The sequence below is a fragment of the Ancylomarina salipaludis genome (genome assembly GCF_004122035.1).
Taxonomy (GTDB): domain Bacteria; phylum Bacteroidota; class Bacteroidia; order Bacteroidales; family Marinifilaceae; genus Ancylomarina; species Ancylomarina salipaludis.
The window spans coordinates 115,344-158,920 of sequence record NZ_SAXA01000011.1 but is presented as its reverse complement, the minus strand read 5'-3'; the positions used below and the strand labels follow the sequence as shown (position 1 = coordinate 158,920).

The window sequence follows — 43,577 nt, the reverse complement described above, 5'->3', positions numbered from 1 at the left end:
GGTACAATACATGTAGAAGACATTCTTCTTTAAATTATTTATCTCCTTTAGAATATGGAAGGCTATTAAATAATGACAAGAGAGCGGCATGACTTAACTTATTGTCCACATTTTTGTTGCAAGTCCATTAAGATTTGAATAAGACATTCCCCTAGTCCCCCTTCCAAGGGGGATACAAAGGGATGTTCAAAATAGATAAAAAAACACGTTCTTTATTCCCTCTCAAGAGTGATAATAAAAAACACAAGACACAATATGACACATAAAAACATCACCTTACTTCTCTTTGTCCTTCTTGCCTGGACTGGATGCCAGCCAAAAGTTGATAAAGCAACAGACCTGCAGGAGGAAATGGCAAACACTCTGAACATACAGGGCATTCCACAAACACAATACGAACTTGCCCCCTTCGGCTTTTCCGATTTAGGCGCCTGGCACGGTTATGCACTGCCCCATATTGATAGCACCTCGTATTACGGCGGATTCTCAGGCCCGCTAACCATGAAAATGTGGGGGCAATGGTTAAGTAAAAACCTATCTCAACTGGAGCTAACTGATGCCACTAGCATGGCGGCTATTGATCTGAGAAAAGCTAAGGCCACACTAAACTACAAACCCGGAAAACTGGAACAAATTCTGGATCTGGGGAACTTGAATTTACAACTCAATCTGATTTTTGTGAGCGAGAGAACAGCGCTTATTCAAACCCTTATCACAAACAAAAGCGACAAAACCCAAAGCCTGTTTATCGGCTGGAAAGGTGAACTGTTTCCCAAAGAGATGACACTTGGCGAAACTGAAAATGGTTTGAAAATCAATTTTGAAAAAGGAGATGAATTTTTCCTGATGCATAACGACTCCAACAAGTCGATTCAGATTTCACCAGATAAGCATTCTTACCAAATGTTTATGAAAGATAAGCAAGAGATTGACTCAGGAGAAACGCTTAAGGTCAACCTACTTCACTCCTACTATTTTAATCAGGACGAAGCAGCCAAGGAAACAAATCTGTATACCAATTGGCTAAATGACACCGATAAATTGTTTGCCGACAATAAAAACAGATGGAATGGCTATTTGAACAAAGCTCTAAATAGTGAAAATCCGTTACTAGGAAAAGATGAAAATCGTAAACTGGCAGTTAAATGTGTGCAAACCCTGCTGACCAACTGGCGATCGGCTGCTGGTGACCTGCAGCATGCAGGCGTTTTTCCATCTGCGGCTTACCAGGGATTCTATGGCTTTTGGTCATGGGACTCGTGGAAACAGGCTGTTGGCCTGGTTCGTTTCAACCCTGAATTGGCAAAGAGTAACCTACACTCCATGTTCCAGTATCAGGACGAGATGGGCATGGTTGCCGACTGCGTGTATTTCGATCCAAAGGAAAACAACTGGCGCGACACCAAGGCTCCACTGGCTAGCTGGGCAGTTTTGGAAATCTACAAGGCAACATCCGATCTTGAATTTGTAAAGGAAATGTACCCTAAACTGGTGAAATATCACCAATGGTGGTACCAGTATCGCGACAACGACAAAAACGGCTTGTGCGAATACGGCTCAACCGATGGCTCACTCATCGCTGCCAAATGGGAATCGGGCATGGACAATGCCGTACGCTTTGATGATTCGAAAATGCTAAAGAATAATGAAAATGGCTGGTCGATGAATCAGGAATCCGTAGACCTGAATGCCTACCTACAAGCTGAAAAAGAAGATTTGGCTGAATTGGCTAAAATTCTAAACCATACAGACGAAGCAAAAACTTACCAACAAGAAGCAAATGCACTTAAACAACGTATTGCAACTGATTTTTGGGACGAAGCAACAGGCTTTTTCTATGATAGAGAAATTGTATCAGGCAAACTTTTGACGGTACAACAAGGACCTGAAGGCTGGATTCCACTTTATACAGGTATTGCAAGTAAAAAACAAGCTAAAAAAGTCGTTTCTATCCTAATGGATTCGACCAAGTTTGCCACCAAGCTTCCCTTTCCTACACTAGTTGCCGATCATAAAAAATTCAATCCCCTAAAGGGTTATTGGAGAGGACCGGTTTGGTTGGATCAAGCCTATTTTGGTATTAAGGGACTTGAGCGATACGGCTATCAAAAAGAAGCTGATCTTTTAAGCCAAAAACTCTTGCAAAATGCCGAAGGTTTGCTTCAGGATGCCCCCATTAGGGAAAACTACCATCCCATTACTGGAAAAGGACTGAATGCCAATCATTTCTCGTGGTCAGCCGCACATTACCTTATGCTGCTAAGCGACGAGAACAACTAAGAATTTTAAGAGAATGAGAAAAGGGGATTTCAAAATATGAAATCCCCTTTTTATATACCATGAAATGATTTCTTAAAATCAACTTACACATCTTCCTCAACAATCAAACCTATCTGTTTACAGGCATCAATATAATGCAAATCCTCTGCAGCATTATAAAAAACGGCAAAAGCCGTATTAATCCAAACAAGAGCAACTAGAATTCCAACTCCCAAAAACACCAATCCCAAAATAATAAAAATAAAAGAAAGTATTCCCATACCAAAGATAGTCCAAAAATACCCCCTGGTCATGTAATAGCTCAACTTAAGAGATTCTACAACTCCATGTTTTTTATCCATAATCAGGTAAGGAACAAAAATCAAACGACAAGCCAGGAATACACCAGGCACAATTAAAAGGATAATTCCAAGACCAACAATCAGCACAACCAATATTCGGCTTAAAATTGCTCTGGTGTAATTTTTAAAACCTAATAATGTCTCCTCAAATACAAAATCTTGTTTCCGGACAACTTTTATAAAAACATAAACCACACCGTAAGAATATATCGATGCAATAGCTAAATAATAAACCGTTTGTATTAATTCATAAAAATGAAACGTAATTTGAATCCCTCCTGAATTCATTTTCCCCTGTTGAACAAACCACATTGGGCTTTCTATAGCTGCTCCTACAAAAATGATTAAAATCAACATCCAAAAATGCTTTTTCATCAGAAAAAAAGCCGTTTCAAAGCAAGCACTTGCAGTTGGATACACCTTTAAGATCATGTCATCTTTGCAATAATCATATTTCATGGGGGTGTCGAATTAAAATTTGAAAAGTAAAGATAAGGAAATCTCAGTAAAACTTAATCTGATAATTTATGAGAAACAGAATAAGAACAAACAATATTCAGTCCTCATCATAAAATTTTCAACTTAAAGCTAATTTACATCAATCGTTTTTCGCCTTTTAGTTGCCGGATATCAGTTAAATCCTGACTCACCTCAATACAGCCCTTATAAGTCCCGTCCTCATCACGTAAGGCAAAATACTGAATCAAAATAAAACGGCCTTTCATTTCAATCCAGAAAGGTTCACTGTCCTTGCTCCCATTCCTGAAAGCTTCGACCAATTCATTCACCACATGCACACTCTCTGGTGGGTGGCAATTCTGAACGGTACGCCCGATAATGGCTTTTGATCGAGGGAAAAAACGTTCTTTAGGATTTGAGAAAAAGCAAACCTTATCGTTTTCATCAATCATTGTAATATCAACGGGGAGATTATTTAAAAGTAGAATCGCCTGCTTTAAAGTCATCAAACCCGTATCAAAATTAAGCAAGGTACTTTCAAGTTTATTGTCACTCAAAAAATCCGATTCGTACAATTCCTCCTTTTTAACTTTATGTATTTTTTTGATTTCAGGCGCTTGAATATAGGCGTAGCCCACTTCCTCACTTTGTTGTAACATATCTTCCCAAGCATCCTGATTCACAGCATTAAAAACGATTGGAAACAACAAATACTCCTCTCTAAATATAATGCTATACATATCGAAAAACAGATCTCCCAACAATTTATTAATCTGTTTTTTATCCAAGTTAACTTCGAGCAAAGCCAGTAATAATGCCTTCTGATTTCTTCGAATATCATCATGTATTGACCACATCACACTCAAACATTTGTATTGAGGGTACTCTTTTTCGAAATAAGGAAATAGAATATTCTCTTTACGAATGTAGTGTTTTTCCATTTGCATCAAATCTTCAATCCCAATTCTCAGATAATCGGCTATTTTTTGAATATCAGCACCCGCTTTATTAAAATCCTTAACTAAAACTTTCAGTGCTTGCAATCGTCTTTCCAGTTCTCTGTTCTCTTTCTGTAAATAACTCAAAAAATGATTCTCGGAAAGGGATAATTTGGGTTGAGCCATGATGGATCTGTAAAAAACATTCAAAGCCTTGGTGATTCCTTTTTTTAGAATATCCATCGGTAAATCGGACTCAACAAGTCGGTGAACGACAACAAGCACATCGTTTACTTTCAGATCATCAATCGCAGCCTGATGTTTTTTTATCAGATCGACACCATTCTCCCCCACAATTAAACGATAACAAAAATCGTAAAGGGAATCTATTCGGGCTTGGTTGTTATTTATAAATTCAGACATTTTTCAACTTTATTGGTTTAAGCTCTAAAATAAGCTATTTTGATGGAGCCAACACACTTAATCCATAAAAAAAAGGGAATGCCCAATGGCATTCCCTTCAAAAAAAATATGATCGAATTGGAATTAGTCCAATTTGTGAATCAATAATCCTGAACGTAGTTTAGGCTCAAACCATGTTGTTTTAGGAGGCATGATATTACCTGTATCAGCAATATCAATTAATTGTTGCATAGAAACTGCGTATAAAGCAAAAGCAACTTTCATATCGCCGCTGTCAACACGTCTCTTCAATTCACCTAATCCACGGATACCCCCTACGAACTCAACACGAGTTGTTGTACGAAGATCTTCAACACCCAATAGGTTATCCAACACGTGATTTGAAAGGATAGTCACATCCAATACACCAATAGGATCCTTATCATCGTAAGTACCTTCTTTAGCGTTTAACTTGTACCATTTGTTATCAAGGTACATAGAGAATTCGTGAAGTTTAGCTGGTTTGTAAATCTCCTCGCCCATACACTCAACTTCGAAAGTCTCTTCCAACTTAGCTAAGAATTCAGCTTCAGTCATTCCGTTAAGATCTTTAGCTACACGATTGTAATCGATAATTGCCAATTGATTATCTGGGAAATGCACTGCCATGAAATAGTTGTACTCCTCGTCACCTGTATGATTAGGGTTCTTAGCAGCAAACTCATCACCAATACGAGCAGCAGCAGCTGTTCTGTGGTGACCATCAGCAACGTAAGTAGCAGGCACTTTAGTTGCAAACAATTCTTCCAACTCTTTGTTAGTAGCAGGATCGTTTACAGGCCAGAAGTGGTGACCGAATCCGTCTTCAGCAACAAAATCATACTCAGCTTCTTCGTTCTTTACGATATTAGCTACGATAGCGTCAATCTCTGGAACTGCTTTGTACGAAAAGAATACTGGTTCAAGGTTAGCTTCAGTGTAACGAGTTAAAATCATACGATCTTCCTCTTTGTCCGGACGAGTTAACTCATGCTTTTTGATCACACCAGTTCTGTAGTCTTCACAAGCAGCATTAGCAACGATACCATACTGAGTACGACCGTCCATTGTTTGAGCATAGATATAGAATTTAGCTTCAGTATCTTGCTTCAACCAACCTTTTTCTTGCCATAGTTTGAAATTAGAAACCGATTTTTCATAAACTTCTTCAGAGTGAACATCTGTTCCGGCAGGACAGTCAATCTCTGCACGAGTGATGTGAAGCAAAGAACATTCTTTACCTTCTGCCATCTGAGCAGCCTCTTCCGAGTTCATTACGTCATATGGTAAACATGCTAAATCCTTAGCGATATCTTTTGTTGGGCGTAGGCCTCTAAATGGTTTTACAATAGCCATGATTTGGTATTTTGTATGTTTGTTATTCTGTTATCAGTACTCAAAAAACGAAAAATAGACATCTAGTCTTATTTATTCACTCTAAATGTTTCATCTCCTTTTTCAATATAATTCACAATCTGATTGGCACCGGCAATACCAGCGTTAATATTAGCTTCAGCAGTTTGTGCTCCCATTTTCTTAGGAGTAAAGAAAAAGCGACCTTCGTATTTAGCAGCAAATTCGTCTTTACAGTCAGGTGCGATGTCAGAGATGTAAGCAAAATCCTTACGATCTTCCATAAGTTTCAACATTCCTTCTTCATCAATTACTTCTTTACGAGCTGTGTTAACAAGAATACCACCCTCAGGCATCAAGTTCAACAAATCGTAATTAATTGATTTCTTAGTCTTGTCGTTGGCAGGAATATGCAATGATACATAGTGACAAGTGCTGTATAGCTCTTCCACTGTATCTACTGCCTTAACTCCATCAGCTTCGATAGCTTCTTTGGCAACAAAAGGATCGAATGCATAAACAGTCATTCCGAAACCTTTAGCAATATTGGCAACATGTTTACCCACGTTACCATAAGCATGAATACCGATATTTTTACCTCTTAATTCAACACCAGCTTGTCCGTTGTAACCTTTACGAGCAAGGAAAACCATCATTCCTAATGCTAACTCAGCTACAGCATTTGAGTTCTGACCAGGTGTATTCATGGCCACAATACCTTTTTCAGTACAAGCTTCAAGATCGATATTATCGTATCCTGCACCTGCACGAACAATTACTTTTAGGTTTTTTGCTGCTTCAATCACCTCGCGGGTGGCTTTATCAGAACGAATAATCATTCCATCAACATCAGCAACAGCTGCTATTAACTCAGCCTTATCTGTGTATGACTCTAGCAAAACTAGTTCATATCCTGCACCTTCAACTACTTCGCGGATTGCGTTTACAGCAGCAGGAGCAAAAGGTTTATCGGTTGCAATTAAAACTTTAGTCATTTTATTATTTTAAAACGTTCAAAAATAAAATGTCATTGCCAGCCAAATCGAAGTTATCCTTATCGGATCCCTTTAGTCGTTCCTCATGCTTTAATGACTCAAAATAAAGATTTGAGTATGTTGCCATACTCAAATCCATATAATCAGGGAATTACTTTACATGCATTGTTTCGAATTCTTTCATGCAATCAACCAAGGCTTGTACACTTGATTTAGGCAAGGCATTATATGTCGACGCACGGAAACCTCCAACTGAACGGTGTCCTTTAATACCAGACATTCCTTTAGCAGTTGCGAATTCGTAAAATTCTTTTTCTAATTCTTTGTACTCATCAGTCATTACGAAACAAATGTTCATCAATGAACGATCTTCTTCGTTGATAACTGTACCCTTGAACATTGGGTTGCGATCAATCTCGTTGTAAAGAACAGCAGCTTTTTCTTCATTCATTTTCTGCATTGCAGCAACACCACCTTGTTCTTTAATCCATCTTAAAGTCTCAAGAGCTGCAAATACAGGAACTACTGGAGGTGTATTAAACATTGACTCCCCATCGATATGAGTTTGGTAGTTCAACATTGTAGGAATAGCACGATCCACTTTTCCTAGTAATTCGTCTTTAACGATTACAAAAGTCACACCAGCTGGTGCTAAATTCTTTTGAGCTCCACCATAAATTAATGCATACTTCGATACATCAACAGGACGAGAGAAGATATCAGAAGACATATCAGCAACTAGAGGCACATTCACGTCCATGTCGTGCTTGATCTCAGTACCATAAATGGTGTTATTCGTTGTGATATGGAAATAATCTGCATCAGCAGGAATTTCATATCCTTTAGGAATGTAATTGTAAAGAGTGTCTTTAGAAGACGCAACTTCAACAACTTCACCAAACAACTTAGCTTCTTTCATTGCTTTGTTAGCCCATGTACCTGTATTTAGGTAAGCTGATTTTTTTGCCATCAAGTTGTATGGCACCATGCAGAACTGAGTAGAAGCTCCACCACCAACAAATATTACTGAATAACCTGCTGGGATATCCAACAATTCTTTGAATAAAGCGATTGCTTCGTCCATTACGGCAACAAATTCTTTGCTACGGTGAGATACTTCCATTAAAGAAAGACTAGTTCCGGCAAAATTCTTAATAGCTGCAGCAGTATTTTCTACTGTTGAGTCTGGAAGGATTGAGGGTCCTGCAGAAAAATTATGTACTTTCATTTTCAATATTTTTTTAAAAGTGAACTTTTGCATATTCATGGGCAAATTTGCAAATAAAAATGAAGAATTGAACGGTTATAATTCATTTTTTATATGTTTTTAAACAAAAAATAACAAAGCTCTCTGACTTGACATATACATTTGACTATCTATTAGTTAAAGCAATTAAAACAGTTCTCCCGAAATCGTTTTCAGATAGAAGCCCCAAGTCAACAAAAAAAAAGCAGGTTTGCGATACTTCACAAGCCTGCTTTTAGAATATGATTGCAGATTAAAATTGCTCAAGTCGAGCTCAATCTGTAATTTAAATTTGCTTAGTTTTTGTAAAAAGGAATTTTTACAATTTTCGCCTTAAGTGCTTTATTTCTGACACGGATATAAATCTCTGTATCTAATTTCTGAAATCCGGATTTCACATAGCCCATACCTATAGACTTACCTAAAGCAGGAGCACTGGTACCTGAAGTTACTTCTCCAATTTCGTTACCATCGGCATCTTCTATTATATAACCATGACGAGGAATACCACGATCAATCATTTCGAACCCTTTTAGGTAACGTGAAGGTTTATCAGCCTTTTGTTTTTCAAAAAGTTCTCTGTCGATAAAATCATTACCATCAACAAACTTGGTAATCCATCCTAAACCTGCTTCAATTGGAGAATGCTCATCATCAATATCATTACCGTATAAACAGAATCCAACTTCAAGACGAAGCGTATCACGAGCCGCCAAACCAATTGGCTGAAGACCAAATTCTTTACCAGCTTCAAGTACGGCATTCCATAATTTCTCGCCATCTTCGTTAGCCACATAAATCTCGCATCCGCCAGAACCAGTATAACCTGTTGTTGAGAAAATTACATTCTCAATACCAGCCATATTCACTTTCTTAAAAGTATAGTATTCCATATCTTCAACAGGAACATCAACAAGTTTTTGCATCGCTTTAAGAGCTAAAGGACCTTGAACTGCCAATTGACAAATTTCATCAGAAGCGTTATAAAGATCTTTTCCAACTTCCAAGCCCATCTCTTCAGCATTTTGGCAACACCATGCCCAATCTTTCTCAATATTAGCTGCATTTACAACCAATAAATAAGTTTCAGAATCGATACGATAAACCAACAAATCATCAACAATACCACCTTTTCCGTTAGGGAAACATGAGTACTGAATCTTTCCGTCTGTTAAAGCAGCCACATCATTAGTGGTCAATCTCTGAACAAAGCTAAAAGCCTTAGGTCCTTTTACCCAAAACTCACCCATGTGAGACACATCAAATACACCTAATTTCTCACGAACACACATGTGCTCATCCTTAATACCAGTGTATTCAATAGGCATGTTATAACCAGCAAATTCAGCCATCTTAGCGCCTAATTCTTCATGAAAACTAGTGAATGCAGTTCTTTTCATCTGTTTGTTGTTTGAATTTTAAGATTGTCATGATTTTCTCAAAGATCAAGAAAACACAACAATTCCTATTTAAGTATTGTTATTTAACTCTCTCAAATACAAAGAATACAACTCATCGTTTAACCCTTGTAAATGCACTTATCGAATTTTCATTCTATTTTGTTTTGCAAATGTAAAAGAATACAAATTCTAGGCAAAAAAATACCGATTAAACTTCAAAATATCCTTTGTATTATAAAGCATATTTTTTTATTAATCGGTTGTATTCAACACAAGCAGATTACGACCTCTTGTATAAACTGTAATTGCTTATTATCTTTCTTCTTATATCATTCTCAAAACTCACAATAAAAGCCTTATCAACTCTTGATCTGTCTTTTAAATAAATAGCATCCTCTATACGTTCAAAATTACCGATTGTATAACGATACCACTCGCCATCATAAGACGATTCGATAGTCTCTTTTCCTTGATACAATTTTCTCAATTCAGCATCTTTCATTGCTATTTTCGAAGCTGCAATCTGTATCTTATACGAAATCAAAATCGGCGTAACTTTCTCAATAATGGGAATTGGTACAGGAATTACTTCAGGCAGAATTTCAACACGATCTACAGGTAGAATAGCACCAATCGGTTCAATGGAATCAATTGGTTCTGCAACTTCTTCTTCAATCACCTTGTCTACAACCAACTTTTTTGAATAAATATCAAATTTACCATTCTCTCCCCTATTGGAATCAAATAAAAATGAGCCCCCATCGTATGGAAAAAAATGGCGATCGTCATAAGGTGAATTTATTGGCATTCCCATATTCTTAGCCTCCATCCAATTTCCATTTTCATCTTTTTCCGATCTAAAAATATCGTAACCACCTATCGTGTTTCGCCCCTTTGAGCTAAAGTAAATCACAGAGCCGTTCTCCGATAAAAAAACATCACTTTCATCAAATTCAGAATTGATCTGCTCGCCTAATTTTACAGGCTTACTCCATTTTCCGTCATCATCCTTTCTACAATAAAATATATCATTCTGGCCCCCATCTCTATCACTCACAAACACAAGCTCATTGCCATCTGCTGTCATAGATGCCGAAGACTCATTTGATTTTTTCTCGTTTACAAAAAATGCATCCATTTCCTTGGTCCAGAACTTTTCATCTTTTTGCATGAAAATCAAATCACCAAAGCCCTTATCCTTATCGTAAAACAAATATTGATTGTCGTCAATTTTTGCAACCAACAGTGGTAAATCATTCGATTTTTTCTCATCATTCAACACACTAAAATTCGACCATTCTCCATTGATTAAAGCAACACTAAATCCTCTTAAAAATGAACTTTTCACATCTTTTTTCTTATCACCAACAATGGTTCTGTCTGAATTGAAAAAAAGTTTCACACCATCCTTAATTGCAAGAATATCATTGGCATCGGAATTGATGGGTGAAGGCATTTCTTCAACATTAAAACTCAAAGGCTGTTGAGCAAGAACTTGTCCATTTTTACACTCGTCAATATATCTGGAGACTGTTTTTAGTTTTACTCTATTCCGTTTGACACCTTCGTGCTGAAGAATCTCAACATAAACTTTATAATTCAAAATAGCATTCGTAAAATCCTGTGCATACTGGCACGCCTGTCCCAAAAACAAATACAAATCCGTATTTAAATTTGGTTTCAAAACTTTTGTTTTTTCAAAATAAGGTTTGGCTAAGTCCTTTTTTCCATACATTAAATAACATAAGCCAATATTATAATTCAATTCGGGGTTTGAATTATTAAATTCATTGCACTCCAGTAGCAGACTTAAACATTCCAAAGAAGACGATTCTCCCTTATTAAATAACTTTTTTGCTTTACTGATATTTCTTAAAAATTTCTTCCCCTCAATATTATTTCCAACAAATTCATCATGATCAACACGGATAAAGTCCTGACCATAAAGATTTATGCTTAAAAAAAAGAGAAGAAACAAAAGGATTCTAAACAATGGCATAGATTTTATCTTTAGTTAAATAAACTTCAACTAAATTAAGAAAATTAAAGTATAATACGTGAGCCACATATGTTTTTTTTAATAGGCATAATCAATTCCGGAAAGCGCAAATTTGAACACAAATTTAATTTAAAACCAGAATTGGCGTGCTTCCCAAATAAAATACAATAGCTTAATTGAAAATAAATTATTAATATTGTATATAAGTAAAGCTTAAAGACCCGTTCTTAGTTATTCATGATCTTCCTGATTGATTCATAATCAAATTTTGAATAATCTCCCGCTTTATTTATCTTGATAAAGAATAAACATTCAAAGTATAAGGATTTAAGTCTAATTATTCAATTTAAAAATACAAAATGGACTCTAGCACTCAAATCATCGATTTAGCATACTTAAAAGAAATGTCAGGCAATAATAAAGATATCATGGTTGAAATGGTTGAAATCTTTATTGAACAATATCCCGAATTCACAGAAGGTATTTCCAATTACTTTGAAAATAAACAATGGACTCAGTTAGGTGCAATTACTCATAAAGCCAAATCTTCATTTAGAATAATGGGGATGAGCGAACTTGGTGATTGCCTAGAAAAAATCGAACACTATTCAAAAGGTAATCAAAAAGTTATACTTCAAAATATAATCAAAAACAATCATAAGCTCGATGATGAGGATTTAAAAGTATGGAACAATATTCAATACGAAGATATCAATGATATTAATCTAGAATATATTCCCGAACTTATTCACTATTTCCTTACCCAAAGTCCAAAAGCAATAACAGAATTAGAAAAAGCTTTACGGGAGCTTTAAAATGGCAAAACATTCACCACACATATTAGTCGTTGACAGTAATACTGCAACACTTAAGTATATTGAATTTACCCTCACTGGTATTGGGTATAAATCGACTTTGGCAAGAAATGGACTGGAGGCTATTGAAAAGACGAAGAATCAACATTTTGACCTAATCATTTCTGACCTTTATTTACCTTTAATGAGCGGAAATGACCTTGTGAGACAAATTCGCCAAACACCGGAATACAAACTCACGCCTTTCATTTTCCTTTCGGATAATAAAGAAGAAGAAACCTGGATTCAAAACTTAAATGATGGTGCTGATGATTTTATTACCAAGCCATTTAAACAGGAAGTTTTTATCTCAAAAATAAAAGCCCATATCAAGAAAACACGACTCAGAAAGGAAATCATTGATTATTCCAGAAAAAACAACCTCAATTTCGACAAAGGAAATATTATCTATTGCACTCCCAAGGATAACAAATTTAAATTATCACTACAATACATTAAAACACCTGTTAAGATCATTCAATCTGATAAAGATTTATTTTCCTACCTAAAAAAAGAAAATGTTTGGCGAATTATAATTGATGACAATGCCACCTGGGCCATTTCAATTTTAGATAAAATTAGCAAAACAACAGAACAGCTTATTCCCATAGATATCTTAATTTCTGACTCAAAAGACACTGACAAAATCAATTACCTGCTAACCAATCATATTGACTCTTTTTTGTATAAACAGCTTGACGAACGATTGATTATACATCAAATAAACTCATCGGTTCAGCAAGAATTGAATTTAAAAAATAAATATTTCAATGCTCTTAATACGGCAGCTAAACAATCGCCTGTTCGTTTCGAGAACCAATACAATGAGGATATTCAAGATTTCAACATTCAGGTGATTCATCAGGCATATAACAAATTGGCTGGTGGTGACTTCTATGAAACTTACGATGTTGACAATCAAAAGAAAATTATTGTAATTGGGGATGTCATGGGAAAAAAATGGAATGCCTGGTTTTTTGTACCTGCCTACATTGCCTATATACGAAGCACAATTAACTTTTTTATGAATCGTGAGGAATTCGATTTTATAAAATCGCCAGGCAAATTCCTCGAAATAATCAATCAGTCTATTTTTAAAGATCTAAAAATCAGTGAAGTTTTCACAACACTAAGCATCATCTCGGTGTGTTCACAAACATCGCAGATTAGCATTGCTTCGGCAGGTGCACTTCAACCCGTTTTTTACAATGCCAAAGAAAACAAACTGGCTCAGCTCAATATTGTTGGAACCTTGCTGGGTGTTATTCCCGATGCCCACTACCTCAGCTTAATACAGGATTTCAATCAGGGCGACAAACTCTTACTCTATACAGATGGCTACATAGAGGCTGTAAATGACAGAACAGGAAATATGATTGGAGATGATGTTTTCCTTGATAGTATCAGGCATGTAATAAGTAAAAACAGTATTCTGCTTACTGATATCGAAACGCAATTGATACACACACTAAACATTTCCAAGTTTGATGATGACAGAACCCTCTTTCTTGTGCAAAAAAATTAAGCATTAACTTTCTTCATTCGCTTTTAATTTTGTTCATTTGTCAAAAAATAAAAAATCATGACTCCAAACGAAATTATTGGCTGGATGGGCAGCATCCTTTTTGCGATTTGCGGATTGCCTCAGGTTATACACACCTATAAAACACAAAAAGTAGATGATCTAAACGAACTCTTTATATGGCTTTGGTTTTTAGGCGAAGTATTTACATTCTGGTATATCATTATTGATGATATAGCGAACGAAGTCTATCACATACCTTTATACTTCAACTACTTATTCAACTTAATCATGGTGTTTTATCTGATCTTCGCTAAATATCGCTACAACAGCACACCAACATCGCTAGCCGTATTAAAACGAAGAATAATCAAATAATATCTTTTCAAACCTCTTAATTTAAACACTGTGAAGATCGTCATTATCGATAATTTCGACTCATTTACTTATAATCTGGCACACTGTGTGGAGCAATATTCAGATCAGGTTATTGTTATGCGAAACAATGAAGTGGATTGGAAAGCAATTGACGATTGTGATAAGATTATATTCTCACCAGGTCCTGGCTTGCCCGAGGATGTAAAAGTCATGGGAGAAATTCTCGACCGATATAAAAAGATTAAACCAATTTTAGGGGTTTGTTTGGGGATGCAATATATTGGAATTTACTTTGGTGGAGAGATATACAATATCGATAAAATTATTCATGGTATTCCAAAACCAACCTTCGTAACAGACGAACAGGAATGCTTATTTCAGAATATCTCTACAACATTCCAATCAGGTCGGTATCATTCATGGGCATTAAAAAGAGAGAAACTCCCCTCCTGCCTTAAAATTACTGCCACTGATAATGACAATCTCATAATGGCAATTCGCCACCAAGAACTCAATATTTGTGGCGTTCAATTTCATCCCGAATCAATTATAACAGAACAGGGTTCTAAAATGTTAGAAAACTGGATTGCATCGTAAGAAAAACTGATTTACCTAAACCAAAATACTTGAGATTGGGCTAATAGTCTTGCCAAACCTTTTTCTTCTCATATTTCAAATCCTGAAGCACTGAAGATTTTACATTAATCCTAAAATTGTAGGACTGATAGGTTCCAAATGGAATTGTATTAAAAGTCATCTGCCAGCAGTGCAAATCTCGGGTTAAAGAGAACTGAGTGGCTGTAATCGCCTTATTGGCAAAATCATAACCTGTAGAGAAGTTGATTTTCCATTTTGGCGTCAAGCTAAAATCACCTCGCAGACCAACATTCTGGGTCACATTACTTTTTACAGTTGGCTTAGAATAAGTCCATCCATAATCCAATGAAAATGACCAGGGCACATCAAACTGTACATACTTCATTTGATCCGTTTTTTTCTGCTCCCCTTTATTCTCCTCGTTGCTATCTTCTTTAAAATCGCTTGAAGACAACCTAAAGCCAACGTCAATTGAGGCATTAGTTAAACGCGGACCAAATTTATCGATCTTAATGTTATCGGCATTTAAGGCGTAAGGATCTACTGTCGAATTAAAACTCAGGTCAAGTTTATTGTTTAATATCTTGGTACGACCAGTCATTCTAATATTCGACCAGTTTAAAGAATCTGCAAACATATTATAGCTCGTCGAAAATTTAAGACTCTCCAAAAGTTTCACTTTTTTGAAATCCTCATTTCCCGTTGTATCATTTGCAGTTCTAACCTTTGCTTCAATATTATTATCCAAACTCAAATTAATACTTCCCGATTCCTTAGCTCCGGTAGGTGTTCCATACAAACTTCCATCAAAAATTGAATATTCAATATCTTTACCATCTTTTTTATAAGTTCTGTAATACTTGTCCCGATCAACACCAATTTCCGGAGTATAACTCACACTAATCGATGGCGTCATCACGTGACGAATGGCCTCAATTTTTGAAGTCTTTTTAAAAGTATACATCCCGTATATCTTCGGACTTAATGATAATGATGCCGAGGTAGAATAATTGTGTGCATACTGAAAGCCCTGAATTGTATCATCTACAGTCTTATTCAAATCCTCATCCCAATGTCTTCTAATTGAACGGGAATACAAAACCCCTTGATAGTTAAGTGTTGGCGATAAGGTTAAGTCTCGAGCCAGCTTAAAATTCGTCGTAACCGGAATACTATGCTGATATCCATTTTTCCAATCTTTTGTAAGAGACGAAGACATCAATTTATTTTCTTTGATATTCACCCGGTTCTCCATTTTCGAGGTATAACTCACACCAATTTTATCGTACCACTTCAAATCAGAACTCTTACCTTTACTTCTGAAAGGATAAATTTGAGTCATATTAAGTGATAAACTTGGTAAGGTTAAGGCTATAGTTGTATCCCGGCTATTCTGAGAGTGGCGCAAAGATCCATTCAGACTAAAAGGACTACCCGGCCACTTTTTACTGTAGGAAATACTCGATTGTTTCTGATTATTTACAATCTTATTAATATTAGTCGAGTTATTTCTGTCATTCTCTGAAGTAGAAAAATTTACCGAAGCTGAAAATGTACGATAAGGATTTGCTTTCGCATCTTGAGTATGTGTCCACCGAACAGCAAAATCCTTCACCTCTGAGTAATCATCCAAGCCTTTGTCACCATATTTATTTCGATGATATTCGGTTGCTAAATTACCACTGTACTTGTAGCGTTTTTTATATTTCGACTCTAAATATCCTCCCCATGAACCATTTGAGAAAATATCTCCGCGCATTGCCAAATCCACATAATCATTAATCGCCCAGTAATAACCTCCACCACGCAAATTGAACCCTCGTCGTTGTTCCTCGCCATAACTTGGCAACAAAATACCTGATGAATACTTACTGCTAAAAGGGAAAAATCCAAAAGGAAGTCCGATAGGCAAAGGCACATCTTCCAAAACAATATGCAATGGACCGGACACAATTTTATCATCCTTAATCATTTTAGCCTTTGTCATTCGCACATAAAAGTGAGGATGTGGGTGATCGCAGGTTGTGTATTTTCCATTTTTTAAGAAAAAGGTATTCTCATCCATTCTTTTGGTCAATTCGCTATGAACATAGCCACTTTCCTGCTCAGTAACAACCTCTGTCACCAACCCTTTTCCTGTTTCGAAATTATATTTTAACTCTTTACAAGTAAATTCTTCGGCCCCGTCTTTAAACTCAGGTATATGTATAAATTTATCGGTACTGTCTTTTATACCATATGCGAATGCTTCTTTTTTTGCGATATCAAGCTCGATATAATAAGCACGTAACTCTGTAGCACCATATTTTACAAAAGCATTATTGGTAAGATATACCTTCTGTCCTGTAAGCGAAAAGGTGACACTGTCATCAGCATTGTATTCGATAGCCGTCTCAAGAAATGGTTTTTTCTTTTTTGCAGTTGAATCAGCAGATAGTGAATCAGTCTCAACAGCCTTCTTCTTATCTAACTTTAAGTTTAAAGAATCAACTTGCTGTAAAAGTTCTGCATACCAATTTACATCCTCAGAAATGTCTGAAGAAGACTCCCATTCAGGATTATCATTATTGGTTAAAATTAAACCCGCAAATATATTTAACGGAATTAAACTAAGAATGAAAAGTATAAAAAGCCTCTGTTGTAATTTCAATTGCAATTTTTATCTGTTATTTTTGTACAAGAATGAGATCGACTAATAAACTTAAAAATCAGATGTAGTACACTAAGCTTTAAGCCTGTAGAACTCTTTCATATTCAAATTTGATCATTATCAATCTCAAATAGAAAGGTCTCAGGTCGCCAAAATTACAAATAAAACTACTATATTCCCTAATCAAAACACTGTTCAGAATCATTTTTTAAGTTCTTTTATAAAGATTTCAAATCTGAATGTTTTTTCAAATAAAATTTCATAAAATATAATGAATAGAGTATCAGTTTTTTTAATGGTTTTAGTTCTTTGTACGAACAGTTTTTTTAGTAAGGGACAAAATTCCGAATATAAAATTAATACAATCGTCATTGATGCTGGACACGGAGGTAAAGATCCTGGTGCTATTGGGAAACATAGCTACGAAAAAAACATTGTTCTAAGTATTGCTCTGAAAACCGGAAACTATATCAAAGAAAACTTTCCGGATATCAAAGTTGTTTATACCCGGGATACCGACGTCTTTATCCCGCTACAAGAACGCCCTGAGATTGCCAATAGATGCAAGGCTGATCTTTTCATTTCTATTCATGCCAACAGCCTCAAGAACAACACACGAACCTATGGGACTGAGACTTTTATTTTGGGGCTTCACAAATCAGAAGATAACCTGGCTGTGGCGATGAAAGAAAACTCTGTGATGCTCTACGAAGACGACTACAGTAATAAATACGAGGGATTCAACCCTAAGGACCCGGCTTCATACATCATCTTTAACCTGATGCATAGCCTGCATATTGATAATAGTACATCGATGGCTCAACATACCGAATATCAATTCAAAAGCAGAGTTGGAAGGCAATCGAGAGGAGTAAAAGCGGCTGAGTTGTGGGTTCTAAGAAAAGCCAGCATGCCTTCGGTATTAATCGAAGTTGGTTTTATTTCAAATCCTAAAGAAGAGAAATTTTTATTATCCGAAAAAGGACAAGACTATATGGCTTCGGGAATTTTCAGAGCCTTTAGATCTTATAAGGAAGAAATTGAAAGACACAGCTCAAGAACTCTTGTAATCAAAAAAACAGAAGTCGCAGATACCAATTCAGATGAAGTATGCTTCTGTATCCAGGTGAAATCATCATCAAAAAGAATCCCGCTGAACTCTAAAGTATTTGAAGGTTTAGGAACTATTGAAGAACATTTAATTAATGGGGTTTATAAATATTCAGTTGGACATTCAACCAATCTAAAAACAGTTATCAACAAAAAAAGAGAAATCAAGAGACGTGTTTCAGATTGTTTTATAGTCGCTTACTACAAAGGAAATCCTATTTCCATCAAAGAAGCCAAAAACATTCAAAAATCATAATAAATATTCTATACCTTTGATTAAAGAAAAACAGAGAAATAACACAATAATACTTAAATGAAAATATCAAAAGAAGCTACTATTGGATTATTGGTTGTAGTTGCCGTTACAATTTTTATTTGGGGAATTAATTTCCTTAAAGGAAACAGCATTTTCTCAACAGAGCAAGTGTTTTACGCAAAGTATCAAAGAGTTGATGGGCTTAAAAAATCCAGTCCGGTAACTCTAAAAGGCTTTAAAATTGGTCAAATTAAGTCAATCAATTTTAACGAGTCAAATATTAATGATCTTATTGTATCATTTTCAGTTGGTAATGAATTCCACCTTCCCAAAAATACAACAGTTCGTATCGTGAGTTCGGATATTATGGGAACCAAAGAAATTCAAATCAACCCTGGCGACTCAAAAGAGATATTGCAAGCTGGCGATACCATTAGCGGTAGCATTGAGGGCGATCTTAAAGAACAGGTTAGCATGCAAATGCTACCTCTGAAAAATAAAGCTGAACGCTTGATGTCAAGTGTCGATTCTGTATTGACAGTAATCCAATATATTTTTAACGCTGATGCCCGTGATAATATTTCGCAAAGCCTTTCAAATATTAAGAATGCAATAGACAATTTAGAGAATACATCCGGGAATCTTGACACCTTGGTTAGCGGACAACGATCTCATATGGAAAAAATATTGTCTAATGTTGAATCAATAACAAGCAATCTGGATTCCAATGGAGAAAACATCAGTAAAATCCTGAACAACTTCTCCAGTATATCTGACTCCTTAAAACAGGCTGAAATTACGTCAACTGTGAACAACGCCAATGCCGCTTTGGCTCAGCTAAACGAAATTTTCCAGCAAATAAATTCAGGCAAAGGCAGCATGGGAGCCTTTCTCAAAAATGACAGTCTTTATTTTCATATGGAATCTGCTTCGAAACACTTAGATGAATTATTAATCGATCTTAAAGATCACCCCAAAAGATATGTTCATCTTTCAGTGTTTGGACGAAAGGATAAGCGTAAGAAATAAGAACATAAATACATACAAATAAGCCAGGCTAAAACCTGGCTTATTTTTTAGTTCAAAATCAGATCATTCAGACCCTCATAAGACGTGTTTACATTTCGATGAGCATCTGAGAAACGTAAAATTCTTTTAATCAAACTAGTTGGCGCTTCAATCAATAAATCATCGATATATTTGATTAAATCTCCCGATCCCATCAAGTCATCTATCGAGATGCTTTCAAGTTCAGACAGAAAATCATCATGACTCATTGTTGATGACCAACCTACAAGTGTAAAAATTGAATTCATTCGCATTTTTAATTGGTTTATACCTCTCTAACGCGAATATTTACATTTTAGTATATCAAAGCATTTAGGGCACTACGAAATCAGTAAACTAAGCTGTTTCTCTTCAATCATTTTCCTCAAATTAATCAAAGCATAACGCATACGCCCCAATGCCGTATTGATACTAACATCCGTATCATCAGCAATCTCTTTAAAACTCAAGCCCTTATAATGACGCAGAACAATCACCTCTTTCTGATCCGATGGAAGGCGATCCACCAATTCTTTCACCTCGTAATGCACCTGAGACCGAATCATGATATCCTCACAATTGTCGTCACTAAATTTTTCTGAATTAAAAAGATCCAATTCAAAATCATCATTCGAATAAACCTTATTCATTTTCTCCTGCCTGTAATGATCGATAATCAAATTATGGGCAATCCGAAAAACCCAAGCCAAAAACTTACCGTTGTCGCGATATTTTCCTGCACGTAAAGATTGAATGACTTTAATAAATACATCCTGGAAGATGTCTTCAGTCAGATCCTTATTTTTTACAATTAAATAAATGTAGGTGTACACCCTATCTTTGTGGCGAGTTATAAGCATTTCTATCCCAGACTGGTCCCCGGAAATAAATCGCTCAATATAATATTGATCGCTTTTTAAATCAAACTTCTCCAATTTCACATTTTATATTTTAAGTAATACTGTGTAGAGATTGATCTATAAGCGAAGTAGGTTTTAGTGTGTCAATTATTATATCATCTGCAAGATTATAAATATTAAAGAGTTTTGCAAATCGTAAGAACTTAAATAAATTTGTAAGATTTTATATTTCGCTCAGAATTTCACGGAACAAACATGATTCATCAAGATAAATTCATCACTATAAAGGGAGCAAGAGTCCATAACCTTAAAAATATCGACTTAAAAATTCCTCGCAATAAATTTATTGTGATCACAGGCCTTTCCGGATCAGGAAAATCGTCCTTGGCTTTCGACACGCTCTATGCTGAAGGGCAGCGTCGATATGTTGAGAGTTTATCAGCCTATGCCCGTCAATTCCTTGGGCGAATTAATAAACCCGAAGTCGATTTCATTAAAGGGATTCCACCAGCTATTGCCATCGAGCAGAAAGTTAATACACGAAATCCGCGTTCAACCGTCGGAACGTCTACTGAAATATACGACTATCTGAAACTCTTATTTGCAAGAGTGGGAAAAACCTACTCCCCTGTTTCAAATAGTTTAGTAAAAAGACACAGTATTACTGATGTGGTTAATTTTACTCTTGAACAAGAACCCGATGCAACTGTCATGATTATGGCTGAGCTACATCCCAATGCCGAACGGACGAGACAAGAACAGCTGGAAATCCTGTCTAAACAAGGGTTTTCGAGAATTGAAATTGACGGCAAGGCCCATAAGATATTTGATATTTTAGAAGATCAGGCATTATTATCCCGAGAAGGGGATATTCATATCATTATTGACCGACTTCGTGTTGATAAGGAAGAAGACACCCGAAATCGACTGGCTGATTCCATACAAACAGCCTTTTACGAAGGTAAAGGGGAATGTTTAATTTCAATTACCGATTCCCAAACCACAAATTACCATAATTTCTCAAACCGTTTTGAAGCGGATGGTATAACATTTGAAGATCCGCATACACATACTTTTAGTTTTAATAACCCCATTGGCGCCTGTCCTAAATGCGAGGGCTTTGGTAAAGTCATTGGCATAGATGAAGACTTGGTGATTCCCAATAAAACATTGAGCATTTACGAAGATGCTGTAGTCTGTTGGAAGGGTGATAAAATGAAAAAGTGGAAAGATGAGTTGGTATTTGCTGCCGATAAATTTGATTTCCCAATTCACAAACCCTTTTTTGAACTTAGCGAAGAACAAAAACAGTTGCTTTGGACCGGGAATAAATATTTCAAAGGGCTGCATGCTTTCTTTACCTATGTCGAATCCAAACAATATAAGATTCAATATCGAGTAATGTTATCGCGTTACCGTGGCAAGACAACATGTCCGGATTGCCGTGGAACCCGATTAAAAAAAGAAGCCGGCTACATTAAAATTACAGGTAAGAATATTCAGGATTTAGTTTTGATGCCAATTTCAGAACTCAATGAATTCTTCAGCAATATCAAATTAGAAGGAAGCGATGAAAAAATTGCCAAACGTATTTTAATTGAAATACAAAATCGTTTACAGTTCCTCGCTGATGTTGGACTAGGTTACCTCACTTTAAACAGACTTTCAAGCAGTTTATCCGGTGGTGAATCACAGCGAATAAATCTTGCAACTTCACTTGGCAGTAGTTTGGTTGGTTCGCTTTATATATTGGATGAACCCAGTATTGGTCTTCACTCAAAAGACACCGAGCTTTTAATTAAAGTCCTTCGCCAGTTACGCGATTTAGGAAACACGGTTGTCGTGGTTGAACACGACGAAGATATCATTATGGCTGCTGATCAGGTTATTGACATTGGGCCATATGCAGGACGATTGGGTGGTGAACTGGTTTTTCAAGGTAATTTAGACGAACTTAAAAAGTCGGATATTAGCTTAACGTCTCAGTATATTTCAAAAACACGATGCATTCCAACTCCCAGCTCCAGGAGAAAATGGAACAACTATATTGAAATTTTAGGTGCTCGCGAAAACAACCTAAAATCACTGGACATTAAATTTCCTCTGAACACCATGACAGTAGTAACGGGTGTCAGTGGTTCGGGGAAATCATCCCTCATCAAAACCATCTTATACCCTGCCCTAAAGAAACATTACGGTGGTTACTCAGATAAAAGTGGACACTTTGATGCATTAAAAGGAGATTTACATATGATTAACAATGTGGAATTTGTTGACCAAAATCCCATTGGAAAATCATCGCGTTCCAATCCGGTAACTTACCTGAAGGCCTACGATGAGATCCGAAAATTATATGCAGATCAACAAGCATCAAAATATGGCGGGTTTAAATCTGCACATTTCTCATTCAATATCGATGGTGGGCGATGTGATGAATGTCAGGGCGAAGGAATCATCAAGGTGGAAATGCAATTTATGGCTGACGTCTATTTGCAATGCGAGAGCTGTAAAGGTCGTCGATTTAAAGATGATATTCTTGATGTCAGATATCGTGAGAAAAACATTCATGATATTCTTGAGATGACCGTGAATGAAGCCACTGAATTCTTTATGGAATCAACTGGTAAAACGGAGAAAAAAATTGCTCAACGTTTAAAACCATTGGTTGATGTTGGTTTGGGTTACGTAAAACTTGGCCAAGCATCAAGTACATTGAGTGGTGGGGAAAGTCAAAGAGTCAAACTCGCTTCATTTTTGGCAAAAGAAAAAGTGGAGCCTTGTCTGTTTATCTTTGACGAACCTACAACCGGACTCCATTTCCATGATATCAATAAACTAATGGATGCCTTCAATGCGCTAATTGCCAGAGGCCATAGTCTGATTGTGATTGAGCACAATATGGAGGTGATTAAATGCGCTGACTGGATTATTGATTTAGGTCCGGACGGAGGAAATAAAGGTGGGAACCTTTGTTTCGAAGGCTTACCCGAAGATATAATCAACCAATCAGATTCTTTTACAGGAGAGTATTTGAAAGAAAAATTATAAAAATATGACACTCATTCACTAAGACTATCTAATTATCTTTATGATGGGACATACAATTTCAACACAGTAAATAAAAAGATTACAATATGATAGATTTAAACTCAACAGATAACAAACTTGTTATAGAAAATATAGAAAAATTACGAGCCAAAGGAAGCATTAACGATCTTCCTGCAATTCTGGATTATCTGGTTTCACCAGCAAATATTGAAATAGAAAAAGCCCTGTATGCTTTTATTTTTGACATCAAAGATCCCAAAGCCGTCGAACCAATTATTGCGGCTATACAGAGTCCTAAATATCAAGCTATTCAAAAAAAATTAATTGAATTTTGCTGGCAATCAAGTTTAAAATTTGCTAATCACCTTGGTCTTTTTGTCGATTTGCTGATAAAAGGCAATTTCGAGATTGCATTTGAAGCATTCACTGTAATTGAAAACATGGAAGAAAGCCTTGATTCTCAAACCAAGGAAACCGAGATGAAAAAATTAAAAAATGCAATCTCTACAGTTAGTGAAGATCGCAAAGGCTTGCTACATGAAGCTTTCCATCTTATTGAACAAGCTGAAGAATAACACTCATTTACATGTAACTAAATCGGCCAACTCAATATAAGAAAGGCTTTATTACTTTTAAAAGTAATAAAGCCTTTCTTCGTTTCACAACACAACCTCAAAATGCAAACACGTAGCATTCAGTCCAATATAAATATTTTAATAAAAATCTGTATATTTTATTGTTTTCTGATAGGGTATTATCCTGATTATGCATCTTAGTAGTAGAAAGACAGAAAGATCAGGCCAATCCTTCTCAATAATCATAGTCTAATAGTCTTAAACTTTTAAAATATACGATCATGAAAACAAATTTCAGAAAACAGATTTCGATATTGCTTTCATTAATTTTGGTCCTTTCTTTTAGCCAAGTGATGGGAGCTGAAAGCTTTAATTTCAAAAAGAAAAATAAAGCTAAAACGCAACAAGTCATCGATACGCTTAAGTACAATGTTTACAAAGGAAAAATTAAAAACAAAGAGACTGGCGAACTTCTTATTTTTGCTAACATCACAGTAAATGGCTCCAATGTAGCAACAGTATCAAATAGCGATGGTGAATTTCTTTTAAAAATTGCTAAAGATTCAGATGCAACAACACTGACTGTATCTCATATCGGATATAAAAATAAGGAATTTGCAATTGCTTCATTAAACCCAATGAAAAATGTCCTTGAACTGGAATCCGCCATTATACCTCTCGGTGAAATTAATATTTACCCTCACGACCCGTTGTTCCTTGTTCGAAGTATTCTTAAGAGAGTTGCTGAAAACTATGCGCTTGATCCTAATATGATGAAAGGTTTCTATAGAGAGACCATTAAGAAAAACAGAACTTATGTTGCTTTATCTGAAGCCGTTGTAAACATCAACAAAGCAGGCTACAGACAATTGCGCGACGATCAGGTTCAAATTTATAAAGGACGTAAAAGTCAGGATGTAAAAAAAATGGATACCTTGCTATTCAAATTACAAGGTGGACCAAACACAACATTGCTCCTTGATATTATCAAAAATCCTTACAATTTATTGTCGGGTGATTTTATTGAGAACTACAATTACACCCTTAAAAATATAACCAAGCTTAATGATAAAATCCACTATGTGGTTGAATTTAAGCAAAAGCCAGGCATTGATTTACCATTATACTATGGCCTGTTTTATATTGACGCAGACAGACTGGCATTGAGTAGCGCCAGATTCAGTTTAAATATGGAAAATGAATCAGAAGTCAAACAGATGTTTATTCGCAAAAAGCCAGCTGGAGCAGAAGTAACACCTCTATCTGCTGACTATATTGTGAACTATCAGGAGAAAGACGGCAAATGGTATTTCACTTACGCTCGCGGTGAAATAAAATTCAAATGCAACTGGAAACGTAAGCTGTTCAACTCCAAATTTTCAGTAATGACTGAAATGGCTATTACTGACCGAAGCGAAAATGAACCTGAAAGATTCAAAGGGAAAGACCGATTCAAACCGAATCAGGTGATGACTGATGAAATTGGAAACTTTAGTGATAAAGACTTTTGGGGTGCATCTAATACCATTGAACCTGACCAGTCAATTGAAGCTGCAATTCGTAAATTAAAAAGACAAGGGAAATAAAATGTAAACGACTAATCAAAGAATATCCTGGAGTTCACGCTCCGGGATATTTTAAAACTAAATTTCATCACATACAACGAGACTTAAAAAAAAGACCTATTTTTAATTAAACATTAAAAATAAACGAAAACTAAAGAATGTTCGAGGACAATCATATTATTACAAAACATATACGAGAAGGCAACTTAAAGGAATTTGAACGAGTTTTCAAAGAATTTTACCCGCAATTATGTCTTTATGCCCTTCGCTTTGTCAAAACAAAAGATTTAGCTGAAGAAATTGTTCAGAACCTCTTTTGTCAGATTTGGGAAAATAGAAAAGATCTGAATATTCACACATCAATAAAAGCTTATTTATACCGATCTACCTATCACAATGCCCTGCAGGTTTTAAGAAAAATGGGCAGCCATAACAAATACAAGGAATATCTTAAATATCAATATAACGAAAACGAGTCTTCAACAAATAAACTTGAAGAAAAAGAAATAAACAAAATTGTACAACAGACTCTTTCATCACTTCCTCAACGCTGTGAAACCATTTTTAAGATGAGTCGATTTGAAGGTTTAAAGTATCAGGAAATTGCTCAAAAGCTCTCCATTTCGATAAAAACAGTCGAAGCCAATATGGGGAAAGCCCTAAAAGCATTTCGGCATAATTTGAAAGATTACATATGCTTATTTTAAGTAAACTATAATACCAAAGAAAAACAATTAAGAAAGACTATTGCTGCAGCTAAACTTTCAATAGCTGCTAAAAACAAACAGAATGACTAAAAAATTTTCACATACACTGGATTGGGAGATCATTTCGAAATATTTAAGTGGCGAAATGACAGAATCGGAACAAAAGGTTTTCGAAGCGGAGATGGCGGTAAATCCTGGCTATGCTGAAGCAATAAAAGCTTCTGGAAAGGATTTGACACATGCAGACCTATATCTTGCTGAAAAAGCTTTTGACTCGGATAATGCATGGCAGAATGTCAAAAAAAGAATTGTGCGCAAAGAAATTGCAAACACAAAGCTTTCTATTTACCGACTTTCTCCTTTTAAAACTTTTATGAGAGTTGCTGCCTCAATCATAATCCTACTTGGTATTGGACTTTTAGCCCAAACCACTTACACGCATTTGTATTCAAACAAAACATTTGTTTGTGAATCAAATGAAACCAACAGGAGCATTACCCTTGAAGATGGATCTGTAATTACACTTAACTCAGATTCAAAACTAATTTATCCCAGAAAATTCAAGGCTAAAGAACGTCGTATTGAGCTAATTGGTGAGGCATTTTTCAATATTGCTAAAAATCCGGATAAACCCTTTATTATTAAAGCACAAGATGCTGAAGTGAGAGTATTGGGAACCTCGTTCAATATCAACGCCACCAAAAACAAAGTTGAAGTTTTGGTGGAAACAGGAAGAATTCAATTCTCTTCAATAAACAAACCAAGCAATAAACTTGTTTTAATTCCAGGTGACTTTGCCCGGTTGAAGGAGTCAAAACTTGAAAAAACGGTGAGTCGGGATGATAACTATTTGTCGTGGAAAACCCGCCAAATAATCTTTAGAGACACCAAACTTTATGAGGTTGCCAGAGTTTTGGGAAGAACCTATCAGGTACAAATTCATTTTCAGGAAGAAGACCTAAAAAACCTGGCCTTGAATTCGACATTTGATCACGAACCTTTAGACAATATTTTGAACTATATGTGTAGCCCATTTAACTTGATTTATGAAAAAAAGGGCAAAGTCATTTTAATTAAAAGAGCGAATTAAACTCACTTTTAATTAATTGTCTGCCTCTGGATTATTTTAATCCGGTTAAAAAAAAAACGCATCTACCCTCTTATTAAAAACGAACACATGCTTAAGCCAATCACCCATATAATTATTAAAATACAGACAAAAACGCTATTCCTTCTCTTTTGTCTCTTAATGATTAGTGGGGTTAGCTTAAGTCAGAACAATGGACTCAATCAAAGAATATCGATCGATCTAAAAAATCTTAGTTTAGAGAATGCATTAGATTCCATCGCTAAGAAAACCAATACCTATTTCACCTACGATGCCAGCATTCTAATCGGAAAACCACGCGTGAATCTTGTTGCTAAAAACGAAATGCTCAAGCTTGTTTTAAGACAAATCATTCCTGATACCACATTAAATTTTCAACTAATAAATAAACAAATCATCATTGTTCCGACAAGCTTACGAGAGAATATTACCCGGAAAATTTTAAAACCCCAATTAAACACAAAAAAGATTTCAGGTCGGATTCTGGATAAAAGAAACAAAAAAGCCTTAGCCTATGCAAGTATTGGCATACGTGGCAAAACAATTGGTACAATTAGTAATGTAGATGGTGAATTTCTACTAAACATACAGGCCGAGCATTTTAACGATACCCTCGTCATTTCCTTTATCGGTTTAAAAAACACTGAAATTCCTTTAGCTCAATTATCAACAGATGATATTAGGATTGAACTTGAAGAAGATTATATTTCTTTGCAGGAAGTCATTATTAGGAATACCGATCCGTTGGCCTTACTAAAATCTGTCATCAATAATTTCAGTAAAAACTACCCCGAGCATCCAAGCCTTTTAACGGCCTTTTACAGAGAATCTGTAAGTAAAAATAAAAACTACATGATTTATCTGGAATCCATTCTCGATATTTATAAATCATCCTATCAATCATACAACAGAATTGATATGGCAAAGATTTTCCAATCGAGAAAAATTTATGATTCCAGCCGATTAGATACAGTATCATTACGTTTAAAAGGTGGAGTTGAAGGTTGTCTACAACTCGATATCGTTAAAAATAAAATTGATTTTCTGAATCTGGAAAATTTAAGCTTTTATTACTTTCAAATGGATGGTATTAGTTCGTTCAACAACCACCCTGTTTATATTATTCAGTTCCAGCCCAAACCTGATCTCAGTGAACTGTTAATGCAGGGAACACTATATATCGACACGCGCAGTTTAGCCATTATCAGAGCCGAATTTTCATACCCACTAAAGCGAATTAATGAAACTAAAAATCATTTTATTGCGCAAAAATCATCCAAAACCAAAGTGCGACCTCTCAAAATTGAATATGATGTTTCATACAAAAATATTAATGGGAAATACTACTTGAATCATACAAAAGGAAACCTCAAATTTAAAGTTCGACACAAACGTAATTTCTTCTCAAAAACCTTTGAAACCTGCTTCGAAATGGCAATTACACAAGTAGATACAAATAATGTCGAACGATTCAAATACAAAGAACGTTTACGCCCTAATACAGTTCTGTCTAAATCCAGATTGCCATATGATTCAGAATTTTGGGGCAGTCAAAATTATATTGAACCTGAAGAAAGCATTCAGCATGCTTTGGAAAGAATTAATGCCAATATGCAACAAGTAGCTAAAAAAGATGATTAATTACTGATCTGTATTATCAATGTGGACCTGTCCGACCTGTAGACGAATCTTTAAAAGCAAAAACCAATATCATTCGTGCTTTATCAGCGATAAGGCATATCATATGACAAAAATGAATGGCAATATACAGCATATCTTTGAAGCCCTTCTGTCCCATCTTAACACATATGAAAACATCAACATTACCTACCTTAAAACTTGTGTACAGCTAAATACCCACGCTACATTTCTATCAATATATACAAAACGTGACCGTTTGGAACTTGAATTTCAATTAGAACGCGAAGACAACTTCTTCCCCATTTTTATGTGCCAACGAATCTCTAAAAACCGGGTATTACATCGAGTTGCATTGGGAGATCTTTCTGAATTCGACGATCAGATTAAAATCTGGATTGATGATGCCTATTGTTTGATCGAAAAAAAAGCAACCGATAATTAATCAAAAAAAGAAGCAAGCCATACATCAAAAGATTCTTGTATCTTTGTCACATCAAAAGCAAATAGCAACTCTCGCTATTTTTAAGAAAAATTCAGAACACATCAATGAGATTCAATCAATATAGCTTTAGCCCGGAGGTTAAAAACAACCTCGAGAATTTAGGATTCAAACGCCCTACAGACATACAATTCAAAGCAATTCCTCCAATTATGAAAGGAGAAGATGTTTTAGCCATTGCACAAACGGGTACGGGTAAAACTGCGGCTTTTGCTATTCCAGTTATCGATAAGCTACACCGAAACAAAAAAAACAAAAAATCTGAAGGCATCAAAGCTGTTGTGATGGTACCAACCCGTGAACTTGCAATACAAATCACAGAAGTTTTTCAGGAAATTGGTAAAAAAACAAAAGTGACTACTTTTTGTGTCTTTGGAGGTGTAGAACAAGGACCACAGATAGCCAAGTTACAGGAAGGTATCGACATACTGGTGACTACTCCGGGGCGAATGTTCGATCTTGTAAACCAAGGCTACATTCATCTTTACGATGTCGAAACCCTGATTCTTGATGAAGCTGATCATATGCTTGATCTTGGGTTTATTAAGGATATTCAGGATCTGATTAAATATTTACCTAAAAAGAGACAAACCTTGTTCTTTTCGGCAACCATTAGTCCTCGCATTAAAAAATTAGCCTACTCACTGGTTACCAAAGCCATTCGAATTCAGATTTCACCCAAAGATCCCATATCAAAAAATGTGGAACACACAGTTGGGTTTATTAAAATGGATGATAAACGTTTCTTCCTTGAACGTTTCATCAAAGACAATGCTGAAAGTAAAATTCTGGTTTTTGTCAGAACTAAAGTTCGGGCAGAAAGAGTTAGTAAGGCTATGGAAAGAGTCAATATAAAGACTCTGACGATTCACGGTGATAAAGAGCAAAAAGATCGTTTAACTGCACTCAAAGATTTTAAAACTGGAAACATTAAAGTTTTAATTGCTACCGATGTGAGTGCACGAGGCATTGATATTCCAAATGTTGATTACGTTGTTAATTACGATTTGCCCGATGTGGATGAAAACTATGTACACCGAATAGGGCGAACCGGACGTGGAGTCCAAAAAGGAGTTGCCATTTCTTTCTGCAGCGAAGAAGAAAAATTAATGCTCAGCGAGATTGAAGACTATATTGGAAAGAAAATTTCAGTCATGGAAATTTCAAAGGAAGATTACTCAACCACTATCGATTTTTCAGAAGATTATTCAAAAAGCTTAAAAGAGTTGATGCTTGAAGCTGAAAACTTCGAATTAGAAAATAAAAAGGCAAAGGCTAAAAAAATAAGGAAGAAGCAAAAAAAATAAGCAATTCCCTGTATAATATAGCACAAACAAAGCTCCGGATTTTACAACCCGGAGCTTTGTTTTATTGTGAATACATCTATTAATACCCATTCGAACAACCATTCCCTGTCCTTTTATATGGCTTTACCGATTTTCACAAAAGAATTCACAATATTTAGATTCCTATTTGTAAATTTACCTTTCAAACGATACATAATTACATTGATATCTTTCATAGTCAATACATCTTTATTTTAATCAAATTGATTAACTTATGAAACAGATATCAATCGATAAGAAAAAACCATGAAGCCAAATTTAAAACTCAGCATATCAGAAATACCTTTCAAAAGCAATCTTAATTTTTTGCCTTTAATCAAGCGACTGGAGCAAGAAATTAAGAATGATAATGATTATTCTGCTCAAGCACGTTTCATCTTATCACAAATTAAAGACTACCCCATATTTTTTAAAAAATCTATTTCTCCTAAAGAACTTACTAAATATGACAAACAAATAAGGGTTCTAATGTCGTTTATTTATTCGCCTCTTGAGTTGGAAACGACAATGAGTGGCACTGCAGCTCCACTTGATGACAACGCTTTTTTTCAGTCGACCCTAAACAAAGAACTTGAGGCTGACGAAACCAAAAGTTTAATAATGATAGATGATTTTAGTGATGATCAATGTATGCTGCTTTTCTCAAAGCTAATGTATGCCTATTCCATCATTTTAAAAGAATATTATTATTCGGATATCAATATAGACTATTTTATCCGCTATCGTTTGGACAATAAATTAAATGGCTTGGTTAATCATTATAAATTAGATTTGGATTCCTCCTATATTGATGTGACACACAAAGGCCAACTTACAGAACTATCCGATAATGATATAAAAAAGCTCATCGACAACCCTTTAAACATGGATTTATGGCTTGAAACATTGCCCCTTAATCAGTTTGAGTTTTCAGGCTTTATGAAATTCAAGTACATTGATGTAACACACTTAGAAGTTATTTCATCACTTAAAACCGATTTACTAGAAAAAGCAAGTATCATTAATCCTCTTAATTTTAAGAATCTTGAGCAAAATCTTCGTTCTCTTTTCATCAATCCACAATTGCGATTAGGCTTAATGGCTTTGAATATAAAAAACAACGTCGTGCAAAACCGAACTGATTTTTGGCATGGACTTTTAAGTAATTCTGATTTTAACTGTTGTGATTATGAAAATTCTATATACGAGAAAGCCTTAAGAACAAAATCACCTGTAATTATCAACGATCTGTCCAATTACAACAATATAGGACCAATTGAAAAAGGCATTCTTAGCAAGGGAATTAACAATATTATTTTAACACCATTGATTTTTGAAGATCAACCCATTGGAATTCTTGAGATTGGATCTCCTAATGCTTATGATATCAAATTTACTAAGCTTAGAACAATCAAAGACCTGATGCCAGTTTTTTCAATAGCATTAATGCGATCGAGTAATGAACTTCAAAACAAAGTACAGGCTACGATTAAAGAAGAATGCACAGCCATTCACCCAAGCGTTGAGTGGCGATTTGAGGACGCTGCTCACAACCTGCTTCAGCAGCGTGTGACCGATGAAAACGCCAAAATGGAACAGATTGTTTTCGATGAAGTGCATCCCCTGTATGGCGCTATCGATATTCGTAATTCATCGCAAGAACGTAATCACAGTATCCAATGCGATTTATTGGAACAACTTAATTTGGCAAAAAAAGTCTTTGAAGAAGCATATCGCCTTAAACAAATGCCTATATATGATCAAATTATTTATAAAATTGAGCAATACAGCAACAATATTGAAAAAGGCCTGTCATCAGGTGATGAGTCCAATATTCTCAACTTTATTCAGGAACATGTCGACCCCTTATTTTCACATCTAAACTTTAAGGATCAGCAATTTAAAGAGGCTATTTCGAATTATAAAAACAGTCTTGATCCCAATTTAGGGATAGTATACAAATGCCGAAAAAGATTTGAAGATTCTCTTGCACTGATCAATAGCTGTATCATTAAATATCTGGATAAAGAGCAAGAAAAAGCACAACAAATGTACCCTCATTATTTTGAGAAATACAGAACAGATGGCGTTGAACACAATATCTATATCGGCGAATCCATAACTAAGGAGCAAAGCTACAACCCCATGTATCTTAAAAACTTAAGATTATGGCAACTTATCATCAGTTGTGAAATAAGTCGTAAAACCGCAGAACTAAAGGCTTCTTTACCAATACCTCTGGATACAACAGCACTTATTCTTGTTCACTCTCAAAAACTGTCAATTCGTTTCAGACAGGATGAAAAGAAATTTGATGTAGATGGGGCCTATAATATTCGCTACGAAATTGTAAAAAAACGAATTGACAAAGCGGTTATTAAAGGAACCAATGAACGCCTGACACAACCTGGAAAAATAGCAATTATCTTTTCTCAGGGAAATGAAATGTTTGAATACCAGCGCTATTTGGAATATCTTATTTCCAAAGGCTATTTCGAGAATAAAATTGAAAATTTAATATTGGATGATTTACAAGGTATTTATGGATTACGAGCACTTCGTGTCACAATAAAAACAGGAGAAAACGGACAAGAAAACATTACCGAACTGGCTCAGGAAATCGGACTTAATGATTAATTTCAACATATAATAAAGTACAAAGGAACTCAACAATTAACCTATAATGCATAAAATCCTACTTTCTTCACTAATTCTATTACTTAGTCTGAATCTTTCTGCTCAAAACAAGCAGGATAGTTTAAAAAAAGGCGCACGTCCAAAGATTGGCTTGGTCTTAAGTGGTGGAGGTGCCAAAGGATTTGCTCACATTGGCGTTCTTAAGGTGCTCGAAGAATTAAATATGCCCATAGATTATATCGCCGGAACCAGTATGGGAAGTATTATTGGAGCCTTTTATGCCATGGGATATTCTGCCACAGAAATTGAGAAGCTGGTCTTAAGTCAAGATTGGGAAACTCTATTAAGTGATAAAATATCAAGAAAATACATTCATGTCAAAGACAAAATAAACCTCGACCGATATGTGATTTCTTTTCCCATAAAACCAACGGGTATTAGAATTCCTGCAGGTATTGTTCAGGGGCAAAACATCATCAATTTATTTGAGAAAAATACTATTGAATTTCACAACAAGACTGATTTTAGAAAGTTTCCTATCCCATTTGTATGTATTGCAACAGATTTGGAAACTGGTGAAGCGGTTGTTCTTGATAAGGGAAATATTTCACAAGCACTAAGAGCAAGTATGGCGATCCCAACCATCTTCACGCCTACAGAAATTGACGGACGCTTATTGGCTGATGGCGGTATGGTGAACAACTTTCCGGTAGAGGAGGTAATCAAAATGGGAGCTGATATCGTCATTGGTGTTGATGTACAAACCGGGCCTAAAGAAAAAGAAGAACTTCATTCAATAGAAGATATCATCAATCAAACAATCAGTTTGATGGCAAAAAAAGAATTTGAGAAAAACAGAAAACTCTGCGATATTTATATCAAACCAAACATTAAAAAATATTCAACTGCCGATTTTCAAAAAGCTGATAGTCTGATTTACTTAGGTGAAAAGAAAGCCACAGAACAGATTCGCACTCTTCAACAACTCATCGAAAAGTACAAACTGTCCCAAACACAAAATCAAAATTACCCCATCGTTTCAGATTCCAGTCAATTTTTTATTGATCAAATCCAAATCAATGGTTTAAAACATGTTAGAAAATCAACTCTTTTAGGAAAACTTAATCTGGAAACAAGAAATTGGATTTCGATAAAAGAAATCCAGAAAGGGATTAATCGTGCCTATGGCAGCAAATATTTTGATAAAATTAGTTTTCAACTTCTGGGTGGTAATGAAAAAACACTTGTCATCGATGTTAAAGAACGCAGAACCAATCGGTTTAATATTGGGATGCATTACGATGATGACAATAAAGCATCGGTTCTTCTTAATACAACCTTCCAAAATAAAATTCAAGATGGATCGAGCCTTTCTTTAGATTTGAAATTATCAGAAAACCCCCGTTTTACAGCAACTTATAATCTGGATAATGGACTAAAACCAGGCTATCAATTCAAACTCGACTTAAACGACTCGGAAGTGTTTGAGTTTCAGGATGGAAAAAAAATCGCCAGCTATGATTTAAAATACTTAAAATTGGATGCCAATATTCACTCTACATTCAGAGAATCCTACTCAATAGGCTTTGGTGGAAAAATGGAATTGTATCGGGTTTCATCTAAACTTTCCATTCCATTTGTTGAGCAATCTGACGAAGATTATTTCTTCACCTATTACTCCTTTATTAATATGGATTCTCATGAAAGAGCCTATTACCCAAAAAGGGGCTTTAGCTTATATGGGGAATACAAACTTATCACCAATAATGGGTCTTCACTTGATGGCAACAACCGGCCTGCTTCAGTAGCCTATTTAAAAGCTCAGAAAGCAATATCCCTTAGTCAAAGACTAACTGTTTACCCCAAATTCTATGGTCGTATCATATGGGGGAAAGCCATTCCGGAAGTCTTCTTAACCTATACTGGCGGACTTGATCAAACCAACTATTTCGATATTCAGGTTCCTTTTGTAGGCCTAAGACGCATGGAACTTGCATCGAAAAATTCCTTTGTTTTTCGAACCGATATTCAATTTGAGTTATTCAAGAACAACTACCTTGTTCTTAAACCCAATATTGGCAAGGTTGTAGATAATGTCAACACTGCGCTAACAAAAGGACGTTGGGTTAAAGGAGTTGGCTTAACCTACTCTTATAATTCACTGGTTGGACCAATGGAAGTGACACTTAGTCTTTCTGATCTGGAACAAAAGGTGCGTGGTTTTATCAATTTAGGTTATTGGTTTTAAAAAACCTGTTCTGCCAATTTTTGCTTTGACAATTTCATGAACCTAAACATAAATAAGATTGAAGCCGTTCCCAATCCAACGGGTAAGCCCCACCAAATACCAACTTCTTTTAATCCAAAAGTAAATGCACAAAGATAACCCGTAGGTAGAGATACTATAAAATAAGCAATAAAGGTGTAAAGTGTTGGCATATTAACATCAGACATCCCTCTTAAAATGCTACCAAAAACAATTTGCAAACCATCGAACAACTGATAAATCAGCATAACAACAATAAACTGTGCCGCTAAAGCAATAACAAGAGGATCATCCGAAAATAGAGTTGGTAATTGGTTTCTCAGAAGTAAAAAGCCTAAACCAATAAAAATGACCATCAGAATAACCAGATGAATGGCTGCCCAACCTGCCTGTCGCATCTCCTCTATTTTATTTTCTCCCAAAAGTGAAGAGATACGAATTGTTGTACTTGAGGCAATCCCTAAATAAACCATAAAACTAATCGTAGAGATACTCAAAACGACTTGATGAGCAGCTAAGCCGGCAACACTAATCCACCCCATCATAATGGTACTCAGCATAAAAGCCGAGGCTTCCATTACCAGCTGAGCCCCAATTGGAACCCCCATCTTCCATATCTTAAAGAAATCTTGAATTGCAAACTCTGCCTTTGCTATAATTTCGCCATAAGCTTTAAAACTTTTGCCCTTTTTAAACACAAAAAAGAAACTGACAGCCATAAAAATTCTGGAAATCAAAGTGCCATAACCAGCTCCATTTAAACCCATAGCAGGCAAACCCAGTTTTCCATTGATTAGAATATAGTTGAATATGATATTTACCAGATTAGCTATCAAAACAATATTCATAGCAACTCTTGTGTTAGCTAAGCCCTCACAAAATTGCTTGTAGCCCATAAAAACCATCATGGGTATTATGGAAAAACTAATAATCCACAAATAAGTTCGTGCCGGAAGAATCACATTAGCAGCCTGCCCCATCTGATCCATAAACAAGCTGATAATATAAATCACCAGACTTAAAAAGATCCCCATGCTCAAAACCGCCCACATAGACGACTTAAACCAGGCCCCCACCTGATTCATCTCATAATTGCCTCTTGCCTTTCCAACAAGGGGGGTAATGGCATATGAAAAACCAGTTCCCAAAACAATCACTAGCCAAAAAATAGTATTGGCAAATGATGCAGCAGCCAGCTCCAATGTTCCCACATGGCCAATCATCATATTATCGATTACCCCAACAGTAACCTGCCCCAACTGAGCTAAAATTACCGGAACTCCCAGTTTTATTAGACCTTTGTAATGCGATTGATAAGACTGAAAATATGAGCGGATTGTTTGACTGGTCATTGTTACTGATAAGTATAGAAAACGAAGTATTACAAAAGAATACCATAGTATTCAAATGGCCTGCAAAGGTAAATGAAATGACGGGATATTATAACTCTATACTGCTTATTTGGAGGTCTGATTTAAATAAATTCAGTCTCTGTCCAGTTGTTCTCATTGTAAACCTCAATCCCATTATCAAGTAGTAATTGAGATGTTAAACCATTACCCTCGACGAGTTTTCCTGAAAATGTTCCATCGTAGATGAAACCACAACCACACGAAGGGCTATTGGCTTTCAGAATAACTTTTCCAACATCACAGGCCTTACAAATTTCCAGTACTCTTTGCGCTCCCTTTTTAAAGGCATCAGAACAATCTGATCCGGCTTTAGTCAGAACTTTCTGATCGCCATCAGCGTCAAAAACTATTTCACAAGCATCACGAGGCGTGCCTAATCCTCCCAATACTTCCGGACAAACAGGCATCATTCGTCCTGAATCAACCAAGGTTTCAAGCTCTGACAGTTGACTACTACTCCCATTGTAACGACAATTAATTCCGAGTAGACATGCGCTAACTAAATATATTTTCTGTGACATTAAACTGCTTTTATAATGTAAGTTACAACTCCCCAAATAAGAAAATCGTTATCCGAAGTGACCTTTATGGGTTCAAACTTTTCGTTTTCAGGCATCAAAAGGATATGATCCTTCTCAATTCTGAGCCGCTTCACGGTAAATTCACCATCGATAAAACAAACTGCTATTTTGTTATTACTAGGCTCCAGACTTCTATCAATAACGAGAAGGTCACCATCGTGAATATTAGCCCCTATCATACTCGAACCTTCAACTCTGACGTAAAATGTGGCTTCCTTATTCTTTATGAGCTCTTTATCAAGACTTATTTTTGTTTCAATAAAATCATCAGCCGGACTTGGGAAACCAGCACGAACTTTAGCACTAACAAAAGGAAGCAATAGTTTTTCTTTGCTCGATGGAATAAAAAATTGGAGTTTGCTTTCTTTAGTCATTCAATTTTATTTTTAAGATATCGCTTAATTTAGTTGTATACGAAGGGGATAATTTTTCCTGCTTCATTTTCCACATTCGCTTGGGATCCTGACAGCCCAACTTTACCGTGCTATCCTTATACCTATTATTCAATGCATCCATCACTTTATGCAAAATTGTGTGCTTCGGATTTTCACCCGAAAAAAGAGATAATTGCTTTTGCGATTCATCTACAAGATCGAGAACAATAACACCAGCTTTCTTATAGGCATAACCTTCTCGATAAATCTTTTTCAAAGCTTGTATGGCAAACTTCACCAAATCGATACTCGAATTCGTTGCATAGGGAATATGCATAACCAAAGAATTCTGATATTGCGGCAAATGTTTTTGATGTTTGCTGGTTTGGATAAAAACCATCAGAGCTGAACAGGATGAGCCTTGTTTTCGCAGCTTCTCAGCACAACTAACCGTAAACGTTGCGACACGCTCCCTGATTTCCTCGTAATCACTTGTCGTCGATTCAAAGGTTCGTGTTGTCGAAATTGATTTTTTAGTCTGCCATTGCTCCAATTGTATTGAAGGGATACCCATCAAATCGTGTTTCAAACGCAAACCAACCACTGAAAACTCCTTCCGAACCCAATGATCGGCTCTTTGAATAAAATCATAGCCCGTTTTAACATCGTAGCTCCGAAGTTTTTTTGCATACTGTCGGCCTATTCCCCAAATATCTTCTACACCTACCCATTTAAGCGCTTTTTCACGTTTCTCATCGTTATCAATAAGGTAAACACCATGTGTTCGATCGCTGTATTTTTTAGCAATTCGATTGGCAAGTTTTGCCAATGATTTTGTTGGACCTAAACCAATACACACGGGAATCCCCGTCCATTTTTCCACCTTCGCTTTTATTTCCCGGGCATACTCTTCCAAATTGATATAATCGTAACCATGCAAATCCAGAAAGGCCTCATCGATACTATAAATTTCCATTTCAGCAGCAAAACCTGATAAAATCGTCATAACCCGATGACTCATATCGCCATATAAAGCATAATTTGAAGAAAAAACAGAAACCCCTTTCTCTTCAAATAACTTTTTAAACTTATAAGCTGCTGCTGCCATTGGGATCCCCAGATCTTTGGCTTCCTGACTCCGCGCAATAACACAGCCATCGTTGTTTGATAAAACAACAATAGGTTTGCCATTGAGAGAAGGCTTAAATACCCGCTCGCATGAAGCATAAAAGTTATTGCAATCGACTAAAGCATACATATGGCAAAGGTAACAGATAATTGCCATATGGCTATTATCTCTGGTAACTGAAGACTATAAAATTGAATTGTGCATAAGCTCCCAATAATAAATGAAATCTAAATTTAACAGACATTCTTTTGTCAGTAAAATGTTCATACCGATATTTGCAAAAGCTTTTCGGTCAGACGAAGCTATTTACAAACACACTAAAATAACATAATGAGCATAAAAGGAATCGTATTCGATTTGGACGGAACACTTGCTGATTCAATTGAAGACATTGCAGATTCAATGAATCAGGTTTTGGAAGAGCAAAATTTAGCAACACATGATATAGAGACTTACAAAACCTTTGTAGGAAACGGAATTCGAAAACTGGTAAAAAGGTCCTTACCCGAAAGCTTAAGAACAGATGAGTATTTCCCTAAAAATTTAGATCGAATGCTTCAGGTTTATGGGGCAAACTGCATCAATAAAACCAAACTTTATCCGGGGGTTGCCCATCTTCTTAATCAACTCAACGATAAAGGGATTAAAATTGCTGTTTTCTCAAACAAAGCGAATCACTTAACTCAAAAAGTAGTCAAAGTTCTTCTTGCAGAATGGGATGTTGAATTTGTGATTGGAGCTGGTGGTGACGTCGCCAGAAAACCCAATCCCCAGGGAGCATTGATAGCTGCTGAAAAAATGAATTTATCTCCTAACCAACTTATGTTTGTAGGCGATTCAGGTGTTGATATGGAAACAGCCCAAAATGCCGGCATGTTTGGCGTAGGTGTATTGTGGGGATTTCGTGATGCCGAAGAATTAAAAGCGAAAGGAGCTAAAGCTATTATTAGCGAAGCTTCAGAACTCTTGAAACATATTTAAAATAGCAGAAGACAGGTTACTTATTATAGAAACCTGTCTTTTTTACTTTTATTTTAATACGATGACTTTTCGGTTCACAACAGAACCATCAATATTCATTTTTAAAACATAAAGTCCAGCGGGGAATAATCTTAAATCAAGGTCGATAAACGAATTGTATTTCGTCGCAAAACCACTTAAACGCTCTGCGCCTCGCGTATCATAGAGCCACCAATCAATCCGATCAAACAAAACTGCATTAAGATCGACTCTGGTTTTCACATTCTTACTTGGGTTTGGATAAATCACGAGTTCTGAATCATAAGATGTATTCACTTCCTTTGTCAGACTTCTGTCTCCACATGCATTATTTACTGTCAATTTCACCCTATACTTGCCCGCATTCTTATACACATGACTCGGATTAGTTGACGTAGAGCTCTGTCCATCACCAAAATCCCATAGATAACTAACCGCATTCGTTGAAGCATCTTTAAAATCAAAACTCTTTTGCTTAAACAAATAGGTAAAATCGGGCTCTGTTTCAGTAACAACCACCAAACTGGTAAATTCATTCAATGTAAGATCCCCCTTGGTATAAACCAAACTGATTGTTTTAATTCCAGATGTGGCATACTGCACTTTATGTGGCCCTGCAGTCGTAGCAGTTTTCGGATTCACATCATCGCCAAAATCCCAAAAATAGGTATCGAAATCCATCCCAAAATCAAAGTAGATCTCCACATCTGAATCTACACAAGCTATACTTTTATCCGTCTGAATAGAAGGATTGTATCCATCCAAAACAAAAACACCTGTATTATCAGGATCCAACCAATACTTCAATTGATTTTCTTTGGCCGGATACGTATCCCAACTTGCCGAAAACTTAGCAAAATAATCATCCACCGAACTGGAGCAGTTGGCATCTCCTCCTGTCAGATCACCTATCACTCTATGATTCGTATCAAACAAAGGTGAACCCGATGAGCCACCTTCAGTCGTCCCCACCTCCCAATTCTCGATATGCCAGTGTGTATTATTGTCAAAAGTATAATCAGCATCTGTATAAGTTCCAGTTGATGGCGGATTGTAATCTATCGATATTTTTTTCACATCTCCACTAGGATGATGAATACAAACCGTTTGATTGGGAATGCTTCCTGATCGATCCCAGCCGGCATAATAAGGCTGATAAATAGATGGTGGTATGGCAGTCAACTCCAACAAAGAAAAATCCAAATGTGGTGTTGTTGCTCTCAAAGTCGAACCCGAAATAGTTTGAGTTTTGGTACCAGATACGCCATCACAAACATCTGCTTCATAATTGAAATAAAAGATCGCCTGTTCGGCAATAGCCTCTTCACTAATCACATGATGAGCCGTTAAGATAAAAGGGCGCCCATCTTTCTTTGAATTATTTATCAAAGTTCCCGTCGCAATCCACCCCGCATAAGTCATATGACAAACTGCATGCTTTTCAGTTTGCCAGGTCAATCCCTCCGAACAATTGATATCAACATTACAACTGCCTGATGCACTTTTGACTTGTGAACTTTTAGAATTTAAGAGCTTAAAAATATTTTTATAATCATGATACACTTTCCCAAGTTTAAGCTCAGCTTTAAACTCCGGATTTAGAGGCTCGATATATTCAATAATCAGTTCGTCCCCCTCCAAAGGCTCTATTGCAAATCGCCCCGAGGGTTTATTATTTTTTTCAGTATAAGCTCCCAATACTCTACCGCTGGTGTAATTATAGACAAATAACTGTCCACCCTTGGGTAAACGAAACCTATCAAAAACCAAATTTAAAGAATAGGCCCCCGGTGAGGATACAGCTAAATTCCAAATGCGTTGCCCATCCGACAAGATGGTCCATTTCCCCGAATTCTCTATCGTTTTATCCAAAACAAACTCGTAAGCAAATTGATCATGTTTTAATCTTGAATGAATTTCACTCGCTCGCTCTGACTTAATCCTAAGCATATTTTCGACAGGCATCACTAAAGTCTCAAACTTCATTGCACTGGCAGCCGATTTAAAATAAGGATTACCCCCATGAGAAATCTGAGCCGATAAGGAATAAGTTGATAACAGAATAATTATAAAACTCAGATAGCTTAGAAATTTTAAGCGCATAGATGTAGATGTTTATTGATAGAAGGCTAAAAATAATCATTTTATCATGATACGCCAGACGCAGACAAAAAAAGCCCCACCTAAATGGAGCATTTTTTTCTTTGCAAGCCGAAATCTATTCCTCATCAAACTCATTATCAGAACCCCTATCGAATTGAATTTCCATCTTTACTTTTTGCTTGGCTTCGTGTAAGGCAAGCATGTAGAAAAGATCTTGCAGGTCAGGAGAACTAACCCTCTCTGCTAAATCCCAATAAAACATGAACGTTGCCTTTTCTTTCTCCATAGCCATTAATAAAGCCTCTTCATAACTAGGGTTTTCGTTGGAATAATCCACATTGGCAATATAATGCTCCGTTCTTAGTTCTTTTATCTGATCATAGGAATTGTGATCAAAATTGCCACTTATTCTTATAGCCTCTAGCTTGAGAATATGTTTCTGCTTCTCAAGAGCAATATCTCTAAAGAGTTCTTCAACCTTAGGCACTCTCATTTTATCGGCCAAATCGTTATAAAAATCCACCTCATTTTGCTCCTGCTCTATAGCAAAATTCAAAACCTCGTCTATACTATTATATTTTTCCATAACATCAGATATTAAACAACAACGAACCAATTTCAATCAAAAAAAGCTATTCTAATTATCATATAGAATAAATTCATCATATTCAATTTCTAATTTTAACTTCTGACGTGCTTCTTGATTCGCCAGACTTAAAAATGTTTGTTTACAAGTTGTATCCGTAGAACAATCTGCCAATTCCTGATAAAGAATAAATTTCTCTTTTTCTTTGTTCATAGCCATGATCAGGGCTTCCTGATAAGACAAATTTTTCTTTGTAAAATCAATTTCAGAAAAAGAACCTGCTATTTTCAAATCTT

The 43,577-nt window shown here is 35.9% G+C and carries 35 protein-coding genes (1 of these 35 only partly in view); 18 read left to right on the top strand and 17 right to left on the bottom strand.

From position 1 onward, the window contains the following. Positions 1-255: 255 nt before the first annotated feature. Complete coding sequence (locus EO244_RS12610) at positions 256-2,280, top strand: MGH1-like glycoside hydrolase domain-containing protein (protein WP_129255034.1); 2,025 nt, start codon at positions 256-258, stop codon at positions 2,278-2,280. An 83-nt stretch (positions 2,281-2,363) separates the two neighbouring features. On the opposite strand, the gene EO244_RS12605 is transcribed toward EO244_RS12610, so the two are convergent. The 7 genes from EO244_RS12605 to EO244_RS12575 all read right to left on the bottom strand — a co-directional run bounded on the left by EO244_RS12605 (position 2,364) and on the right by EO244_RS12575 (position 11,452). After that, complete coding sequence (locus tag EO244_RS12605) at positions 2,364-3,080, bottom strand: hypothetical protein (RefSeq protein ID WP_129255033.1); 717 nt, start codon at positions 3,078-3,080, stop codon at positions 2,364-2,366. A gap of 134 nt (positions 3,081-3,214) precedes the next feature. Continuing rightward, complete coding sequence (locus tag EO244_RS12600; RefSeq protein WP_129255032.1) at positions 3,215-4,441, bottom strand: DUF438 domain-containing protein; 1,227 nt, start codon at positions 4,439-4,441, stop codon at positions 3,215-3,217. Between the two features lie 123 nt (positions 4,442-4,564). Then, entirely contained in the window at positions 4,565-5,815 is a 1,251-nt protein-coding gene (locus EO244_RS12595) for a DUF1015 domain-containing protein (RefSeq protein WP_129255031.1), read from the bottom strand. Positions 5,816-5,883: 68 nt separating this feature from the next. Beyond that, a complete protein-coding gene (locus EO244_RS12590) occupies positions 5,884-6,807 on the bottom strand; it encodes a 3-phosphoglycerate dehydrogenase (protein ID WP_129255030.1) in 924 nt (307 codons plus the stop codon). Between the two features lie 151 nt (positions 6,808-6,958). Continuing rightward, positions 6,959-8,035 (bottom strand): 3-phosphoserine/phosphohydroxythreonine transaminase, encoded by a 1,077-nt coding sequence (gene serC, locus EO244_RS12585; RefSeq protein WP_129255029.1) that lies wholly within the window; start codon positions 8,033-8,035, stop codon positions 6,959-6,961. A gap of 314 nt (positions 8,036-8,349) precedes the next feature. After that, a complete protein-coding gene (gcvT, locus tag EO244_RS12580) occupies positions 8,350-9,453 on the bottom strand; it encodes a glycine cleavage system aminomethyltransferase GcvT (RefSeq protein WP_129255028.1) in 1,104 nt (367 codons plus the stop codon). 280 nt (positions 9,454-9,733) lie between these two features. Continuing rightward, a complete protein-coding gene (locus EO244_RS12575; protein ID WP_129255027.1) occupies positions 9,734-11,452 on the bottom strand; it encodes an SPOR domain-containing protein in 1,719 nt (572 codons plus the stop codon). 359 nt (positions 11,453-11,811) lie between these two features. Here EO244_RS12575 and EO244_RS12570 point away from each other — a divergent pair, with 359 nt between their 5' ends. From EO244_RS12570 to EO244_RS12555, 4 genes are read left to right on the top strand one after another with little or no spacing between them, the layout of a single operon-like run. Then, positions 11,812-12,267 carry an Hpt domain-containing protein gene (locus EO244_RS12570; protein ID WP_129255026.1) on the top strand — a complete coding sequence of 152 codons (456 nt, stop codon included), beginning with the start codon at positions 11,812-11,814 and terminating at the stop codon, positions 12,265-12,267. A gap of 1 nt (position 12,268) precedes the next feature. Continuing rightward, positions 12,269-13,831, top strand: coding sequence for a fused response regulator/phosphatase (locus tag EO244_RS12565; protein ID WP_129255025.1), 1,563 nt, complete (start codon positions 12,269-12,271; stop codon positions 13,829-13,831). A gap of 57 nt (positions 13,832-13,888) precedes the next feature. Further along, the gene (locus tag EO244_RS12560; protein ID WP_129255024.1) at positions 13,889-14,206 is read left to right on the top strand and encodes a PQ-loop repeat-containing protein; all 318 of its coding nucleotides are present in this window, start codon (positions 13,889-13,891) and stop codon (positions 14,204-14,206) included. A 30-nt stretch (positions 14,207-14,236) separates the two neighbouring features. Continuing rightward, positions 14,237-14,803 (top strand): anthranilate synthase component II, encoded by a 567-nt coding sequence (locus EO244_RS12555; protein WP_129255023.1) that lies wholly within the window; start codon positions 14,237-14,239, stop codon positions 14,801-14,803. Positions 14,804-14,843: 40 nt separating this feature from the next. On the opposite strand, the gene EO244_RS12550 is transcribed toward EO244_RS12555, so the two are convergent. Then, the gene (locus tag EO244_RS12550; protein ID WP_164977486.1) at positions 14,844-17,459 is read right to left on the bottom strand and encodes a putative LPS assembly protein LptD; all 2,616 of its coding nucleotides are present in this window, start codon (positions 17,457-17,459) and stop codon (positions 14,844-14,846) included. A 265-nt stretch (positions 17,460-17,724) separates the two neighbouring features. Here EO244_RS12550 and EO244_RS12545 point away from each other — a divergent pair, with 265 nt between their 5' ends. Together EO244_RS12545 and EO244_RS12540 are read left to right on the top strand one after the other, a co-directional pair. Further along, positions 17,725-18,819: an N-acetylmuramoyl-L-alanine amidase family protein gene (locus tag EO244_RS12545; RefSeq protein ID WP_129255021.1), complete on the top strand. Its 1,095-nt coding sequence runs from the start codon at positions 17,725-17,727 to the stop codon at positions 18,817-18,819. A 57-nt stretch (positions 18,820-18,876) separates the two neighbouring features. Then, positions 18,877-19,848 carry an MlaD family protein gene (locus EO244_RS12540; RefSeq protein WP_129255020.1) on the top strand — a complete coding sequence of 324 codons (972 nt, stop codon included), beginning with the start codon at positions 18,877-18,879 and terminating at the stop codon, positions 19,846-19,848. A gap of 47 nt (positions 19,849-19,895) precedes the next feature. Here the strand turns inward: EO244_RS12540 and EO244_RS12535 are convergent, their stop codons facing one another. After that, entirely contained in the window at positions 19,896-20,135 is a 240-nt protein-coding gene (locus EO244_RS12535) for a hypothetical protein (RefSeq protein ID WP_129255019.1), read from the bottom strand. Between the two features lie 72 nt (positions 20,136-20,207). Beyond that, on the bottom strand, positions 20,208-20,807 hold the full coding sequence (locus EO244_RS12530; RefSeq protein WP_241687983.1) for an RNA polymerase sigma factor: 600 nt from the start codon (positions 20,805-20,807) through the stop codon (positions 20,208-20,210). A 174-nt stretch (positions 20,808-20,981) separates the two neighbouring features. Between EO244_RS12530 and uvrA the strand changes: the two genes are divergently transcribed. The 10 genes from uvrA (at position 20,982) to EO244_RS12480 (ending at position 36,079) form a co-directional block, all read left to right on the top strand. Then, positions 20,982-23,774, top strand: coding sequence for an excinuclease ABC subunit UvrA (uvrA, locus tag EO244_RS12525; protein WP_129255018.1), 2,793 nt, complete (start codon positions 20,982-20,984; stop codon positions 23,772-23,774). An 86-nt stretch (positions 23,775-23,860) separates the two neighbouring features. Next, positions 23,861-24,349: a hypothetical protein gene (locus EO244_RS12520; protein ID WP_129255017.1), complete on the top strand. Its 489-nt coding sequence runs from the start codon at positions 23,861-23,863 to the stop codon at positions 24,347-24,349. 281 nt (positions 24,350-24,630) lie between these two features. Beyond that, positions 24,631-25,935 (top strand): carboxypeptidase-like regulatory domain-containing protein, encoded by a 1,305-nt coding sequence (locus tag EO244_RS12515; protein WP_129255016.1) that lies wholly within the window; start codon positions 24,631-24,633, stop codon positions 25,933-25,935. A gap of 137 nt (positions 25,936-26,072) precedes the next feature. Further along, a complete protein-coding gene (locus EO244_RS12510; RefSeq protein ID WP_129255015.1) occupies positions 26,073-26,621 on the top strand; it encodes an RNA polymerase sigma-70 factor in 549 nt (182 codons plus the stop codon). 82 nt (positions 26,622-26,703) lie between these two features. Then, the gene (locus EO244_RS12505) at positions 26,704-27,711 is read left to right on the top strand and encodes a FecR family protein (protein ID WP_129255014.1); all 1,008 of its coding nucleotides are present in this window, start codon (positions 26,704-26,706) and stop codon (positions 27,709-27,711) included. An 87-nt stretch (positions 27,712-27,798) separates the two neighbouring features. Next, positions 27,799-29,370 (top strand): carboxypeptidase-like regulatory domain-containing protein, encoded by a 1,572-nt coding sequence (locus tag EO244_RS12500; protein ID WP_129255013.1) that lies wholly within the window; start codon positions 27,799-27,801, stop codon positions 29,368-29,370. 112 nt (positions 29,371-29,482) lie between these two features. Beyond that, on the top strand, positions 29,483-29,812 hold the full coding sequence (locus tag EO244_RS12495; protein ID WP_129255012.1) for a DUF5655 domain-containing protein: 330 nt from the start codon (positions 29,483-29,485) through the stop codon (positions 29,810-29,812). A 104-nt stretch (positions 29,813-29,916) separates the two neighbouring features. After that, complete coding sequence (locus tag EO244_RS12490; RefSeq protein WP_129255011.1) at positions 29,917-31,176, top strand: DEAD/DEAH box helicase; 1,260 nt, start codon at positions 29,917-29,919, stop codon at positions 31,174-31,176. Positions 31,177-31,461: 285 nt separating this feature from the next. Next, entirely contained in the window at positions 31,462-33,831 is a 2,370-nt protein-coding gene (locus EO244_RS12485) for a GAF domain-containing protein (RefSeq protein WP_129255010.1), read from the top strand. A 46-nt stretch (positions 33,832-33,877) separates the two neighbouring features. Then, entirely contained in the window at positions 33,878-36,079 is a 2,202-nt protein-coding gene (locus EO244_RS12480; RefSeq protein ID WP_129255009.1) for a patatin-like phospholipase family protein, read from the top strand. On the opposite strand, the gene EO244_RS12475 is transcribed toward EO244_RS12480, so the two are convergent. From EO244_RS12475 to EO244_RS12460, 4 genes are all read right to left on the bottom strand, one after another. Next, entirely contained in the window at positions 36,076-37,449 is a 1,374-nt protein-coding gene (locus tag EO244_RS12475) for an MATE family efflux transporter (RefSeq protein ID WP_129255008.1), read from the bottom strand. The genes EO244_RS12480 and EO244_RS12475 overlap by 4 nt on opposite strands. Positions 37,450-37,571: 122 nt before the next feature. Further along, positions 37,572-38,030 (bottom strand): DUF523 domain-containing protein, encoded by a 459-nt coding sequence (locus tag EO244_RS12470; protein WP_129255007.1) that lies wholly within the window; start codon positions 38,028-38,030, stop codon positions 37,572-37,574. After that, on the bottom strand, positions 38,030-38,464 hold the full coding sequence (locus EO244_RS12465; RefSeq protein ID WP_129255006.1) for a LexA family protein: 435 nt from the start codon (positions 38,462-38,464) through the stop codon (positions 38,030-38,032). The genes EO244_RS12470 and EO244_RS12465 overlap by 1 nt, the downstream gene beginning before the upstream one ends. Beyond that, complete coding sequence (locus EO244_RS12460; RefSeq protein WP_206734558.1) at positions 38,457-39,749, bottom strand: Y-family DNA polymerase; 1,293 nt, start codon at positions 39,747-39,749, stop codon at positions 38,457-38,459. The genes EO244_RS12465 and EO244_RS12460 overlap by 8 nt, the downstream gene beginning before the upstream one ends. 174 nt (positions 39,750-39,923) lie before the next feature. Here EO244_RS12460 and EO244_RS12455 point away from each other — a divergent pair, with 174 nt between their 5' ends. Next, positions 39,924-40,574: an HAD family hydrolase gene (locus EO244_RS12455; RefSeq protein WP_129255005.1), complete on the top strand. Its 651-nt coding sequence runs from the start codon at positions 39,924-39,926 to the stop codon at positions 40,572-40,574. 48 nt (positions 40,575-40,622) lie between these two features. On the opposite strand, the gene EO244_RS12450 is transcribed toward EO244_RS12455, so the two are convergent. The 3 genes from EO244_RS12450 to EO244_RS12440 all read right to left on the bottom strand — a co-directional run. After that, positions 40,623-42,695 carry a PKD domain-containing protein gene (locus tag EO244_RS12450; protein WP_129255004.1) on the bottom strand — a complete coding sequence of 691 codons (2,073 nt, stop codon included), beginning with the start codon at positions 42,693-42,695 and terminating at the stop codon, positions 40,623-40,625. Positions 42,696-42,810: 115 nt separating this feature from the next. Then, complete coding sequence (locus tag EO244_RS12445; protein WP_129255003.1) at positions 42,811-43,281, bottom strand: ferritin family protein; 471 nt, start codon at positions 43,279-43,281, stop codon at positions 42,811-42,813. A gap of 51 nt (positions 43,282-43,332) precedes the next feature. Further along, positions 43,333-43,577, bottom strand: the 3' portion of a protein-coding gene (locus tag EO244_RS12440; protein ID WP_129255002.1) for a ferritin-like domain-containing protein. 211 nt of this gene lie beyond the right edge of the window; only the last 245 of its 456 coding nucleotides appear in the window; the start codon falls outside the window, past its right edge; its stop codon occupies positions 43,333-43,335.

What these genes read in the sequence shown, in the direction of transcription:
- EO244_RS12610 (WP_129255034.1), top strand. Translation starts at nt 256, where the DNA reads ATGACACATAAAAACATCACCTTACTTCTCTTTGTCCTTCTTGCCTGG.
- EO244_RS12605 (WP_129255033.1), bottom strand. Translation starts at nt 3,080, where the DNA reads ATGAAATATGATTATTGCAAAGATGACATGATCTTAAAGGTGTATCCA.
- EO244_RS12600 (WP_129255032.1), bottom strand. Translation starts at nt 4,441, where the DNA reads ATGTCTGAATTTATAAATAACAACCAAGCCCGAATAGATTCCCTTTAC.
- EO244_RS12595 (WP_129255031.1), bottom strand. Translation starts at nt 5,815, where the DNA reads ATGGCTATTGTAAAACCATTTAGAGGCCTACGCCCAACAAAAGATATC.
- EO244_RS12590 (WP_129255030.1), bottom strand. Translation starts at nt 6,807, where the DNA reads ATGACTAAAGTTTTAATTGCAACCGATAAACCTTTTGCTCCTGCTGCT.
- serC (WP_129255029.1), bottom strand. Translation starts at nt 8,035, where the DNA reads ATGAAAGTACATAATTTTTCTGCAGGACCCTCAATCCTTCCAGACTCA.
- gcvT (WP_129255028.1), bottom strand. Translation starts at nt 9,453, where the DNA reads ATGAAAAGAACTGCATTCACTAGTTTTCATGAAGAATTAGGCGCTAAG.
- EO244_RS12575 (WP_129255027.1), bottom strand. Translation starts at nt 11,452, where the DNA reads ATGCCATTGTTTAGAATCCTTTTGTTTCTTCTCTTTTTTTTAAGCATA.
- EO244_RS12570 (WP_129255026.1), top strand. Translation starts at nt 11,812, where the DNA reads ATGGACTCTAGCACTCAAATCATCGATTTAGCATACTTAAAAGAAATG.
- EO244_RS12565 (WP_129255025.1), top strand. Translation starts at nt 12,269, where the DNA reads ATGGCAAAACATTCACCACACATATTAGTCGTTGACAGTAATACTGCA.
- EO244_RS12560 (WP_129255024.1), top strand. Translation starts at nt 13,889, where the DNA reads ATGACTCCAAACGAAATTATTGGCTGGATGGGCAGCATCCTTTTTGCG.
- EO244_RS12545 (WP_129255021.1), top strand. Translation starts at nt 17,725, where the DNA reads ATGAATAGAGTATCAGTTTTTTTAATGGTTTTAGTTCTTTGTACGAAC.
- EO244_RS12540 (WP_129255020.1), top strand. Translation starts at nt 18,877, where the DNA reads ATGAAAATATCAAAAGAAGCTACTATTGGATTATTGGTTGTAGTTGCC.
- EO244_RS12535 (WP_129255019.1), bottom strand. Translation starts at nt 20,135, where the DNA reads ATGAATTCAATTTTTACACTTGTAGGTTGGTCATCAACAATGAGTCAT.
- uvrA (WP_129255018.1), top strand. Translation starts at nt 20,982, where the DNA reads ATGATTCATCAAGATAAATTCATCACTATAAAGGGAGCAAGAGTCCAT.
- EO244_RS12520 (WP_129255017.1), top strand. Translation starts at nt 23,861, where the DNA reads ATGATAGATTTAAACTCAACAGATAACAAACTTGTTATAGAAAATATA.
- EO244_RS12515 (WP_129255016.1), top strand. Translation starts at nt 24,631, where the DNA reads ATGAAAACAAATTTCAGAAAACAGATTTCGATATTGCTTTCATTAATT.
- EO244_RS12510 (WP_129255015.1), top strand. Translation starts at nt 26,073, where the DNA reads ATGTTCGAGGACAATCATATTATTACAAAACATATACGAGAAGGCAAC.
- EO244_RS12505 (WP_129255014.1), top strand. Translation starts at nt 26,704, where the DNA reads ATGACTAAAAAATTTTCACATACACTGGATTGGGAGATCATTTCGAAA.
- EO244_RS12500 (WP_129255013.1), top strand. Translation starts at nt 27,799, where the DNA reads ATGCTTAAGCCAATCACCCATATAATTATTAAAATACAGACAAAAACG.
- EO244_RS12495 (WP_129255012.1), top strand. Translation starts at nt 29,483, where the DNA reads ATGAATGGCAATATACAGCATATCTTTGAAGCCCTTCTGTCCCATCTT.
- EO244_RS12490 (WP_129255011.1), top strand. Translation starts at nt 29,917, where the DNA reads ATGAGATTCAATCAATATAGCTTTAGCCCGGAGGTTAAAAACAACCTC.
- EO244_RS12485 (WP_129255010.1), top strand. Translation starts at nt 31,462, where the DNA reads ATGAAGCCAAATTTAAAACTCAGCATATCAGAAATACCTTTCAAAAGC.
- EO244_RS12480 (WP_129255009.1), top strand. Translation starts at nt 33,878, where the DNA reads ATGCATAAAATCCTACTTTCTTCACTAATTCTATTACTTAGTCTGAAT.
- EO244_RS12475 (WP_129255008.1), bottom strand. Translation starts at nt 37,449, where the DNA reads ATGACCAGTCAAACAATCCGCTCATATTTTCAGTCTTATCAATCGCAT.
- EO244_RS12470 (WP_129255007.1), bottom strand. Translation starts at nt 38,030, where the DNA reads ATGTCACAGAAAATATATTTAGTTAGCGCATGTCTACTCGGAATTAAT.
- EO244_RS12465 (WP_129255006.1), bottom strand. Translation starts at nt 38,464, where the DNA reads ATGACTAAAGAAAGCAAACTCCAATTTTTTATTCCATCGAGCAAAGAA.
- EO244_RS12460 (WP_206734558.1), bottom strand. Translation starts at nt 39,749, where the DNA reads ATGGCAATTATCTGTTACCTTTGCCATATGTATGCTTTAGTCGATTGC.
- EO244_RS12455 (WP_129255005.1), top strand. Translation starts at nt 39,924, where the DNA reads ATGAGCATAAAAGGAATCGTATTCGATTTGGACGGAACACTTGCTGAT.
- EO244_RS12450 (WP_129255004.1), bottom strand. Translation starts at nt 42,695, where the DNA reads ATGCGCTTAAAATTTCTAAGCTATCTGAGTTTTATAATTATTCTGTTA.
- EO244_RS12445 (WP_129255003.1), bottom strand. Translation starts at nt 43,281, where the DNA reads ATGGAAAAATATAATAGTATAGACGAGGTTTTGAATTTTGCTATAGAG.